This window comes from Mycobacterium sp. TY814 (assembly GCF_030755175.1).
Taxonomy (GTDB): domain Bacteria; phylum Actinomycetota; class Actinomycetes; order Mycobacteriales; family Mycobacteriaceae; genus Mycobacterium.
Genome location: NZ_JAUFRY010000001.1, coordinates 3033689 through 3091359 on the forward strand (window position 1 = coordinate 3033689; position 57671 = coordinate 3091359).

At 67.0% G+C, this 57671-nt stretch carries 49 protein-coding genes, 1 pseudogene and 1 riboswitch (2 of these 51 running past the window's edge); of the genes and pseudogenes, 26 read left to right on the plus strand and 24 right to left on the minus strand.

From position 1 onward, the window contains the following. Positions 1 to 329, minus strand: the 5' portion of a protein-coding gene (gene sigC, locus QXH22_RS13525) for an RNA polymerase sigma factor SigC (protein ID WP_306243497.1). The gene continues 226 nt to the left of window position 1, outside the view; only the first 329 of its 555 coding nucleotides appear in the window; the start codon lies at positions 327 to 329; the stop codon falls past the left edge of the window. Positions 330 to 494: 165 nt separating this feature from the next. Here sigC and QXH22_RS13530 point away from each other — a divergent pair. Next, positions 495 to 2721, plus strand: a pseudogene (locus QXH22_RS13530) (heavy metal translocating P-type ATPase); the annotation flags it as partial. On the opposite strand, the gene QXH22_RS13535 reads toward QXH22_RS13530, so the two are convergent. Both QXH22_RS13535 and QXH22_RS13540 read right to left on the minus strand, forming a co-directional pair. Then, complete coding sequence (locus tag QXH22_RS13535; RefSeq protein ID WP_306275879.1) at positions 2671 to 3363, minus strand: zf-HC2 domain-containing protein; 693 nt, start codon at positions 3361 to 3363, stop codon at positions 2671 to 2673. The pseudogene QXH22_RS13530 and the gene QXH22_RS13535 overlap by 51 nt on opposite strands. A 57-nt stretch (positions 3364 to 3420) precedes the next feature. Continuing rightward, positions 3421 to 4230: a class I SAM-dependent methyltransferase gene (locus QXH22_RS13540; RefSeq protein ID WP_306275881.1), complete on the minus strand. Its 810-nt coding sequence runs from the start codon at positions 4228 to 4230 to the stop codon at positions 3421 to 3423. 164 nt (positions 4231 to 4394) lie between these two features. Here QXH22_RS13540 and QXH22_RS13545 point away from each other — a divergent pair, with 164 nt between their 5' ends. From QXH22_RS13545 to QXH22_RS13570, 6 genes are all read left to right on the plus strand, one after another. Next, positions 4395 to 5810, plus strand: coding sequence for a PPE family protein (locus tag QXH22_RS13545; protein ID WP_306276038.1), 1416 nt, complete (start codon positions 4395 to 4397; stop codon positions 5808 to 5810). A gap of 190 nt (positions 5811 to 6000) precedes the next feature. Next, positions 6001 to 6870 (plus strand): TauD/TfdA family dioxygenase, encoded by an 870-nt coding sequence (locus QXH22_RS13550; protein WP_306275882.1) that lies wholly within the window; start codon positions 6001 to 6003, stop codon positions 6868 to 6870. Beyond that, entirely contained in the window at positions 6867 to 7430 is a 564-nt protein-coding gene (locus QXH22_RS13555) for an FcoT family thioesterase (protein WP_306243488.1), read from the plus strand. Before QXH22_RS13550 ends, QXH22_RS13555 begins: the two co-directional genes overlap by 4 nt. Before the next feature lie 28 nt (positions 7431 to 7458). Continuing rightward, positions 7459 to 9030 carry a fatty acid--CoA ligase FadD10 gene (fadD10, locus tag QXH22_RS13560; protein ID WP_306275884.1) on the plus strand — a complete coding sequence of 524 codons (1572 nt, stop codon included), beginning with the start codon at positions 7459 to 7461 and terminating at the stop codon, positions 9028 to 9030. A 4-nt stretch (positions 9031 to 9034) separates the two neighbouring features. Beyond that, positions 9035 to 9268, plus strand: a complete 234-nt coding sequence (locus QXH22_RS13565) for an acyl carrier protein (RefSeq protein WP_306244514.1) — start codon at positions 9035 to 9037, stop codon at positions 9266 to 9268. Next, positions 9255 to 13406 carry an AMP-binding protein gene (locus QXH22_RS13570; protein WP_306275885.1) on the plus strand — a complete coding sequence of 1384 codons (4152 nt, stop codon included), beginning with the start codon at positions 9255 to 9257 and terminating at the stop codon, positions 13404 to 13406. Before QXH22_RS13565 ends, QXH22_RS13570 begins: the two co-directional genes overlap by 14 nt. 3 nt (positions 13407 to 13409) lie before the next feature. On the opposite strand, the gene QXH22_RS13575 is transcribed toward QXH22_RS13570, so the two are convergent. Further along, the gene (locus QXH22_RS13575) at positions 13410 to 14006 is read right to left on the minus strand and encodes a DUF5134 domain-containing protein (RefSeq protein ID WP_306275887.1); all 597 of its coding nucleotides are present in this window, start codon (positions 14004 to 14006) and stop codon (positions 13410 to 13412) included. Between the two features lie 170 nt (positions 14007 to 14176). On the opposite strand from QXH22_RS13575, the gene QXH22_RS13580 reads away from it, so the two are divergent. Further along, entirely contained in the window at positions 14177 to 16069 is a 1893-nt protein-coding gene (locus QXH22_RS13580) for a cytochrome c oxidase assembly protein (protein WP_306276040.1), read from the plus strand. Here QXH22_RS13580 and QXH22_RS13585 read toward each other — a convergent pair. From QXH22_RS13585 to QXH22_RS13600, 4 genes are all read right to left on the minus strand, one after another. Beyond that, positions 16066 to 16284, minus strand: a complete 219-nt coding sequence (locus QXH22_RS13585) for a heavy-metal-associated domain-containing protein (RefSeq protein WP_065048427.1) — start codon at positions 16282 to 16284, stop codon at positions 16066 to 16068. The genes QXH22_RS13580 and QXH22_RS13585 overlap by 4 nt on opposite strands. 54 nt (positions 16285 to 16338) lie before the next feature. Continuing rightward, a complete protein-coding gene (locus QXH22_RS13590; protein ID WP_306275889.1) occupies positions 16339 to 18615 on the minus strand; it encodes a cation-translocating P-type ATPase in 2277 nt (758 codons plus the stop codon). Between the two features lie 45 nt (positions 18616 to 18660). Next, the gene (locus QXH22_RS13595; protein WP_306243475.1) at positions 18661 to 20028 is read right to left on the minus strand and encodes an adenylate/guanylate cyclase domain-containing protein; all 1368 of its coding nucleotides are present in this window, start codon (positions 20026 to 20028) and stop codon (positions 18661 to 18663) included. A 61-nt stretch (positions 20029 to 20089) separates the two neighbouring features. After that, entirely contained in the window at positions 20090 to 20674 is a 585-nt protein-coding gene (locus tag QXH22_RS13600; protein ID WP_306275892.1) for a TetR/AcrR family transcriptional regulator, read from the minus strand. 125 nt (positions 20675 to 20799) lie between these two features. Between QXH22_RS13600 and QXH22_RS13605 the strand changes: the two genes are divergently transcribed. Continuing rightward, positions 20800 to 21708, plus strand: a complete 909-nt coding sequence (locus QXH22_RS13605; protein WP_306275893.1) for an oxygenase MpaB family protein — start codon at positions 20800 to 20802, stop codon at positions 21706 to 21708. On the opposite strand, the gene QXH22_RS13610 is transcribed toward QXH22_RS13605, so the two are convergent. The 5 genes from QXH22_RS13610 to rpmB are packed head-to-tail and all read right to left on the minus strand — an operon-like array spanning position 21705 to position 23764. Then, positions 21705 to 22766: an IS630 family transposase gene (locus QXH22_RS13610; RefSeq protein WP_306275894.1), complete on the minus strand. Its 1062-nt coding sequence runs from the start codon at positions 22764 to 22766 to the stop codon at positions 21705 to 21707. The two genes, QXH22_RS13605 and QXH22_RS13610, sit on opposite strands and share 4 nt — an antisense overlap. 43 nt (positions 22767 to 22809) lie before the next feature. Continuing rightward, the gene (rpsR, locus tag QXH22_RS13615; RefSeq protein WP_306243470.1) at positions 22810 to 23058 is read right to left on the minus strand and encodes a 30S ribosomal protein S18; all 249 of its coding nucleotides are present in this window, start codon (positions 23056 to 23058) and stop codon (positions 22810 to 22812) included. Beyond that, a complete protein-coding gene (gene rpsN / locus QXH22_RS13620; RefSeq protein ID WP_306275895.1) occupies positions 23058 to 23363 on the minus strand; it encodes a 30S ribosomal protein S14 in 306 nt (101 codons plus the stop codon). The genes rpsR and rpsN overlap by 1 nt, the downstream gene beginning before the upstream one ends. Beyond that, a complete protein-coding gene (rpmG, locus tag QXH22_RS13625; protein ID WP_306243467.1) occupies positions 23364 to 23528 on the minus strand; it encodes a 50S ribosomal protein L33 in 165 nt (54 codons plus the stop codon). Further along, positions 23528 to 23764: a 50S ribosomal protein L28 gene (gene rpmB, locus QXH22_RS13630; protein WP_306243465.1), complete on the minus strand. Its 237-nt coding sequence runs from the start codon at positions 23762 to 23764 to the stop codon at positions 23528 to 23530. The genes rpmG and rpmB overlap by 1 nt, the downstream gene beginning before the upstream one ends. Positions 23765 to 23843: 79 nt before the next feature. Between rpmB and mrf the strand changes: the two genes are divergently transcribed. The 4 genes from mrf to QXH22_RS13650 all read left to right on the plus strand — a co-directional run bounded on the left by mrf (position 23844) and on the right by QXH22_RS13650 (position 27845). After that, positions 23844 to 25040, plus strand: coding sequence for a ribosome hibernation factor-recruiting GTPase MRF (mrf, locus tag QXH22_RS13635; RefSeq protein ID WP_306275896.1), 1197 nt, complete (start codon positions 23844 to 23846; stop codon positions 25038 to 25040). Then, entirely contained in the window at positions 25037 to 25297 is a 261-nt protein-coding gene (locus tag QXH22_RS13640; protein ID WP_306275897.1) for a type B 50S ribosomal protein L31, read from the plus strand. Before mrf ends, QXH22_RS13640 begins: the two co-directional genes overlap by 4 nt. Positions 25298 to 25398: 101 nt before the next feature. Continuing rightward, the gene (locus QXH22_RS13645) at positions 25399 to 26286 is read left to right on the plus strand and encodes an SDR family NAD(P)-dependent oxidoreductase (RefSeq protein ID WP_306275899.1); all 888 of its coding nucleotides are present in this window, start codon (positions 25399 to 25401) and stop codon (positions 26284 to 26286) included. Beyond that, positions 26283 to 27845, plus strand: coding sequence for an AMP-binding protein (locus tag QXH22_RS13650; protein WP_306243457.1), 1563 nt, complete (start codon positions 26283 to 26285; stop codon positions 27843 to 27845). The genes QXH22_RS13645 and QXH22_RS13650 overlap by 4 nt, the downstream gene beginning before the upstream one ends. 10 nt (positions 27846 to 27855) lie before the next feature. On the opposite strand, the gene QXH22_RS13655 is transcribed toward QXH22_RS13650, so the two are convergent. The 6 genes from QXH22_RS13655 to QXH22_RS13680 all read right to left on the minus strand — a co-directional run bounded on the left by QXH22_RS13655 (position 27856) and on the right by QXH22_RS13680 (position 37301). Continuing rightward, positions 27856 to 29223 (minus strand): HNH endonuclease signature motif containing protein, encoded by a 1368-nt coding sequence (locus QXH22_RS13655; RefSeq protein ID WP_306275900.1) that lies wholly within the window; start codon positions 29221 to 29223, stop codon positions 27856 to 27858. A gap of 44 nt (positions 29224 to 29267) precedes the next feature. After that, complete coding sequence (locus tag QXH22_RS13660; protein WP_306275901.1) at positions 29268 to 34091, minus strand: cation-translocating P-type ATPase; 4824 nt, start codon at positions 34089 to 34091, stop codon at positions 29268 to 29270. 85 nt (positions 34092 to 34176) lie between these two features. Further along, on the minus strand, positions 34177 to 34551 hold the full coding sequence (locus tag QXH22_RS13665; protein ID WP_306243451.1) for a hypothetical protein: 375 nt from the start codon (positions 34549 to 34551) through the stop codon (positions 34177 to 34179). An 85-nt stretch (positions 34552 to 34636) separates the two neighbouring features. Then, positions 34637 to 34861, minus strand: a complete 225-nt coding sequence (locus tag QXH22_RS13670; RefSeq protein WP_055576021.1) for a hypothetical protein — start codon at positions 34859 to 34861, stop codon at positions 34637 to 34639. A gap of 41 nt (positions 34862 to 34902) precedes the next feature. After that, positions 34903 to 35613, minus strand: coding sequence for a hypothetical protein (locus tag QXH22_RS13675; protein WP_306243449.1), 711 nt, complete (start codon positions 35611 to 35613; stop codon positions 34903 to 34905). A 2-nt stretch (positions 35614 to 35615) separates the two neighbouring features. After that, complete coding sequence (locus QXH22_RS13680; RefSeq protein WP_306243448.1) at positions 35616 to 37301, minus strand: multicopper oxidase family protein; 1686 nt, start codon at positions 37299 to 37301, stop codon at positions 35616 to 35618. Positions 37302 to 37533: 232 nt separating this feature from the next. Here QXH22_RS13680 and QXH22_RS13685 point away from each other — a divergent pair, with 232 nt between their 5' ends. The 3 genes from QXH22_RS13685 to QXH22_RS13695 all read left to right on the plus strand — a co-directional run bounded on the left by QXH22_RS13685 (position 37534) and on the right by QXH22_RS13695 (position 39539). After that, complete coding sequence (locus tag QXH22_RS13685) at positions 37534 to 38100, plus strand: hypothetical protein (protein WP_306243446.1); 567 nt, start codon at positions 37534 to 37536, stop codon at positions 38098 to 38100. A gap of 103 nt (positions 38101 to 38203) precedes the next feature. Continuing rightward, entirely contained in the window at positions 38204 to 39064 is an 861-nt protein-coding gene (locus tag QXH22_RS13690) for a rhomboid family intramembrane serine protease (protein WP_306243444.1), read from the plus strand. Between the two features lie 13 nt (positions 39065 to 39077). After that, a complete protein-coding gene (locus QXH22_RS13695) occupies positions 39078 to 39539 on the plus strand; it encodes an SRPBCC family protein (RefSeq protein ID WP_306275903.1) in 462 nt (153 codons plus the stop codon). Positions 39540 to 39545: 6 nt separating this feature from the next. On the opposite strand, the gene QXH22_RS13700 is transcribed toward QXH22_RS13695, so the two are convergent. From QXH22_RS13700 to QXH22_RS13715, 4 genes are read right to left on the minus strand one after another with little or no spacing between them, the layout of a single operon-like run. Then, positions 39546 to 40316 (minus strand): SDR family NAD(P)-dependent oxidoreductase, encoded by a 771-nt coding sequence (locus QXH22_RS13700; protein WP_306275904.1) that lies wholly within the window; start codon positions 40314 to 40316, stop codon positions 39546 to 39548. Position 40317: 1 nt separating this feature from the next. Continuing rightward, complete coding sequence (locus QXH22_RS13705) at positions 40318 to 41901, minus strand: AMP-binding protein (RefSeq protein ID WP_306275905.1); 1584 nt, start codon at positions 41899 to 41901, stop codon at positions 40318 to 40320. Further along, positions 41894 to 42628 (minus strand): GntR family transcriptional regulator, encoded by a 735-nt coding sequence (locus QXH22_RS13710; protein WP_306243436.1) that lies wholly within the window; start codon positions 42626 to 42628, stop codon positions 41894 to 41896. Before QXH22_RS13710 ends, QXH22_RS13705 begins: the two co-directional genes overlap by 8 nt. Positions 42629 to 42637: 9 nt before the next feature. After that, positions 42638 to 44245 carry an SMP-30/gluconolactonase/LRE family protein gene (locus QXH22_RS13715; protein WP_306275907.1) on the minus strand — a complete coding sequence of 536 codons (1608 nt, stop codon included), beginning with the start codon at positions 44243 to 44245 and terminating at the stop codon, positions 42638 to 42640. Positions 44246 to 44361: 116 nt separating this feature from the next. Here QXH22_RS13715 and QXH22_RS13720 point away from each other — a divergent pair, with 116 nt between their 5' ends. The 8 genes from QXH22_RS13720 to QXH22_RS13755 all read left to right on the plus strand — a co-directional run bounded on the left by QXH22_RS13720 (position 44362) and on the right by QXH22_RS13755 (position 54863). Continuing rightward, the gene (locus tag QXH22_RS13720; RefSeq protein ID WP_306243431.1) at positions 44362 to 45225 is read left to right on the plus strand and encodes an SDR family NAD(P)-dependent oxidoreductase; all 864 of its coding nucleotides are present in this window, start codon (positions 44362 to 44364) and stop codon (positions 45223 to 45225) included. 11 nt (positions 45226 to 45236) lie between these two features. Beyond that, entirely contained in the window at positions 45237 to 46598 is a 1362-nt protein-coding gene (locus QXH22_RS13725; protein ID WP_306275908.1) for an aromatic ring-hydroxylating dioxygenase subunit alpha, read from the plus strand. Further along, a complete protein-coding gene (locus QXH22_RS13730) occupies positions 46595 to 47773 on the plus strand; it encodes an LLM class flavin-dependent oxidoreductase (RefSeq protein WP_306275909.1) in 1179 nt (392 codons plus the stop codon). The genes QXH22_RS13725 and QXH22_RS13730 overlap by 4 nt, the downstream gene beginning before the upstream one ends. Continuing rightward, positions 47770 to 49608 (plus strand): NAD(P)/FAD-dependent oxidoreductase, encoded by a 1839-nt coding sequence (locus tag QXH22_RS13735; protein ID WP_306275910.1) that lies wholly within the window; start codon positions 47770 to 47772, stop codon positions 49606 to 49608. The genes QXH22_RS13730 and QXH22_RS13735 overlap by 4 nt, the downstream gene beginning before the upstream one ends. Then, the gene (locus tag QXH22_RS13740; RefSeq protein WP_306275911.1) at positions 49605 to 50540 is read left to right on the plus strand and encodes an SDR family NAD(P)-dependent oxidoreductase; all 936 of its coding nucleotides are present in this window, start codon (positions 49605 to 49607) and stop codon (positions 50538 to 50540) included. Before QXH22_RS13735 ends, QXH22_RS13740 begins: the two co-directional genes overlap by 4 nt. Then, positions 50533 to 51732: a CaiB/BaiF CoA-transferase family protein gene (locus QXH22_RS13745; RefSeq protein ID WP_306275912.1), complete on the plus strand. Its 1200-nt coding sequence runs from the start codon at positions 50533 to 50535 to the stop codon at positions 51730 to 51732. The genes QXH22_RS13740 and QXH22_RS13745 overlap by 8 nt, the downstream gene beginning before the upstream one ends. Before the next feature lie 93 nt (positions 51733 to 51825). Continuing rightward, positions 51826 to 52632, plus strand: coding sequence for an enoyl-CoA hydratase-related protein (locus tag QXH22_RS13750; protein WP_306275913.1), 807 nt, complete (start codon positions 51826 to 51828; stop codon positions 52630 to 52632). A gap of 233 nt (positions 52633 to 52865) precedes the next feature. Continuing rightward, complete coding sequence (locus QXH22_RS13755) at positions 52866 to 54863, plus strand: acyltransferase family protein (protein WP_306275914.1); 1998 nt, start codon at positions 52866 to 52868, stop codon at positions 54861 to 54863. Here the strand turns inward: QXH22_RS13755 and QXH22_RS13760 are convergent. Next, the gene (locus QXH22_RS13760; RefSeq protein WP_306275915.1) at positions 54860 to 55516 is read right to left on the minus strand and encodes an O-methyltransferase; all 657 of its coding nucleotides are present in this window, start codon (positions 55514 to 55516) and stop codon (positions 54860 to 54862) included. The genes QXH22_RS13755 and QXH22_RS13760 overlap by 4 nt on opposite strands. Positions 55517 to 55589: 73 nt before the next feature. Then, a riboswitch (M-box (ykoK) riboswitch) is annotated at positions 55590 to 55763 on the plus strand. A 210-nt stretch (positions 55764 to 55973) separates the two neighbouring features. Between QXH22_RS13760 and QXH22_RS13765 the strand changes: the two genes are divergently transcribed. Continuing rightward, a complete protein-coding gene (locus QXH22_RS13765; protein ID WP_306243414.1) occupies positions 55974 to 56099 on the plus strand; it encodes a hypothetical protein in 126 nt (41 codons plus the stop codon). Between the two features lie 3 nt (positions 56100 to 56102). Continuing rightward, positions 56103 to 57671, plus strand: the 5' portion of a protein-coding gene (locus QXH22_RS13770) for an NRAMP family divalent metal transporter (RefSeq protein ID WP_306275916.1). Its footprint extends 72 nt past the window's final position; only the first 1569 of its 1641 coding nucleotides appear in the window; it begins with the start codon at positions 56103 to 56105; the stop codon falls past the right edge of the window.

Sequence of the window (57671 nt, forward strand, 5' to 3'; positions counted from 1 at the left end):
TGCCCGAGGGCCTCGTCCAGGTCGGCCACCTGTGCGGTACGCGGCCTGCGCATTTTAGACCGGAAGTGATCGGCGACGACGCGGCGCGCAATCGACAACAGCCAGGTCCGGGCGGTGGAACGCCCGGTGAATCCGGGCAGCGAACCGATGGCCCGCAGGAAGGTCTCCTGCGTCAGGTCGTCCGCGCTGCCGGGATCGGCGAGATAGGCGACCATTCGCCACACGTCGCGCTGGGTGCACCGGACGAATTCGGCCAACGCGGCCCGGTCGCCCCGGCCCGCGGATCGGGCGAGATCGGTAATTTGGTCGTCGTCACTGCCCGGGGCCACGGGTTTCGAGCCTAAGCCATGCCGACCTGAACAACGCAGGGAACTCTTGAACCGGTCGTGACGACTTGTCTAGGGACGAGTTCGCAGGAGGCGAGAATTCACGTGACAGCGGCAACGACGGACGCACCCGCAGAGGTGCAGCGGGTTCAACTCGACATCACCGGGATGTCCTGCATGGCCTGCGCCCTCAAGGTGAAATCGACCCTGAACAAGCTGCCTGGGGTGCGGGCGTCGGTCAACTTCTCCACCCGGGTGGCGACGCTGGAGCTCAGCCGGGACATCGACCCGGAGGACCTGTGCGCGGCGGTGGAGCGGGCCGGCTACCAGGCCGAGCCGCGTACCGCCGGCAGTGGCAGTGCCGGAGACCCGGACGCCGATCACGCCCGTTACCTGCTGGTCCGGCTGGCGGTGGCCGCCGTGTTCTTCGTGCCACTGGCGCACCTGTCGGTGATGTTCGCGGTGGTGCCCAGCTCCCGATTCACCGGCTGGGGATGGGTGCTGACCCTGCTGGCGCTGCCGGTCGTCGTGTGGGCCGCGTGGCCGTTCCACAAGGTTGCGCTGCGCAACGCGATGCACGGGACCGCGTCGATGGAGACGCTGATTTCGGTCGGAATCACCGCCGCCACGGTGTGGTCGCTGCACACCGCCTTCGGCACGCATCAGTCCGTCGAGCGCAAGGGCGTGTGGCAGGCGCTGCTCGGCAGCGACGCCATCTACTTCGAGGTCGCGGCCGGGGTCACGGTCTTCGTACTTGCCGGCCGGTATTTCGAGGCACGGGCCAAATCTCGGGCCGGCGGGGCGCTGCGGGCGCTGGCGGCGCTGAGCGCGAAAGACGTCGCGGTGCTGCAAGCCGACGGGTCGGAGCTGGTGATTCCAGCGGACCAGCTCAAAGAACAGCAGCGCTTCGTGGTGCGCCCCGGGCAGACGATCGCCGCCGACGGCCTGGTAGTCGAGGGCTGCGCAGCGGTCGATGTCAGTGCGATGACCGGTGAGGCCAAGCCGGTGAAGGTCCACCCGGGCGCCCAGGTGATCGGCGGCACCGTCGTGCTGGACAGCAGACTGGTGGTCGAGGCAGCCGCCGTCGGCGCCGACACCCAGTTCGCCGGGATGGTCCGCCTCGTCGAGGAAGCCCAGGTGCAGAAGGCCGACGCGCAGCGCCTGGCCGACCGCATCGCATCGGTGTTCGTTCCGTGCGTCTTCGCCATCGCGGGACTGACCGCGGCCGGCTGGCTGCTCGCCGGCGCGGGACCCGAGCGGGCGTTCTCGGCCGCGCTCGCGGTGCTCGTCATCGCCTGCCCGTGTGCCCTCGGGTTGGCGACGCCCACCGCGATGCTGGTGGCGTGCGGTCGCGGCGCCCAGCTCGGCATCTTCCTCAAGGGCCATCAATCCCTGGAAGCCACTCGCGCCGTGGACACCGTGGTCTTCGACAAGACCGGCACGCTCACCACGGGCAAGCTCGCGGTCAGCGCGGTGACGGCCGCCCCAGGCTGGGACGCCGACGAAGTTCTGGAGTTGGCGGCGACCGTGGAAGCGGCCTCCGAGCACGCGATCGGGTTGACCATCGCAGCGGCCGCAACGCAGCGGGGGTCGGTCGCCGATTTCCGCGCGGTGCCCGGCCGGGGCGTCAGCGGCACGGTGCGCGGGCGCACTGTCCGGATCGGCAAGCCCTCGTGGATCGCCGGGCCCGGCGGCTCGCCGGCGCTGAACACCGCCCGCCGCGATGCCGAATCACGGGGTGAGACAGCGGTATTCGTCGAGGTTGACGGATCGGCCTGCGCAGTCATCGCGGTCGCCGACGCGGTGAAGGATTCGGCGGTCCCCGCCGTGGCGGCGCTGCACGGGCGCAGACTGCGAACGGTGTTGTTGACCGGTGACAACCCCGCGTCGGCGGCGGCGGTGGCGGCCCGCGTCGGTATCGACGAGGTGATCGCCGACGTGTTGCCCGAAGGCAAGGTCGACGTCATCGAGCAGCTGCGCGACCGCGGGCATGTGGTCGCGATGGTCGGAGACGGCATCAACGACGGCCCGGCCCTGGCACGCGCCGATCTGGGGATGGCCATCGGGCGCGGCACTGACGTCGCGATCGGTGCCGCCGACGTCATCCTCGTCCGGGACGACCTGGAAGTCGTGCCTCTGGCACTGGGCCTGGCCGCGGCGACCATGCGCACCATCAAGGTCAACATGGTCTGGGCCTTCGGCTACAACATCGCCGCGATCCCGATCGCCGCCGCGGGGCTGCTCAACCCACTGGTGGCCGGTGCGGCGATGGCATTCTCGTCGTTCTTCGTCGTGTCGAACAGCCTGCGCCTGCGTAACTTCGGGGCCGACCGCTAACCGCCGGTCAGGCCGCCGAGCCGTCGGTGGGCCACAGATGGCCCCGCCGACGCCCACGGGTTGCGTTCTGCGGCAACATGATATCCGGTTCGGCTGCCTGCGGCGCAGGCCCGGGCGCCGGCGTGCTGCGCCACCCGATGGTCGCCAGGACCGCGCCGAGTACCACCGGCAGGTGAGTGAGCATCCGCCCGAGGCTGACGGCACCCGAGGCCGCATCCACGGCGACGTACACCGCCAGCACCGCGACGTACACCGTCAGCACGCCGGCAAGCCCGGCGGCCGCGGCGGGCCACAGCGCGGCGACCACCATGATCACACCGAGTGCGACGCACCACGACGTGGATTCGTTGAGCAGGTGGCTCCCGTTGTTCATCCCATGATGCAGGCCCACGTCGAGGCCCACGCCCTGCGCGACCGCCAGTGCCAGCTGTGCCAGACCCACGCCGAGCAGCGCCCAGCGATGCCAACTCAGGGCGAAGCGCCGCGGGGTCTGCTGCGTTCCGATCGGCCCGACCGGGACGATCACCGGGCGAGACTCGACCAGGCGGCGCAGTTCACGGGCCTGGCGACCCACGTGGTCGAACCATTCGCGACAAGCACCGCACTCGTCCAGGTGTTGATCGACCCGCGCCGACGGCACGGGCTCGCGCTCACCGTCGAGCCGGGCCGACAGCGCTTCGCGCGCCACCTCGCAATCCATGTCTTAATAGTCGCGCATGAGCCGCGATTTGTTCCCGGTCCGTTATCGGCTTCCCACTTATCCGAACTCCACGAGCGTGGTGGGGGCCCGTAGCCGGTCGAAGACCGAGAATCGGTAGGTCATCGCGACTACCTTCGGCAGAAATCTGCCCCGGGCCGCCGGCGCCGGCAATTCGCGAACCGCGCGGACGCCCGGGATGGCGCACAGTTCGGCGTACTGGTTGGCGGTGAACCAGAACGGCATCGGCGGGGCTGTGTAGAACTCGCTGAGTTTGAAGCCGCGCCGCCGCGAATACACGCTCAGCAACCACGGGATGCTGTCGAAGACCAGGCGGCCACCGGGAAATCGGCCGGCGCATGCCTCGATCAGCGCGAATACCGTTGGCCGCTCGAAGTATTGGAACAAGCCCTCGGCGGTGATCAACACGCCGTTGCCGGCATCGACTTGATCCATCCAGGAGTAATCGAGGGCGGACTGGGCGCAGTACCGCAACCGGTCGGATGCCGGCAGCAGCTGTTGACGGATGTGCACGATCGGCTCCAGATCAACCGAGAGCCAGTTCAGTTCGCCGTTGTCGAGGCGCCAGAAGCTGGTCTGCAGCCCTTCGGCCAGTGCGACGACGGTCGCCCGCGGATGGCCGCCGAGGAATTCACGGGCCGCGTTGTCGAAGGCCAGTGCCCGCAGGGCGGTGGCTTGATGGGTCCGGCCGAAGTGGTGGTAGTCGTAGTCGATCCGGTCGCGCAGGGCGATGGCCATCGGGTCGTCGATGATGCCGTCCGGCCGGGAGGCCTCGGTCGCTCGCTGATGAAGCGTCAGCAGTGCGGTCTCGGATACGCCGCCGAGGTGACGGGCGTCGAACACGGGCATGGCTCAGACAGTACTGATGACGCGGCTGTGCCGAGATGGGCTTGCGGTGTCCGCGGGAACTTTCGGCCACCCGGGTGCGACTAACACACGACGGGGCAATCCGCCTCGCGCAATCGATCGTGCAAGCGTGCAAGGAGGTGAAAGGCCTGACCGGCCCGATATGGATGGCCTTGCCTCCGGAGGAGCATTCGGCTCTGTTGAACGCCGGGCTGGGGCCGGGATCATTGCTGCTTGCTGCGCAACAGTGGCAAGCCCTCAGCGTCGATTACAGCGCTGCGGCCGTCGAGTTGAGCCAGGTCCTCGCCGACGTGCAGGCGGGTAGCTGGCAGGGCACCAGCGCCGCGGAGTATGTTGCCGCCCACGGGCCCTACCTGGCATGGCTCGAACAGGCCGCGACCGACAGCGCGAGCACTGCCGCACAGCACGAAACGGCTGCCGCCGCCTACAGCGCCGCCCTCGCCGCCATGCCCACCCTCGCGGAACTGGCCGCCAACCACGCGGTACACGGAGTGCTGGTCGCCACCAACTTCTTCGGTCTGAACACGATTCCCATCGCGCTCAACGAGGCCGATTACGTCCGCATGTGGATCCAGGCCGCGGAGACGATGACGGCCTACCAGGCCGTCGCCACGGGCGCACTGGCAGCGACACCCGAGACCCGACCAGCACCCCCCATCCTGACGAACACTGCCGAAGCGCAGGGTGATGCGGCGCCCGCCGCCGCCTCGGACACGATTGCGCAACTCATCGCGGATCTGCAGAATCTGATCGCCAACCCCTACCAGTATTTCCTGGACTTCTTCCAGCAACTCGGGCTCAGTCCCGCCTCCGCTGTGGTGCTTGCGGTGATCGCCCTGTTCCTGTACGACCTGCTCTGGTACCCGTACTACGCCTCGTATTCCCTTCTGCTGCTGCCGTTCTTCACACCTGCCCTCAGCGCGCTGAGTGCGCTGCGGCTGTTGATTCCGTTTCTGATCGGCGATCTACCGGACGGACTGCTGCCGGTGACCGCCGAACCCGGCATCGTTGCCCGCGCCGACCCGATCCCGAATATCGTTGTCACGCCGGGTGTGTCGGCCGCACCGGGTGTCAGCGCGCCGGCAAGCAACCCCGCGCCCGGTGTCGCCGCGCCGGCCCCGGCAGGCAGCGCTGCGCCGGCGTCCGTCATCAGCTACGCCATTCCCGGCCTGGCGCCACCCGGGGTCGGCTCCGGCCCCAGGGTAGGACAGAAGGCGCCGGACAGCGTGGCGGATACCGTCGACGCCGCGGCACCGGCCCAGGTGGCAGCCGCGAGAGCGCAGAGCCGGCGCCGGCGACGAGTCGCCGTCGGAGTACGTGGGCACCGGGACGAATTCCTCGATGCCACAGCGGAACTGGACGACGCACCCGCGGCGGGCGCCGACGTGGAGGCCCCCATCGCGAGCACCCGGGGAGCGGATGGCCTCGGCTTCGCCGGCACCGCCCGCGCCCGGGCCGAAGCGCCCGCCGGTATCGCCCGCCTGACGGACGACGGGTCGGACGCGACGCTGCCGTTGCTGCCCGCCACGTGGCCGACCGACGCAACACCGGGGCGGCGATGATGCCGACACTCGTTGAGACTCCGTCAAGGATTACGCAAGAAACCGCCAAGCGGTTGCTGACACTCTCGGTTCATCTCAAGCCGCGCCGCGAGGCGATATGGCGAAATCATCCGGAAAACAAGGGGGTCGCACCATCACGGCTGATCATGCCCGCAGGAACCCATCCATCAATTGACCAGAAAGGCAGTCGATGACACTTAACGTAAAAGGTGAAGGGCTCGGTGCTCAGGTTACCGGGCTCGACCCCGCAAATTTGGACAATCTGTCCACTGAAGAGATCCGCGAGATTGTATACACCCACAAACTCGTCGTTCTCAAAGATGTCCACCCGACTCCGGAGCAATTCATCCAGCTCGGCCGGATAGTCGGACAAATCGTTCCTTATTACGAGCCCCTCTACCATCACCAGGAGCACCCGGAAATTTTCGTGTCCTCCACCGAGGAAGGGCAGGGCGTTCCGAAAACCGGCGCCTTCTGGCACATCGACTACATGTTCATGCCAGAGCCGTTCGCGTTTTCCATGGTGCTGCCGCTGACCGTGCCGGGACCGGATCGCGGAACCTATTTCATCGATCTCACCCGGGTTTGGGAATCGCTGCCGGCCGCGAAGCGGGACCCGGTTCGCGGCACCTTCAGCACTCATGATCCGCGGCGCCACATCAAGATTCGCCCGCGTGACGTCTACCGGCCGATCGGCGAGGTCTGGGACGAGATCAACCGAACCACCCCTCCGATCAAGTGGCCGACGGTGATCCGGCACCCGCACACCGGGCAGGAGATCCTCTACATCTGCGCGACGGGCACCACCAAGATCGAAGACAAAGACGGTAATGTGCTCGACCCGGCCATTCTCCAGGAACTGATGGAGGCGACGGGTCAGCTCGACACCGAGTACAAGTCGCCATTCATCCACACCCAGCACTATGAGGTCGGCGACATCATTCTGTGGGACAACCGCACCCTTATGCACCGGGCAAAGCACGGCACCGCCGCCGGCCATTTAACCACCCACCGCCTGACGATGTTGGACGGCTTGAAAACACCAGGATATCCAGTATGAGTACCATCACGTTGTCTCCGTTCGCGCCGACGCGGGCAGAATTCACCGACATCAGCGAGACCGTCCCGATCGAGGAACACCTGCTGGTCAAGGTTCTTGAGCCCTACGCGTACAAAGACTGCCGTTATCTCATCGACGCAAGCTACAAGGCCACCGCTGATTCGGTGCTCGCGTACGGAAACTTCACGATCAGTGAACCCGCCTATATTCGCAGCACGGGACATTTCAACGCGGCGGAGCTGATTCTGTGCTTCAACCAGCTTGCGTACAGCGCATTCGCGCCGGCGATCCTCAACGAGGAGATCCCGGTGTTGCGGGGCTGGTCGATTTCGGACTACTTCGACCACCAGCTGCCCAGCATGTTGATCAAGAACACCGCTTCCCGGTTCAAGCAGATGATCCACGCCCAGAAGTTCTCCGCGCGTCTGCTGTGCCGGGACTTCGTGGTGGTCGACCGGAGACTGCGCTACCTCTCGATCCAGTGCGCCATGGAGTTCTGGGACGAGTACGGTGGCGCCGCCTCCGGCGAGGTCGAACTCGCGGCCCTCAACATCCCGTAAACGCATCACGGAAAGCACCCGAAAGTTCATGTCTGACTTACCTTTGACCGTTTTGCAGCGAGTCTTCGAGCAGGCCCGGCAGCGGCCGCAGGCGATCGCCCTGCGCCGCTGCGACGGCACGAGCGCCGTGCGGTACTCCGAATTGGTGGCCGCGGTCAACGCGGTGGCCGAGGCCCTCCGGGGCCAGTCCGCCGGCCCGGGATCCCGGATACTCGTCCTCTCGGACAACGGACCCGAGACATATCTGGCGGTGCTGGCCTGCGCGAAGCTCGGTGCGATCGCGGTGTTGGCCGACGGTAACCTTCCGCCGGCCACCATCGGCCGATTCGGCGAAATCACCGCTCCGGTCGCGATTCTCGTCGCGCCCGGAAGCAGGATCGACCTCTGCGCCCTCCCGCCGAACCTGCGCTCGATACCGGCGATGACGGTCGACGTGGGCGCCCGCGCCGACGCGGAAACCGGCGACCCCTACAGTTGCCCGCGAGGCGGCGCGGACGACCCGCTGGCCATGATCTTCACCAGCGGAACCACCGGCGAGCCGAAGGCGGTGCTGCTGGCCAACCGCACCTTCTACGCCGTCCCGGACATTCTGCGGGAGACGGGCCTGAACTGGGTGAGCTGGGTGGAGGGCGAAACCACCTACTCGCCCCTTCCGGCGACGCACATCGGCGGATTGTGGTGGATACTCACGTGTTTGATGCGCGGGGTGGTGTGCGTCACCGGCGGTGAGAACACCACATCACTGCGGGAGATTCTCGGCAGGAACGAGATCGCAACGACGTGCGTGGTGCCGACGTTGCTCTCCAAACTGGTCGCCGAGTTGAAGGCCACCGACGAGAAGGTGCCGTCCCTGCGACTGGTCGGCTACGGCGGATCGCGGGCGATCGCGTCCGATGTCCGGTTCATCGAAGCGCTGGGCGTGCGCACCGCACAGGTCTACGGGTTGAGTGAAACAGGTTGTACTGCTTTGTGTTTACCGACTGACGACGACTCGATCAGCAAGATCGAGGCGGGCGCGGTGGGGCGGCCCTATCCGGGAGTCGAGGTGTACCTGTCAGATGCCGGCGGCCCCGGCCCCGCGACCCCGGATGCTCCGCCCTCGGCATCCTTCGGCACGCTTTGGATCAAGTCTCCGGCAAACATGTTGGGGTACTGGAACAATGCCGAACGGACCCGAGAGGTTCTGGTCGACGGGTGGGTCAACACCGGGGATCTGCTGGAGCGTCACGACGACGGTTTCTTCTATATCAAGGGCAGATCGTCGGAGATGTTCATCTCCGGCGGGGTGAACATCGCGCCCGACGAGGTCGACCGGATCGCCGAAGGCGCTGACGGTGTCCGGGAAGCCGCGTGCTACGAGATTCCGGACCCCGAGTTCGGGGCGCTGGTGGGATTGGCTGTGGTCCCTGCCGCGGAATTGGACGAGTCGGCAGCCCGCAAGCTCAAGCAGACGATCGCGGCGCGGTTCCGGCAACAGTCGGAATCGATGGCGCGGCCCTCGACGATCGCCATCGTCCCTGAGATCCCACGGACCCAGTCCGGCAAGGTCATGCGGGCCTCGTTGGCCGCGTCGGTGGGCGAAGTCAATAGTCATGGCTGAGACGATCAGGGACAGGGTGCTCGCTGCGGTGTGCGATGTGTTGTACATCGATGACGAGGACCTGCACGACGGGGATGCCACCGATCTTCGCGACCTCGGCCTGGATTCGGTCCGCTTCGTTCTTCTGATGAAGAAGCTGGACGTGGACCGGGAATCGGACGTGCCGTCGCGTCTCGCGGACGACCTGTCGATCGCGGGATGGGTCCGTGAGCTGGAGAATCTCTGTGAGCGCGCCTGACATGCAGCGCATCCCGCTGAGTCGGTCACAGCAGAACCTCTACAACGGGGTGCTGCAGGATGGCGACTCGTCGCTGTACCTGATCGGCAAGCAGTATCGCTTCCTGCCGATACCACTGCCGCGTTTCCTGGCCGCCCTGGAGGCGATGGTCTGCGAGAACCCGGTACAGCTCTGCGTTCTGGAGACGCCGGCGACGGAGACCGATCATCCCTGTCTGGTACCCCGGCTGCGGTTCGGCGACATCGTGCGGGTGCGCTCAAGCGAACGGCATTGCGAGAATGGCGATTTCGCACTCGAGCACACCTGGTCCACCGGCATCCTCGATACGGCCCTGGTGCGGTACACCGTCTACACGGACCAGAACGGTGACGTGACCGGCCTCGACGTACACGCACACCACATCGTGGTCGACGGCGGCGCCACCGCGCTCATCGAAGCCGGCCTGGCGCACCACCTCTCGGGTGCCGAAACCAGCGAATCGCCATCCCTGGCCGAGGGTCTGGCCAAATTGGCGGCGGCCCACCTCCGGGAACAGGACAAGGTCGACCAAGCGGCGCAGCGTCTCGGTTCGGCCGTGCAGCGGGAACTCGCCGAGGATGCCCGCCTCGGTGGCGGCAGTGCAGCCTCCCGCGGTGCGGGTGCCGCCGCCAAAGGCGTGCTGCGCGAATCCGTGACGATCTCGGGAGTCGCCTTCGACGCGATCCTGCGGCTCTCGGACGCCGAGCAGGTTCCGCTCAACGTTCTGGTGGCCGCCGCGGCACTGGCGGTGGACGCCGGCATGCGGCACTGCACCGACGGACTTCTGGTGCATGCGGTGGACAACAGGTTCGCCGATCCGGAACTCAATGTCGCTACCTGCCTTGTCAATTCGGTGGCGCACCCGGTCAGATTCGCCCCGTTTGCGTCGGTGCGGGAGGTGGTCCGGGGGGTCGATCGCGCGTACGTCAAGGCCGTCCGGCGCCGGTGGTTACGTGAAGAGCATTACCGCCGAATGTATCTCGCGATCAACCGGACCACCCATGTCGATGCGCTGACACTGAACTTCATCCGTGAGACATGCGCGCCCAGCCTGCGCCCGTTCCTGGCCGAAGCGCCGGTCGCGACGGACATCGGCCCGGTTGAGGCCAGGACGGTCGCCAGTGTGCTGGACGAAGGCGAGCGCACCCTGCACGTGGCCGTCTGGGACCGGGCGGACCAGAAGCAGTCCGAGACCGGGGTCGCGGACCGGATCGCCCAGGCGCTGCAATCGATGGTGAGCCTCTGGGATCAGCCGATCGCCAAGGCCGTCGGCGAGTGGTTTGAGGTGGGCCCGGACGGTTCCGTCGAAGCAGACGTCACAAACTTCAGAACAACGCCGCCGCAACGTGCTTGGTTTGTGGATGCATCCGAGGGGGTCCGCACGACTCGTGCCCTCGATCGTTGGATTGCCTGGCTGGTGCGCAACGGCGTGGCGTCCGGCGACGTCGTCGTGCTCACCGACGACGGCAGCCGCGACACCATTGACTGCCTGATCGGGTGCCACCTTGCCGGCTGTGGATACAGCGTGTGCGATACCGCCGAGCAACTGTCGTTGCGCGCGAGAACCGTCGCCGAGCATCTGGAGGGTGCGACGGCGCATGTGCTCGACCTGGGCGACGTCGGACCGGAGGTCGATGACGAGGCACGGATGCTCGCCGGGGAGCGTATTCGGCAAGTGGCACAGGATATCTCGCTCGGCGCCAAAACGGCGTACGTCATGCCTACCTCGGGTTCCACCGGACAGCCCAAGTTGGTTCGGGTCACCCACGAATCGCTGGCACTGTTCTGTGCCGCGGCAGTCGGCGCCTACGGTTGGGGACCGCGCGACACCATCCTGCAATGCGCGCCGCTGACCTCGGACATCAGCGTCGAGGAGATCTTCGGTGCCGTCTTCAGCGGGGCGCAGCTGGTGCGAAGCTCGGCCATGAGATCCGGTGACCTCGATCGGCTCGCCGTCGAACTGGAAGCAACAGGCGCGACGGTCGTCGATCTGCCGACCGCCGTCTGGCATCTGTTGTGCGACGACGGCGACGCGCTCGAGACGCTCCGGCGTTCGGATCTGCGGCAGATCGTCATCGGCGGTGAGGCCGTTCGATCTGCCGCCGTGCAGAGGTGGGTGAATTCCGCTGCCGCACAATGCGTCGCGCTGGTGTCGAGCTACGGACCGACCGAGACCACCGTCGTGGCAAGCTATCTGCCGATCGCTTCCGAAGGCACACCGATCGCCGCCGAAGCCCGGTCACGGTTGGGCCGGCCGATGGTGCCCGGCACGGTGTTCGTCGCGTTCGGTGAGGTGGTGATCGTCGGGGACCTCGTCTCCACCGGCTACCTCGGGACGGACGACCGCAGCTTCGGTGACGTCACGACCGGCGACGGATCACGGCGTCGCGCCTTCGCCACCGCCGATCGGGTAATCGTGGATGCCCAGGGCTTCCCGGTCTTCGCCGGCCGCAAAGATGACGTGGTCAAGGTCTCGGGCAAGCGCATCGATCTCGCGGAGATAACCCGGCACATAGCCTCCGACGCTGCGATCACCGATGTCGCCGTCGAGTTGCACGACGGCCGTCTCGGGGTGTGGTTCCAGGCCGGCCGGACCCACGACACGTCCGGGGATCCGGCCGCACGCATCCGAAACCTGCTGGTGAGTAACGGAGTTTCGTCGTTCTTCGTCGTGCAGGCACCGAGTATCCCGAGGAAGCCGAACGGCAAAGTCGACAGTGAGAACCTCCGGGCCATGCCGCAGTTCATGGATGCCGTGCGCGACGACGACGCAGCGGACGCGAAGGCCGCCGGTCTGGCCCGGATGTGGAGCGGGCATCTCGGGACTGCCATCCAGCCCAACTCCTCGTTGCTCGCCGCGGGCATCGGTTCGCTGGACCTCATCAGGATCCTCCCTGACACACGCAGGTTCCTCGGCCGGCAGGTCTCGATCCTGGATCTCATCAGCGCCGACACCGCCGCCAACCTCGTCAGCGACTTGGCCTGTGCCGCAACGATCACCGATGCGTGGATGGATCGAGGCACGGCCGCCGAGATACAACGCGACCTCGACCAGCTACCGACGCCAGCCACACGGCCCCGAGCCCGCGCCACGCACAGCGCGGGCGGCACGATCATCGTGCTCGGCGCGTCCGGCATTCTGGGCACCGGTTTCGCCGGGGCGATTCTGGATCTCAGACGCTCCGGAGCCCGTTGCCCCGACGTGGTCCTGGCTACCAGATCGCAACCGGAGCACGGCCCATGGCCGGATCTTCGCCACGTCGAAGGTGTTCGGATACAACAGCTTGCGGCCGATTTCGGCGCAGTGGAGCTGGACGATCTGATCCGGGAGACCGGCGCCGCAGCCGTCATCAACTGCATCGGGAACACCAACGTGCTGGTGCCCTACCGCGAACTCCGCAGGGCGAACGTGGATCTGGTCTCCGAGATCGTTGGCGTGTGCGCGAACCGCGGCGTCCGGCTGGTGCACCTGTCGACGTTCGTCGTCAATGCGGACGTCACCGACGCTCAGGTCACCGATCCACGCGGCGCGCCCTATCCGTACGCGGCGTCCAAGGCGATCGCGGAACTGGTCGTGGCCGGTGCGCCGGACGGACTGGACTTCACCATCGTGCGGTTGCCCCGGGTGCTCGGCGAGGAATGCCAATTGCAGGACTCGGCCGACATCCTGGTCTCGGTGGTGGATGCCTGCGCCGCGTTGCGGGCCCACCCCGCCCTGAATCTGATCGAGGAAGTCACCACCGGACGTGCCGCCGCGACCGCGATCCTGCGTCTGCTGCCGGAGGTCGGAGGTACCGATGCGCTCGGGCGGGGACTCAGTGTGGTGCGCGGTGAGGCCGTGGACTACGCGAAACTGCTGGGCGGCTTCGCGCCCGACCAGCTCGGGGTGGCGCAGTGGAAGCAGCGGCTCGACGACAGCGAATGGGCGAGGGCGAACCCGCGCCGGTGGTCGGTGGTGGACGGCTGGGTGGACCTCGGCGTCAGACTCGGTGCGCGCAGCTACGGCGAGTACCTGGCTGATTCCCCGACTCTCGGGCTCGCGGTCGAATCCGTCGCCGAGATCGCCGCACCGGCAGAGCCGGTGCGCAGCCTGCTGGCGCGGCTGTTCGCGCCGGTGTGAAGGTCAGGCCTGAAACACCAGGACCGCGAACATGATCGCCATACCCGCGGCCGTCATTGCCTGAACGGCGGAGCCGACTCTCGAACGCCACACCCCCCGCCGGCGCAGGGTCAGGAAGAGGTAGCCCCACACGAACGTGGCGAGCACGAACACGCCGGCCCAGATCCAGTTCACCGTGGTGATCCAGCCGTGCGAGGAGTTGCTGGGCATCGCCTCCATCTCCGGCATGTCCATGGCGCTCATGGTCGGCAGGTGTTCGGGCGCCAGATGGCCACCCATCGCGGCGTACATCCACGCCATCGCCGCCATCTTCAGTGCGTGGTAACCACGCGCCAGGCGTGTGCCGATCATGCGGGCGGCGAAGACGGCGGCGACAAGGAACCACAACGCCGCTGCCAGAAAGAACGCCTCGGCCGGTGTCGGGGGCAATCCGAGCCCCTCCGGCCAGGCCATCGCCGCCATGGCGAGGGCCATCGTCACGTGCAGTCCGTGGCTGACCACGGAGGTCCAGGACCTCCGGTCGGTGACGAGAACGAAGCCCGCCGCACTGATCAGGAACAAGCCGGTGACCATCCACCGCAGCGGCAGATCCTCGATCATGCCCGCGCGTCCTTGCCCACAGCCCCCACAGTCATCGAAGAATAGGCGCCGCGGGCGCCAAGAGCTACGACAAGCGGTCGTAAGCTGCAAGGGTGGAAAGTGACGCGCCGAGTGCGGACACCGACGCGCGTGCGCACGCGGCCCGTACGCCCTCCCCGAGGACGGCGGTACTGGCCGCCGGGTTCCTGGCGGTCGTGGCCGCGCTGGCCGGCTACGGCCTGAGCTCCGGGCCACGCCGCTATGCCGAAGCCGGCAACCCGTTTCCCGGCGCCTTCGTCAGCGCCGCCGAACCGGTCGGATATTTCGTCGCGTCGTTGCTGGGCGCGCTGTGTCTGGGTGCGCTGCTGCTGGTCGTGGTGACGGCGCGGCCGGAGCCGGACGGGCTGATCGATGCCCCGGCATTCAGGATCCACCTGCTGGCCGAGCGTGTTTCGCTCGCGTGGGTATTGGCGGCCGCAGCGATGGTGGTGATCCAGGCGTCCCACGACACCGGTGTGCGGCCGGCCGCGCTGCTGCGCAGTGGGGCCGTCTTCGATGCCATCGGCGTCTCCGAGGTCGCCCGGGCCTGGATCGTGGTGGCCGTCTTCGCGCTTCCGGTCGCGGTGACGCTGCGCCTGAACACCCGCTGGGTCGGCCATGCGGTACTGCTCATCCCGACGGTGATCGGCGTCGTGGCCACCGCCGTCACCGGTAACGCTGGACAGGGTCCCGACCACGATTACGCAACCAGCGCCGCGATCGTCTTCGCGGTTGCGATGGCGGGGCTGACCGGGCTCAAGGCGGTCGGCGCGATGACCCGAACCAGCCCCAACCGCGCTGTGCAGGTGCTGCAGGTGTGCTTCGGCGCACTGGTCGTGGGCTACGGCGCGATGCTGCTGTACCTGCTGGTGCCGGACTGGACGTTCGGTTCGGACTTTGCCCGCCTGGGATTGCTCGCGGGCGTCCTGGTGCTCATCGTCTGGCTGGCCGACTGCTGGGCGCTGCGCGGCGCACCGCCCCGACCCGCCGGCGCCGCCGCAGCCCTGGCCATGGTGGCCGCCCTGGCGGCGGTCGCAGCGACGGCCTGTCAGATCGCACCCCGATTTCTCGCGCACCGGTTCACCGGCTGGGACGTGTTTCTTGGTTACGAACTGCCGCGGCCACCGACCGTCGCGACGGTGCTGACGCTATGGCGTTTCGACAGCCTGGTGGGAATGGCCGGGGTGGTGCTGGCGGCCGGGTACGTGGCGGGCTACGTGCGGTTGCGCCGCAGCGGGAACGCGTGGCCGGTCGGCCGGCTCGTGGCGTGGCTGACCGGGTGTGTCTCGCTGGTGTTCACCAGTAGCTCCGGTGTGCGCGCCTACGGCTCAGCGGTGTTCAGCATCCATATGGCCGAACACATGATCCTCAACATGTTCATCCCGGTGCTGCTGGTGATGGGTGGCCCGGTGACCCTGGCATTGCGGGTATTGCCGGCCGCCGGTAAGGGACAGCCGCCGGGGCCGCGTGAATGGCTGACCTGGCTGCTGCACTCCCGGGTCACGGCGTTCTTCTCGAACCCGATCATCGCCTTCGTGCTGTTCGTCGGCTCGCCGTACGTCGTCTACTTCACGCCGCTGTTCAACACGCTGGTCCGCTACCACTGGGGCCACGAGTTCATGGCCGTCCACTTCCTGCTCGTCGGGTACCTGTTCTATTGGGCGATCATCGGAATCGACCCCGGCCCACGCCGGCTGCCCTACCCCGGCCGCATCGGCCTGCTGTTCGCGGTCATGCCGTTCCACGCCTTCTTCGGCATCGCGCTCATGACGACGGCCGAACCGGTCGGCGAGACGTTCTACCGTTCGGTCAACCTGCCGTGGCTGGCCAGCATCATCTCCGACCAGCATTTGGGCGGCGGAATTGCATGGAGCCTCACCGAAGTCCCGGTCATCATCGTGATCGTGGCGTTGGTCACCCAGTGGGCGCGCCAGGATCGCAAGGACGCGTCGCGCGGTGATCGGCACGCCGACAGCGACTACGCCGACGACGATCTGGAGGCGTACAACGCGATGCTGCGCGAGTTGTCGCGGATGCGGCGCTAGCCGACGACCGTGAAGTTTCCCTCGCCTTTCAGGGCGGCCTGAACCTGCTCCCGCGTCAGCTCGACATTCGTCGAAACATGTACGGCGGATTCACCTTCGGTGTTCAGGTCGATGCTGACCGCGGTCACCGGCTTCAGTTCGGTCAACGCGGTGGTGATGGTCGCCACACAGCCCCCGCAGTGCAACCCGGTCACGGAAAAGGTCTGTTCGGCCATGGGATTCAGTCTACCCGGGACCCCGCATGCCCCCCACTGTGAAATACGCGACGCTCAATCAGCGTGTTGCGTCGGCAAATTCACAGTCGGCGCAGTGGGGCGGGTGCCAAAGTTGCGCAGCCGCAAGCTGTTTGACACCACGAAGAACGACGAGAAGGCCATCGCGGCCCCGGCGATCAGCGGATTGAGCAGGCCGGCGGCGGCCACCGGGATTGCCGCCACGTTGTAGCCGAACGCCCACACCATGTTCATCCGGATGGTGCGCATGGTCGCGCGCGCCAGGTCCAGGGACTGCGGCACGATGTCCAGATCGTCGCGCACCAGGATGATGTCCGCGGCGCCGATCGCGACGTCGGTGCCCCGCCCTATCGCCAAACCCAAATCGGCACAGGCCAGTGCGGGCCCGTCGTTGATACCGTCGCCGACCATCGCCACGGTCCGGCCTTCGGCGCGCAACTGTTCGATCGCCTCGACCTTGCCCTGCGGCAACACTTCGGCGATCACCGTTTCGATGCCGACCCGGGCGGCGACGGCCTGCGCGGCAGCCCTGTTGTCGCCGGTGAGCAGGACCGTCCGCATGCCGCGCCGGTGCAGCGCGGCCACTGCATCCGGTGCCGATTCCTTCACGGTGTCCGAGATCGCGACGGCTGCTCGTGCCGCACCGTCGACCGAGATGAAAACCACGGTCTCGCCGCGGGATTCGCCGTCCCGCCGGGCTGCCTCGAGCACGTCGTCGCCCGGGGCGTCGCGGGTGACCCAGGACGGCTTGCCCACTTCGACCCGCCGGCCGTCGACGACTCCGGCCACGCCGCAGCCGGCCACCGCGACAAAATCCTTGACGTCCAACGGATCCGGCGACGCGGCCACAATCGCCGTCGCCACCGCGTGCTCGGAGGCGGCTTCCACCGCCGAGGCGAGGCGCAACAGCTCGTCACCGTCACTGGCGGCCACGGTCGTCACCGCGCTCACGCTGAGTTGGCCGACGGTCAACGTGCCCGTCTTGTCGAACACCACAGTGTCGACGCCGTGCACCGTCTCCAGCGCCCGGTAGCCCTTGATGAAGATCCCCAGCTGGGCGCCCCGGCCCGAGGCGACCATCATGGCGGTCGGCGTCGCCAGTCCCAGCGCGCATGGGCAGGCGATCACCAGCACGCCGAGCGTGACGGAGAAGGCGTGCTCCGCCCCGGCACCGCTGATCAGCCATGCCGTGCCGGCCAGCAACGCGATCGCGAACACCGCGGGGACGAACACCGCCGAGATGCGGTCGGCGAGGCGCTGAGCGCGGGCTTTCTGGGCTTGGGCCTCTTCGACCAGGCGGACCATCGCGGCAAACTGGCTATCGGCGCCGACGGCGGTGGCTTCGATGATCAGCCTGCCGTCGAGTACGACGGTGCCACCTACGACGGCGCTGTCCGGATTGACGCGCACCGGTTTGGCTTCGCCGGTCATGGCGCTGGTGTCGATCGCCGCGGAGCCCTCCACGACCATGCCGTCGGCGGCGATCGTTTCACCAGGCCGCGTCACGAAGCGCTGGCGCTTCTTGAGCTCACCGGCCGGAATGACCAGCTCGGAACCGTCGTCGAGAAGCACCGCCACATTTCTGGCGCCGAGCGCGGCCAGGGCGCGCAGCGCGCCGCCGGCCTTCGACTTGGCCCGCGCCTCGAAGTAGCGGCCCGCAAGCACGAAGACCGTGACGCCGGCCGCCACCTCGAGGTAGATCGCGTCGCTGTGCAGGATCGCCTGCCACACCCCCTGCGTCTGACGAGGCGGTTTCGGGATGAAAACGGTCGCCAGCGACCAGACGGTGGCGGACACGATGCCCACCGAGATCAGCGTCTCCATCGACGCCGTCCGGTGCCGGGCATTACGCAACGCGACGGAATGGAAGGGCCATGCCGCCCACGTGACGATCGGGGCGGCCAGCGCGGCCAGCACGTAGCCCCACCCGGGGAACCGGGCGCTCGGCACGATGGCCATCATGCTGGACAGGTCGGCCAGCGGCACGAACAACACCGCGGCGATCAGCAGCCGGCGCAGCAGGCTGCGGGCGTGCCGGGCGTCGGGGTCCTGCCCGGGGGCTGCCGCCGCCGCGGCCTCGTTGTGCGGGACAGCCTGGTAACCAGCCTGCGCAACCACGTCGCAGAGCTCGTCGACGGGCACGTCGACGGTGTCGATCGTCGCCACCCGGGTGGCGAAGTTCACCGACGCGCGCACGCCGGGCACCTTGTTCAGCTTGGTCTCGACGCGGCTCGCGCACGCCGCGCACGACATCCCGGAAACATCGAGACGGACACGCTGCCGCTCGGAGTTCTCCACCAGCGGCGTTGCCACGGTCCTCCTCGGTTCACACAGGTAAACCCCAGCGTACAAGGGGTTTCAGGAGCCGACCCGCGCGCGTTCCCGGACCAGCGCGCACACGCTCCACTGTCCCGGCACGCCTTTGAGTTCACGCTCGCCGCGGCTGGTGAACCGGTGCCGGGAACCGGTCACGATGTCGCGCACGGTCGAGGAGACCAGCACCTCGCTGGGCCCGGCCAGCGAGCCCACGCGTGCGGCGATGTGCACGGCCATCCCCGCCACGTCAGCGCCGCGCACCTCGACCTCACCGGCGTGGATGCCCACCCGGATCTCGATGCCGAGCACGCGCACCGCCTCGATCACGGCGTCGCCGCAGGCCAGGGCGGCGCTGGGGCTGGTGAACGTCGCAACGAAACCGTCGCCGGCGGTGTTGACCTCCCGACCGCCGAACCGCTGGATTTCGTGGCGCACGATGGTGTCGTGGTTGTCGAGCAGGTCGCGCCACCGGTAGTCACCGAGCGCGGCGGCCCGCTGCGTCGAGCCGACGATGTCGGTGAACACGATCGTGGTCAGCACCCGTTCGGCATCGCCGCCGCCCCGCACTCCGGTGACGAACTCCTCGATCTCGTCGAGCATGGCGGCGGCATCGCCCACCCAGTACAGCGTGTCCTCGCCCGGAAGCTCGATCATGCGTGCTCCGGCGATCTGGTCGGCGAGGTAGCGGCCGTGTTCGATCGGGCTGAAGCCCCGGTTGTCCCGATGCAGCACCAGGGTCGGCGCGGTGATGCGCGGCAGGGTGTCGCGCACGTCGGAATGCCGGACCGCGTTGATGATCGTCCGGGCCATGCTCGGCGACGCGGCCCGGTTGCCGGCCATGTCCCACCACGCCCGGAACGCGTTGTCGTCGGCGACCGACGGCGCGATGATGCTGAGGATGTCGAAGCCCTGCTCCACTGCGTCGGGTTCGATGCCGATGGTGGTGAACGGGTCCGAGTCGACGAGTTCGCTGCCGATCGGGTAATCGGGCGCGCGCAGCGTCCGGGCCGCGCCGTTGATGCACACCAGACTGCTCACCCGTTCGGGATAATCGGCCGCGAGCACCAATCCGGTCATCGAGGTGAAGCCGGGGGCCAGGATCGTCGCCCGCTCACACCCGACGGCGTTCATCACCGCGATCGCGTCCTGGGCCCAGTGCTTGGGTCCGATCATGTCCGGCGACGAGACCCGCGACGACAAACCAATGCCTCGCTGGTCATAGCGGATCACCCGGGCGAACGACGCCAGCCGGCGGTGGAAGCGGTACATCGACGGCTCGGCATCGACGGTGTCGATCGGGATCGAGGGACCGGGCAATACCAGCAGGTCCAGGGGGCCGTCACCGAACACCTGGTAGGCGATGTCCACCTCGCCGCAGGTGGCATAGCGGGTCCGCGGAGCCTGCGCCACACATACAGGTTAGTGACCCCGGACCGACAGTTTCACTTGCGGTAGTGGGTGGCGCCCGGATCTACGCGCTGATGATCGGAACCAGGTAGCGCGCGGCATACGCGCGGACCGCCACCTGATCCGAGGTGTCGAGATGGTCGGTCGGAAAAACGATGATGCCCACGGCGACCCGCAGCAGGATGTCGGCGATGTTGGCCAGATCGGCGTCAGGGATGTCGGTGCCGCAGCGCCGCAGGGTGTGAGCGATGCCGTCGGCGAACCTGCCGATCGGAAACACGTCGGAACGCGAAAACATCCCGAACAGCTGGGGCTCGCTCTCGGCGATGCGCGAATACAGCGGCGAGTCCCCGATCAGGCGTACCCCCAACGTGAACGCCTCGACAACCGCTTCCTGCGGGCTGCAACCGGTAGTGGCCTGGTCCAGCGTGGTAAAGAACAATTCAGCCTCACGCCGCACCACGGCCTCGAACAACTCGTCTTTGGTAGGGAAGCGCCGGTAGATGGTGCTGCGGCTGACCCCGGCCCGGGCGGCGACATCCTCGATGTTGGCGCGGCGCACCCCGTAGGTCTCGAAGACCACGCGCGCGGTGTCCAGGATGGTGTCCTCGATGGACGCGGTACTGGTGCCCGGACCCCTCGTAACCATGCTCCACTTCTTCCCACCCGGCGGTGATGCCGAGGCATCTACCGACTCGAATGGTATCGTTGACACAAAAGTACGTTTTTGTGTCTCTGCTTCAATGGCATCGGGGGGTGCCGGAGGGGGTTGTGATGACTGCGGGTTTTGACACCGGCGTTCGGGAGGCGACGCCTATCGTCATCGACGACATTGCTGAAACGGCCCCGGTGCTTGGCCCGGATTCACTGATCTGGAAGTTTTACGGCGATTACCGGACCCAGCTGTTCGGATTCCAGCGCGTCGCCGGCACCGAGAACTGCATCGAACAGCTGGGTCAGGGAGTGCTCGATCATTCGGTGGTGTTCAGTGACACGCTCGGCCGGGCGAAGCGGACCGCGCCGCCGCTGATGAAAACGGTCTATTCAGAGGATCCGCACACCTGGGGCCGCACCGTGCGGGACTTCCACAAGCCCATCAAAGGCACCGTCAGCGACGGCTCCCGCTACCACGCCCTGAACCCGGAATTGTTCTACTGGGCGCACGCAACGTTCGTCGACCAGGTTTTGTACAACGCCGACACCTTCATCCGGCGGTTGTCGCACGCGGAGAAAGAACAGATTTTCGCCGAAAGCAAAGTCTGGTACCAGCTTTACGGCGTCAGCGACCGCGGACAGCCCCAGACCTACGACGAGTTCGTCGCATACTGGGACGGCATGCTCGAGCGGTTCGTGCCGCACAAAACCGTGCTGTACGGGACCGGCTACATCCGCAAAGGTCTGCCGGGTCCACGCAGGATTCCTCGTCCGATTTGGCGGATACTGTCAGCGCCGCTGAACGCTTACGCCCGGCTGGTCATCGTGGGGACCTGTCCGCCGCAGATGCGCGAGGTCTGCGATCTGAAGTGGGATGACAAGAAGGAGAGGCGCTTTCAGCGGTTCGCCGCCGCGATGCGGGCGCTGAATCCGCTCATCAACCGGTTGCCGTTGCGGTTCGTCTACGCATCCTGGGCGGCCGACGCGTGGGAGCGCACGGGCGTCGACCCGCGCAAGATCCACAACTAGTGTCCCGCGTCTGAAGTTTGTTTACGGGCGTGGGGCAGGATTTCGTCGGCGGTCTTGGTCCACGTGAACGGGTGGCAGCGTTGGTTCCAGCCGTCGATGAATGCGCTGATGGCCGTCATGAGTTCTTTGACGCTGTTGAAGGAACCGCGCCGGATCGCCTGGCGGGTGATGATCGAGAAGAACACCTCGACCAGGTTCAGCCAGGAACCCGAGGTCGGGGTGAAATGCAGTGTCACGCGGGGATTCTTGACCAGCCACGTGTTGATGTCGTCGTGTTTGTGGGTGTGGTAGTTGTCGCAGACCACATGCAGTTGCCGGCGGGGGTAGGCCCGCGCGACGGTCTTGAGGAAGGCGAGGAACTCGGCCTTGCCGTGGCGCTCATAGCAGCGGTCGGTGATTTTTCCGGTCGCGATCTCAAGGGCGGCGAACAACGTCGCGGTGCCGTTGCGCTGGTAGTCATGTGTCGCCTTCTCCGGCAGCCCGGGACGCAGCGGCAGAATCGGCTGGGTCCGGTTGAGTGCCTGAATCTGGGACTTTTCGTCCACACACAACACGATCGCCTTGGCCGGCGGATTCAGATACAGCCCGATGATGTCGCGCACCTTGGCTTCCAACTCGGGGTCGGTGGAGAACTTGAACGTCTCACGGCGCCACGGCTTGACCCCGTAGCGCCGCCACGCCCTGGCTACCGTGGCATCCCCGATGTTGAGGTGGCGACCCAGCAGTCGACTCGACCAGTGTGTGACCGCCAACGACTCCGGTGGCGGGTCCAAGGTGGCGGCGATGATCGCGGCGTCATCGACGGTCTTGGGTCGCCCACTGCGCTCCTCATCATCGAGGCCACTGATCCCGTTGGTGGCGAACCGATCCCGCCACTTGATCACCGTTGGACGTGACACCCCAATCAGGCGAGCCGCCGCGGAGGTCCCCGCACCATCGGCGACCGCCAGCACGATACGGGCCCGCTCAACATGTCCAGCAGGGGCAGTCGAGGACCGCGTCCACGACTCCAACGTCGCACGATCTTCAGAACTGATCACCAGCGCAGATGACGGCATACCCCATCATCCCACACTGTAAACTAATTAATGACGCACGACACTAGCGCCCTGAGGTGTAGGGCAGCAGTGCCATCTCGCGGGCATTCTTGATCGCAGTGGCGACCTGGCGTTGTTGTTGCATTGTCAGGCCGGTGACACGCCGGGACCGGATCTTGCCGCGCTCGGAGAGGAAGAGTCGCAAGGTAGTCGTGTCCTTGTAGTCCACCCTGTCCAGTCCGACGCTGTGCAACAGGTTCTTCTTCGCCATCGGCAGCTGGGGGCGTGGTTGTCGCTGTGGTCGCCGCGCCATCACCAGCTCGCTTTGCGCACGCCGGGGAGCTGGCCCTGATGGGCGAGTTCCCGCACCCTGACCCGGGACAACCCGAACTTGCGCAGGTGTCCGCGAGGGCGCCCGTCGATCGAATCCCGGTTACGCACCCGGACCGCGCTGGCGTCGCGCGGCTGGCGGCCAAGTTCCCGCTGAGCCTCGAGTCGCTGTTCGAGCGTGCTGCGTGGAGACCGGATGATCTCTTTGAGCTCCGCGCGCCGTTCGGCGTAGCGTGCCACCACCGCACGGCGCTGTTCGTTCTTGACGATCTTGGATTTCTTGGCCATTCAGCGCTCCTCGCGGAACTCGACGTGGCGCCGAATCACCGGGTCGTACTTGCGCAGGACGATGCGGTCCGGGTCGTTGCGGCGGTTCTTGCGCGTGACGTAGGTGTAGCCGGTGCCGGCTGTGGAGCGCAGCTTGACGATCGGCCGAATTTCGTTGCGTGCCATCAGAATTTCTCACCCGCCCGGCGCAGACGGGCCACCACAGCTTCGATGCCGTCACGGTCGATGACCTTGATGCCCTTGGCGCTGACTCGCAGGGTGATGCGCCGTCCCTCTGAGGGAAGGTAGTAGGTCTTGCTCTGCAGGTTCGGCGACCACCGGCGCCGGGTGCGGCGGTGGGAATGGGACACCGCATTGCCGAAACTCACTGTGCGGCCGGTGACTTGGCACCGCGATGACATGACGGTCCCCTTTCGTTTTGGACAAGCGACGCGTCGGACTGTAACCTTAATGAAAATGATTTTCAATAAGGAGCGGGAGATGCGAACTCCAGTGCTGTTGGTGGCCGGCCAGGGCGACACCGACGAGGTGACCGGGACGCTGTTGCGCCAGCCGGGAACTGCCGTCGTCGAGCACCGATTCGACGGGCAGGTGGTCCGCCGCACCGTCATCACTCTGGATGGCGGCGAGTTGCGCACCACCGAGGAAGCGCTGGAATTGGCGCACGGCTGCCTGTCCTGCACCATCCGAAACGACCTGCTGGTGTTGCTGCGAAGGCTGCACCGACGCTCCAACGTCGTCCGGGTCGTCGTGCACCTGGCGTCGTGGCTGGAACCCGAGCCGGTCTGCTGGGCGATCAACCACGTCCGAGTTCGGGTCGGCCCCGGCTACGCGGACGGCCCCGCAGGTATGGACGTGCGGATCGCCGGGGTGGTGACGTGTGTGGATTCGGCCAACTGGCTGAGTCAGGCGCTCGGCGAGGACCTGCTGCCCGACGGGCGCACGGTGGCGCAGGCGGCCGTCGGACAAGCGGAGTTCGCCGATCTGCTCGTGCTCACCCATCCGGAGCCGGCCACGCTGGCGGTCCTGCGCCGGCTCGCGCCGCGCGCGCGAATCACGGTCGGCAGCGATCGCGTCGAACTGGCCCTGGCCAACCTGGATGAGCAATCGCGTCGCGGCCGCAGCGAGCACCCGCACGCCCCGCTGCTGGCCGGATTGCCCCCGCTGGCCGCCGAAGGCGCGGTCGTCCTGGTCGAATTCAACGCTCGCCGCCCCTTCCACCCCGAACGCCTGCATGATGCTGTCGATCTGCTTCTCGACGGAGTGGTGCGCACCCGAGGTCGGTTATGGCTGGCCAACCGGCCCGACCAGGTGATGTGGCTGGAATCGGCCGGCGGCGGTCTGCGGGTTGCCTCGGCCGGTAAGTGGCTGGCGGCCATGGCGCCCTCTGAGGTCGCCTACGTCGACCCGGAGCGCCGGTTGTTCGCCGAATTGATGTGGGAATACCGCCACGGCGACCGTCACACGGCGATGACGGTGCTGGTCTGTGGCGCAGACCCGGTCGACATCACGCGTGCCCTTAACGCTGCGCTGCTCACCGACGAGGAGATGGCCGATCCGGAGTCCTGGACTTGCTACCGGGACCCGTTCGGCGACTGGCATCAGGACCCCTGCCACGAGATGCCGGATGCGCAGGGCCAGTTCTCGGCGCACCGCAACGATGGACAGCGCGGATGAAGCCCGGTATCCACCCCGTGTACCAACCGGTGGTGTTCCAGGACGCCAACACCGGCGCGCTTTTCCTCACGCGGTCGACAATGCAAAGTTCCCGCACCATCGAGTGGGATACCCCCGCCGGGCGGCGTACATATCCGCTGGTGGTCGTCGAGGTGTCGGCGGATTCCCACCCGTTCTGGACCGGCACGCAGCGCACCCTCGACGCGGCGGGACGAGTGGACCGCTTCTACCGGAGGTACGGAACCCGAACCCGGTAGCGATCAAACCCTCGCCATCTTCGGGTGCCACGGTGACCGTGGGTCATAACTATGTTTCGATGGTTCCCGATGGGTCGAAAGTTACCGAGGGATTGCAGCCGATGAATCTTGTCTTGCAGGCGATTGATTCGGCTGCCAGCAGGTTGGCGAACCCGGCGCGCGAATCTGACCCCGACAAGCTGCGCGACGCGGTTTCCGGCAGGACTGTGCTGGTCACCGGCGCGTCCTATGGCATCGGCGAGGCGACGGCACGCAAGCTGGCCGCCGCCGGCGCGACCGTCTTGATCGTTGCCCGTTCCGCCGAACGCCTCGAGGACGTCGCGGCGTCGATCAACACCGGCGGGGGACGGGCGGTTGTCTATCCGACCGATCTCAGCGACGAGGCCGCAGTCAGCGAGTTGACCAAGCAGATCAACGAGAACCACGGCCCGCTCGACATCATCGTGAGCAACGCCGGGAAGTCGCTGCGCCGCTCGCTGCACGAGCAGTACGACCGTCCGCACGACTTTCAGCGCACCATCGACATCAACTATCTGGGACCGATCTGGCTGCTGCTCGGGTTGCTGCCGACGATGCGCGAGAACGGCCGGGGGCACCTGGTCAACGTGTCGAGCGTCGGCGTGCGGGTGGTGCCGGGACCGCAGTGGGGTGCCTACCAGGCTTCCAAAGGGGCCTTCGACCGGTGGTTGCGCAGCGTGGCGCCGGAGTTGCATGCGGACGGCATCGACGTGTCGACGATCTACTTCGCGCTGGTCCGCACCCGGATGATCGAACCGACGCCGCTGCTCGGCCGGCTGCCGGGGCTCACGCCCGACGAGGCCGCCGACGCCGTCGCCAAAGTCATCATCGAGCGGCCCCGCACGAATGAACCGCCCTGGGTGTGGCCGGCCGAGATCGCCTCGGTCCTGTTGGCCGGGCCCGCCGAACATGCGGCCCGGCTGTGGTACAGCCGGTTCTTCGCCGACTCCGGCAAGGACGCTCGGTCGTGACGGAGAGCGTAGTCGCGACGACGGCGCGCGCGGCGCTCTCGTCGGGTCTGCTGGGCCCTCCGGGGCCCGCGGCGGCGCTGCGCTTGGCCCGCGAAATCTGCCGGGGCGGAACGAATCTCTTCACACTGTTGGCGGTGTCGGCGGCGCGCTGGCCGCAGCGCACCGCGATCATCGACGAGGACGGAGCGCTCAGCTACCAGCAGCTGCAGTCGATGACCGAGGCGATGGCGGTGGAGTTGCTCGACGCCGGCGTGCGGTCCGGCCAGCCGGTCGGGGTGATGTGCCGCAATGGGCGGAACTTTGTGACCGCGGTTTTCGCCACGGCGCTGATCGGTGCCGACGTGGTGTTGGTGAACACCGAGTTCCGCTCCGATGCGCTGGCGGGCGCCCTTGCGGCACACCAGATCCGAACGATGTTCTGCGACGACGAGTTCACCGCTCAGATTCAGGAGACCAACGAGACCATCCGGATCATCGACCCTGCCGCCGTCGAACCGCGACTGGAAGTGCCGCGGCCCCGGGTGGCTCCGTCGGGCCGGATGGTGTTGCTGACCTCGGGGACCACCGGGATCCCCAAGGGAGTGCCGCGTACGCCTCATCTGAGTTCGGGGGTCGGCGTCAGCATGACCATCCTGGCCCGCACCGGCCTGCGGGTCGGATCGCGAATCTCCTTGGCAGCACCGATGTTTCACGGTCTGGGATTCGGCATCCTGATGATGGCGATCGCGTTGGGCGGCACCGTGCTGACCCGCCGCCGTTTCGATGCCGAGGCTACGCTGGCCCAGGCATCGTTGCACCGCGCCGAGGCGATGAGCGCGGTGCCGATCATGTTGGCGCGCATGCTGGATCTGCCGCAGCAGGTACGGGCACGAAACCCGTTGTCCTCCTTACGTGTTGTCATCTCCAGCGGTGACCGGCTGGACCCCGGCCTGGCGCGCCGGTTTATGGACGCTTACGGTGATGTGCTCTACAACCTGTACGGTTCCACCGAGGTCGGCATCGGATCGCTGGCGACACCCCGGGAGTTGCGCCGTTTTCCGGAGACGGTGGGCAGGCCCGTCGCGGGATGCCCGGTGCGCATTTACAACCGCAATGGCCGCCCCGTCGGGCCGCGGGTTACCGGCCGGATCTTCGTCGGTGGGGGGCTGGCGTCGGACGGCTATACCGGTGGTGGCGCGAAGGCCGTCATCGACGGGATGAGCAGTACCGGGGACATGGGTTACCTCGACGAGGCCGGCCGCCTGTACATCGTGGGCCGCGAAGACGACATGATCGTCTCCGGCGGAGAGAACGTCTATCCGCGCGCGCTCGAGAATGCCCTGTCCGGGCATCCCGACGTGGCCGAGAATGCGGTCGTCGGTGTCGACGATGAGCAGTTCGGCAAGCGCTTGGTCGCGTTCGTCGTGTTGCGGGAGGACAGTGCAGCCAACGAGCCGGTTCTTCGGGAATACCTGAGGGGCAAGGTTTCCCGCTTCGAGCAGCCCAGGGACATCAACATCGTCGAGAGCATCCCGCGTAACCCGGCGGGCAAGGTGGTGCGCCGGGAGCTGTCCGGCTAGCTGATCCGTCTCATCCGGGTTCGCCGCCGTCACCATCGGATTCCGGAGGTATCCGGTGCATGCAGTTTGTTCGGGGACGCCCGAAGTCTAGGTGTTTCGGGGGGATCCATTCGGCGATGCCGTGGATGTTGCGGCGGGTGGTGTATTTGTGGAGTTCGACGAGGCGGTTGTCTGGTGGGCAGGCGAGTGCTAGTTCGTCGATGTGGGTGCGGCGGGTGTTGATCCAGCCTTCGAGGTGGTGGACCTGGGTCCAGTAGCCGGGCACGGTGCAGCCGGGGCGGGTGCAGCCGCGGTCTCTGGCCAGCAGGGTCAGGCGTTGTTCGGGGGAGGCCAGGCGTTTGCCGTGGTAGAGGGCCAGGGTCTTGTCTTTGTCGAAGATGGCCAAGTAGTGGTGTGCTGGCGAGGCCAGGCGCAGGACGTCGGACATGGGTAGCAGGGTGCCTCCGGCGGTCAGGGCTCGTCCGGCGCCGGCTTCGAGTTCAGCCAGGGTGGTGGTGACGACGATGGTGGTGGGTAGCCCGTGGTGTCGGCCCAAGGTTTTGCTTTCCAGCAGCGTGCGCAGTCCGGTGTGCAGGGCGTCGTGGGTGCGTTGGGCGTGGGTGCGGGTGTCGCGGTCGACCGCGTCGGCGGGCGCTTTGCCGTCGGTGACGGGGTGTTCGTCGTCGGGGTTGCACATGCCGGGGGCGCCGAGTTTGGCGACGACGGGTTCCAGGGTGGCGCGCAGTTCGGGGGTGATCAGCCCGCGGATCTGCGACATGCCGTCGGGTTGTTGGGCACCGAGGGTGATGCCGCGTGATCGGGCGCGTTGCTCGTCGGCGAAGTCACCGTCGGGCACCAGGTAGTTGTGCAGAAGCTTGGCGTAGTCGGCTAATTCGTCGGGCCGGTATCCGGCGGCGGCTTTGCCGGCGAGGTCGGCTTCGGCCTGGTCCCGGTCAGCGGCATCGACAGTGTTCGGCAATTTCTTGAAGAACGTGCGGATCTGCTTGACATGCCCGGCCCCGACGAGGCCGCGGCGTTGGGCGGCGGCGGTGGCCGGCAGCAGCGGCGGTAAGGGTTCGCCGGTCAGGGCGCGGCGTGGGCCGAGTTCGGCGGCATCGGCGATGCGCCGGTCGGCGTCGTTTTTGACGATCCGCAGTCGATCGGCCAGCGCCTGGCCCAGCGTGCCGCCCAACTCGGCCGCAGTGGCTTGTGCGGCAAGCTGATTGATCAGCACGTTGCTGGCCACCGGGATGCGTCGGCACTGCACTTCCAGCTCGCCCAACGTCGTGATCAGCTCGGGGCTGGTCAACCCATCCGCGGTGAGGTCCAGCAGCCGCGACACCGACTCGCCAAGCGCGCCCAGCGCCTCGGCCCAGTCGTCCCGCGTGCCGCAACCCATACCCCAATTCTATTGGGGGACACCGACAAGTTGGACTTCGCGGGCTACTCCGAGTCCTCGGATTCCGGCGCCGGTTGCACCGCGCCGACCGCCTTGTTCAGCCAATGCGGCGCCAGCACCGAGATCGCTGTCGTTCCCGCCGTGGCGCCGATGACGCCCGACCAGGCCACCGGTCCCAGTGGTGTGCAACCGAAGAACTGACTCAGCACCGGCGTCTGGATGATGCCGACCAGCACGCCGGCGCTGCCCAGCGCCGTCGCCACCACCAGCGGGCTGTGGCTTCGGGTCATCAGGGTCTGCGTCAGCTGCGAGGTCACCAGTGCGGTCAAACCCATTGTCGCGGTTCGCCTCTCGCTGCCCGGCGTCCAGCGACCGATGGCCCAGGCGGTTGTCGCGCCGGCAGCGGTAATGACCCCGCGGTTGACGATCTGGCGCATCAGCGGCTCGTCGAGGGACGGGGCCGGCTGGGTCAGCAGTTGGCGCTGCAGCGCCCAGCGGGCCTCCTCGATCTGCTCCGCGGTGAGTTCCTCGTCGTCTTCGGGGTCGTCGTACTGGGACGTGACGGCGACAGCCAGGGCGGGGAACATGTCGGTGAGCAGGTTCACCAGCAACAGCTGCCGGGTCCCCACCGGTGCCCGGCCCTGCCCGAACGCGGTCCCCAGGATGGTGAACAACACCTCGCCGACGTTGCCGCCAACCAGAATGGTGACCGCATCGCGAACGCCGGCCCACATGTTGCGGCCCTCCACGAGCGCGTCGATCAGCACGCCCAGGTCGTCGTCGGTGAGCACGATGTCGGCCGCTCCCCGGGCGGCCGAGGAACCGCGACCGCTGACCCCGATCCCGACGTCGGCCATCCGGATGGCGGCGGCGTCGTTGGCGCCGTCGCCGACCATGGCGGTCACCCGGCCGGCGCGTTGCAGCGCCGCGACGATCTGCACCTTCTGCTCGGGGCTGACCCGCGCGAACACCTGGACGTCGGACGCCAGTTTGGTGTGCCCCTCGGCGTCGATGCTGGCGAACTCGGCGCCGGTCACCACCCGAACGTCCTCGGGCAGGCCCAGCTGACGGGCGATCGCACGTGCGGTGATGGGGTGGTCACCGGTGATCAGCACCACGTTGCGCTCGGCTTCCACCAGCGCCTCGATCAGCGGGCGGGCCGACGGTCGGGCGGTGTCGGCCAGTCCGACGTAACCGATCAGCTCCAGGTCGTGCGCGGCGGCGTCGACGGCGTCGGAATCGGTGTCGCCGTCGGTGGTGGGGAGTTCCCAGGGGCGCCGCGCGACCGCGAGCACCCGCAAACCCTGGGCGGCGAGGCTGTCCACCAGCGCCTCGGACTCGGGGGCGACGGATCGGCAGCGCGGCAGGATGGTCTCCGGCGCGCCCTTGAGCATCAGCACGGGCGCCGCGTCGTCGGGCTCCGAACCGATGGAGGCGGCGTAGCCGCGGCTGGATTCGAAGGGCACCTCCGCGAGGATGGTCCACGGCGAATCACCCTCGCCATCAAGGGAACTCGCGGCCGTGATGATCGCCTCGTCGGTGGCGTGCGCGTGTCCCTCGCCGTCGTGCGGCTGCGTCGAGGCACGCGCGGCGGCACGCAGCACCGCGACGGCCTGCGGGTCGTCAGCCTCCGGGAACGGCCCGTCGGGGCCGATGCCCGTCGGTACCGAACGCACCACGCGCAGCCGGTTCTCGGTGAGGGTGCCGGTCTTGTCGAAACAGACGGTGTCCACCCGGCCCAGAGCCTCGATGGCGCGAGGAGACCGCACCAGGACGCCGCGTGTCGTCAGGCGCTGAGCGGCGGCGAGCTGCGACAGGGTCGCCACCAGCGGCAGACCTTCCGGGACCGCGGCGACCGCGATGGCGACGCCGTCGGCTACCGCCTGCCGCAACGATGTGCGGCGCAACAACGACAATCCGGTCACCGTCGCGCCGCCGGCCAGGGTAAGCGGCAGCACCTTACTGGTCAGCTCCCGCAGCCGGGCCTGCACGCCGGCCGAGGTCTCGATGTCGGCCACCGCCGAGATCGCGCGTTGCGCCGCGGTGCCGACGCCGGTTGCGACGACGATCGCCCGCGCGCGTCCCGCGACGATCGTGCTGCCCTCGAACAGCATGCTCGCTCGTTCGGGGTCGTTGACGGCGACCGGATCCACCTGCTTGTCGACGGGCAGCGACTCCCCGGTGAGGAAGGACTCGTCGACTTCCAGGTCGTCGGCAACGAGAATCCTGGCGTCGGCCGGTACCACCTCGGGGGCGGCCAGGTCGATGACGTCTCCGGGCCGAAGCTTCTTGGCGGACACGGTTGCGGTGCGGGTGGCGTGCTGGGCGGCCTCCAGCCGACGCCGGGTGGTCGCCACCGCGGGCACCACGACGCGGCGCACCAGCTGATCCTGCTCGGCGAAGAGTTCCGCGGCCGCCGCCTCGGCCCGAAGCCGTTGCACGCCGCCGGTTATCGCGTTGACCGCCATGACTCCCGCGACCAGCAGCGCATCGACATTGCTGCCTACGATGGCCGATGCCGCCGCACCCACCGCCAGGATCGGAGTCAGCGGATCGCGCAACTCCACACGGGTGGCGGCCGCCAGCCTTCCCAGGGTCTGAGCCGGGCCGCGCAACGGAGCCACCACCGGTTCGTAGGACAAGTCGTCGAGCCGCCGGCGCCAGGTCGGGGTGTCGGACTCGATCGCCAGCGGACGCGACCCGCCGGCGAGGCGCGAGTAGACGATTTCGGGGTCCAGCGCGTGCCAGGCCGTCAACGGCTGCGGCGTGGGGTCGGGCAGCCGCAATACCCGCGCGGCCGACAGCACCCCGCCCAGCAGTGCCGTGGCCGCCGCGGCATTGACCGGATTGAGCCAGCGCCGGAAGGACGCCGGATTGCTGGTTCTGCCGTCCTCACCGGTGACCAGCAACAGCCCCGCCAGCGTGGTGCCGCCCTGGGCCAGGTGCACGGCGGATTCACTGGCGGCACGGGCCACCGGCAGTGCGGACAGGATCCGTACCGCGGCGGCCAGGTCGGTTCCGGTGATGATGTCGGCGGTCCACGGCGTGGCCGCGCGCGGGTCGTCCAGGGCGACTCCGACGTCGGCGATGGCCAGTGCGGCCAGCGTGTCGGTGGAAGCGAAATCGCGGTGCAGCGCGGTGATCAGCAGTACCGGTCCACGGTCGGCCCGCAACTCGCGGACCAGCTTGAGCAGCGGCGTGCCGGGGGGATGGGTGGAGCCGACACTGGCGGAAAGGTCTTCGGTGCCGGCCACGTGGCGCAGCACCACCCGGGCGCCGGTGCGGTGGGCGGTCTGCATCAGCGGTATTGCGAAGGGGTCGACTTCCCACCCCACGTCCACGCTGCCCACCCGGTCGCCGTCGTTGATCAGTTCCGCGTGCTCGAGCCCCTGCGCAGGCGTGGCCGACGGTCCTTGCGACCGAATCCATTTCAGCCGCGCACCGATGGCGGGCAGTTCGTCGGGGTCGGGTTCGGGTGCCTCCTCGCCGTGCAGCAACGCGTCGGCGACCTCGTAGACGCGGTCGTCGTCCCAGCCCGGCTCGTCGCCCTGGGCGCGCAGAACCGCGCGGTGGTCGCCGCGCAGCGCGGCGCCGTCGATGACCACCACTTGCACCCGGTCCAGGCGGCGTAGCGCACCCGGATCGAGCAGCAGCAGCCCGGCGTTGGCCAGGCCGCGGCCCAGGGTGGTCGCGAACGCCTCGCGACCGACGTGCGCGGCCTTGGGCACTCCGGCCAGGATTGCCTCGGCCGCCTCGGCGGCGCCGCCGCCGGCGAACAGTGCGCCCGCCGCGGCGATCACCGAGCCGCTCGCGGCCTGGTCTACGTAGTTCTCGATCGGGCCTTTCATGGAGCCCTTGCCGGTGTCGATCGCGGCGTCGATGGCACCGTCCACCACGACGTGCGAGGCTTCACCCGCGGCGGCGGCGGCCCAGTTGTGCCGGGGGGTGTGCTCGTCCGCGGCTGACGAGAGGATGGGAACCACCGGCGCCTGCGGCCGGGCGGGCGAGGCGAGTTCGGGTTCCCGTTCCCGCCAACGCTGCCGGTGCGCCGCGGCTTCGGACAACTGCAGCCCGCGTTGCGTGAGATTCAGCAGCGGGGTACCGACCGACTGGCTCAGTCCGTACGCAAGCGCCGTCGAACCGCTGAGGGCGATGTCGGTTCCGACGCGGCCCAGCCGGGACTCCAGCACGGCCACCACTCGCGGCTGATAGTTCATCAGCGCGGCAGCGGCCCGCGCGCTGCGCGGTGCCACGGGCAACCGGGTGAACCAGCCGGTGACGGCGGCGCCGACCGCGACGGCATCCATCGCCGCGGCCGTCAGTGGCACCAGAATCGCCAGCGGATTGCCCGGGTCCGCGAACGGTGCGGAATGTGGTGTGGGGCCGGCTTCGGCGGCGGTGAGGTCGGCGGCCACCGCCGCCGCCGTCTCGCGCACCTCGTCAAGGACGTCGTCGGCGTCGGCGTCCGGGGCGATTTCGATGACCAACCGGCCCAGGGCGCCTTCGACGTGGGCCTTGTCCACCCCGGCGATCCGGCGGACCGGCTCCTCGATCACCGGAGCGTATTCGTGCCAGCGGGGGAAAGGCAGCAGCGGATCGAGGTCCAGATGGACCCGTCTGCCGCTGTGCCAGCGCACCGGAGGCGTGACGGGTTCCGGGGCTCCGTTGACCGCGCTCCCGAGGCCGATCGCGCGGCCGGTGTTGCTGGCAACCGCCTGCACCACCGGCCCCACCAGGTCTGTTACCGGGCTCGTCAGATTCTGGACCGCTTCAACTGCACCCGCCGCCCCGTTGACCCCTGCCTGTAGCGCCTGAACTGCTCCACCGGTGAGAGTGCCGACAAGGTCGGCCACACCCGGTATCTTCATCCGTCACCCTTCGATCACGCCTATCGCGCCAATCCTCCCGGCGCCTCGAGGACCTGTCCACACGGCCCGGCGCAAAGCCGCTGGTTTACCGGGTGAGCGGCAAGCCAAACGCGGCGAACAGCGTCGGATCGAGGAAGACGGTCATCGCTGCGATCCCGGGTGTCCCAGCCCGGGAATCGCAGGTGAGGACCTGGATGGAATGGGCTGCCATGATGTTATCGGCGTTACGCCGGTATTCGGCGACCGCGGGCTGTGCGTTGGCGTGCGTCGGCATCATCACCAGATCGCCCGGAGCCCCCAAGGCACGGCGGGCCAGGAAGGCCACCACGTCATCGCGGCCGGTAAACCACTCCGGCATCGGCGGCATCTCGAGCCGGATGTCGTCGTGCAGCACCGAGGTCAGGGCGGCGATGTCGGCGTGCCGACGCCCGATCCGATAATCCCAACGATCAACGGCCACCGCGGAGTTGAATTGTGCAATAAGGAAATTGCGCGGTGGCCCCGGAGTGGCCACGCGTAGAAACAGGGGACTCGGGAAATCCGCCCTACAAATATCGGTGATTAGCCCGGCCGACGTGGTACCCGGCCGGGAACGACTTCTCGATGACCTGGAGATGGTGGTCCACCCTGGACTCCAGCTCAAGGACTACGCAGCCGTCGCCGACCGCCTTGGATTCGAGAACGATGTACCGCTGGCCGCCGTCGGTGATCGGGTCACCTGAATGCAAATTCTCGACGGGCACCAATTCGGGGGTTCCGTGTGACTCCACATTTGTCACAGTAGGTCAACTAGGCAGGCGAGGAAATAGCATCAAGAGCCGGGCGGACCGTCCGGTTCGAGGTGCACTTCCGGCGGCAGCGGCAGCGGGGTGGGGGGCAATCCGCCCCCGAAAGATGCCTGGCGCACGCCGACGACAAGCGTCAATACGTACGTAGGCGGGGTGTCAGGCGGAAAGCCCAGCACCCTCACGTCCTGGGGAATCGGGTCGGGCCGCAGGCAGATGGTCGCCAGCCCTCTGCCCGCCCAGTAATCGTCCTCGGGTCCCGGCAGCAGCCGGTAGTCGAAAATGGTGATGGTCGAACTGCCGATCACCCGCTTCTCGAACGGGATGTAGACACCCGGCAACTCGTAGGGATTTGCTGATTCCCGATAGCGGTTCTGGTTGGGGACGGTCCGCTGACCCTCCAGCTGGACGGCCACCCGTTGATGTCTGGGCGGACCGTCCGGGTACCAGGAACCGCTGATCTCGGCCCAGTCCCAGCCTGGACTGGGCTGACAATCGGGCTCGCCATAAGGAATCCAGTGGATGGGATCGCTGGGCAGCTGCACTTCCAGCAGGGCGCCCTTGGGGATGAGCTGGGGAACCCAGGTGCGGTTCCACCAACTCAGATTGTCCCGATGCTGTTGGTTGAAGCTGTACCGCCCTTGGTTCTCCATGGGTTGCTGAGACGGCTCAGCGGTGGCAACGCCGATAGCCGACAACGCCGCCAGGGTGAGCACGACAAACAGTGGACGGCGCATCGTCACTCCATGTCGTGGTGTTCGTGGTGTTCGTGCTGTCCAGGCGGGTCGATCTTCAGCAGGCCCATCATTCCTCGGTCCTCGTGCGGCAGGATGTGACAGTGGTAGACGGTCGTGCCCGTCACGTCCGGGCGGAAGTACATCCGCAGCGTGTAGCGGCCGAACGGCGGTAGGCGGAAGGTGTCCCACCACACGTCCGGCTCGGTCTGCCAACTCGTGTCGCCGTCCGGGATCCCGTGGATGTCGACGACCTGAAACGGGTTGACATGAATATGAATTGGGTGCTGGAAGACGTCTTCATTGATGAGCGTCCACTCTTCGATCGTGCCGGCCTCCACCTCGGCGTCGACCCGGTGGTGATCGAACTCCTGGCCGTCGATGAGGAATTGCACTCCCATTCCGGTCCGGCCGGTGATGTCCCCGGAGAAGACCATGGTGCGGCGCCGGGTCACCGGGAGGTTCGGCATCCGCGGCGGTTCGACCAGAGTCGTGGGCATGCGGCTGGTGGTCGAGGCGCCGCGTACCACCAGCGTGCCCAACGGCATTGACGGGCGGGGGCCGCCGGGGTGGCCCTGGTCGTAGGCCGCGGCGTAGACCCGGTAGCGGCCGGGCTCGCCGCCTTTGACGATAAACTCGGCCCGGTTGCCCGCGGCCAGCATGATGTTCTGTCGAGTTCTGGGCGCGGGATAAGGCGTTCCGTCCGTGCCGATCTGGTGCAGGGCGTGGCCTTCCACGTGCAACCAGATCGACCGGTGCGGGCACGCATTGAGCACTCGCCAGCGCTGCGCCTCGCCCGGTTTGATGCTGATATCCGGCAGAATCTGGCCGTTGAGCGGAAAGTACATCGACGACGGCACCGCGGGGATCGATTCGAACGGTGCGTGACCCGCCATCGGAACCACCACGGCAAAAGGCACCTCGGCGCTGTCGTCGGCGATCCACATCTCGTTGATGACGATGGTGCGCTCCCGCATCTCGGCGATCTCCGGTATCGCGTCGATGTCGCCTTCGACGATGATCGGGCCGCACAGCCCGTTCCACAGCTGGTGCGCTGTCGCCGTGTGGAAGTGGGGGTGATACCAGTGCAGACCTGTCGGCTGGTTCGCCGGGATGTTGTAGCTGTACTGGTGGTCTTGCAGCGGGCCCAGTTGCAGGCCGACGTTGTCACCCGGATCTTCCGGAGACACCTGCAAACCGTGGGTGTGCAGGTTGGTGTCAATCAGCTCCTGGACGATCGTTTGTCTTCTCTCCCAACGATTCCAGAAATCGTGCATGCAGGCACGCCGGGTGTCGTACCGCGGATCGTTGGACTTCGACGCGCAATAGGGCACCATGAACGCGTTGTTGGTCGGAATGCCCACCGGGACGATGCGGTTCTTCAGCAGAATCCGGAGGTTGTCGCCTTGGCGTATACGCAAGATCGGTCCGGGGAATTGCCCGTTGTACGTCTCCAGCGTCACCTGACGGCCACCCAGCTCGACGGGATTGGTCACCACCTCCAGCGTGTAGTCCAGCACGCCGTTTTCGCTGCGAACAGCATCCAGATCGCGAAGTTCTTCAGCCCCGGCCCGTGCCGGAGCGGCACTTCGCATCAGGCCCGCGCCGGCGGTCGCCGCCGCCAGCGCCAGGAATGTTCTGCGGTCCACCGTGCTTTCGCGCAACCGGCGCCGGATCAGAGCAGAATCCATTATGAATCCTTGGTTCACTGAGGACGTCGCGCAGAGCGTAACCTACGGTGCCGGTGCAAAGAACCCTGAAATATTTTTCCGTGTTATCGGCTCGGTGAGGCGGGCCATCGCCGACCATTCTTTTGAAATATCGTTCGCGTCAATATGCAGCCTGGTGTAGGCGGTTGAGAAACCTCGAAGTGTGCCGAGAAGGCCTAGTCCACAACGCAGGTGGGGCGTAGAGTCTCCCGTCATGATCGGGCGCCGCGAATGGATCGCGATCGTTTGCGTGGTTTGCGCCGCGTTCAACTCACCACTGTTCCTCGCGGTGGCATCGGCCGACCCGCATAATCCGCACACCGTGACATATACCGTCAAGGTCGACGCGCCCATTTCCGGTGCGCGGGTAATTTACATGGTCAACGACACCTATACGGCGACCGCTCCGCTGAGCGCTACCGGTCGCGAATTCACCACCAACACGATGCTCGCCGATTCGGCCAAAGCGGGCATGCAGGTGAGCATTCCGCCACCGTTTTCCGGAAATGTGCACTGCGAGATCAACGTAGACGGTCAGACCGCAACATTGGTCGATCAATTCGTGGCATCTTCGGTGGGTAATGGCGACGGGGATCCGAATTCCTATGGCGTTTTGGGCTGCGGCGCCTCCCCGCTTCCGGTGCCGCTCTGGTGGGCAAAGCTGTGCGACGCTTGGTGGTGTACCGACACTTCCTATCCGTCCGACGCTCGTGACCGGGCTCGCGTCGATGCGACCCGGGACTCCGACCCTGACCGCAGTCCCAGCTACCCGCGCCGCTAGACCGATTCAACGCTGAGCCCGTCTTCTCTGTAATCCGTTGCGGTACAACGGCAATACCTACCCCGCCGATTTCTCGGCGGGCAGTGGCTAAGGTGGGTAGGCGATGGAAACACACGAGACGCGGTCGCCGGCCGAAGCGCCGACCTGCTACCGGCACCCCGGCCGCCAGACGTATGTCCACTGCACCCGGTGCGAGCGGCCGATCTGTGGTGACTGCATGCGCAGCGCCGCCGTCGGCCATCAGTGTGTGGAGTGCGTGCAGGCCGGCGCCCGGACCATCAGGCCGGAGCGGACACGCTTCGGCGGTCGGGAACGCTCCGGTATGCCGGTCATCACCATCGCGCTGATCGCCGTCAACGTGCTGGCGTTCGTCGCCGAGATGGCGATCCCGGACGTGCAACGGCAATTCGCGCTGTGGCCGCCCGCGGTCGCCGACGGCCAGTACTACCGCCTGGTGACGTCGGCGTTCCTGCACTACGGACCCACCCATCTGCTGCTGAACATGTGGGCGCTGTACGTCGTGGGGCCGCCACTGGAAATGTGGCTGGGCAGACTGCGATTCGGCGGACTGTATGCGTTGAGCGGCCTCGGCGGTTCGGTGCTGGTCTATCTGTTGTCCCCGCTCAATACGGCGACGGCGGGCGCGTCGGGGGCGGTGTTCGGCCTGTTCGCCGCGACATTCGTGGTGGCCAAGCGGCTCACCCTCGACGTCCGCTGGGTGGTCGCGGTGATCGTGTTCAACCTCGTCTTCACGTTCGTGGTGCCCCTGGTGAGCTCGCAGCAGATCAGCTGGCAGGGACACGTGGGCGGATTGGTCGCGGGTGCGGTGGTTTCGGCGGCATACGTCTATGCGCCCCGGCAGCGACGGGATCTCATCCAGGCGGCGGCGACGGTCGCGATGGTGGTTCTCTTCGGGGTGTTGGTGTGGTGGCGCACGGCGTCGCTCCTTGCCCAGTTCACCTGACGGGGGAGTCGGCATGACCTGGTGGATCGCTCGCGCGGAACGAACATTGACCGAACAGGTGCCCGCACCGCCTGATCAGGTTCGCGACTACTACGTCGACCTGGACAACATCAGGCTGGTGCACCCGCTGATCGTGTCGGTCGAGCTGTTGTCCCGTACCGAGACGCCGGACGGCTACCGGGTGAGCTATGAAGTGGTGGACCGGATTCCGCTGGGGCCGGTCGCGATGAAGGTGACCTACCGGGCCCGGCTCTACGTCCCGGTCAGCGGCGACGTACAGACCGAAGCCGACCAGTCGCCCGGCGTGCGGCTGCGCGCGACGGTGGGTTTCGAGCCGATCGACGGCGGCACCAGGGTCACCGAACGGATCCGGTTCGCCGCGCCCCGGCCGCTGGCCGCGTTCACCGTCCGCGAGGCCGTCAAGGCACACGCCAAGATGCTCTACGGCATCCGGCATCACTTCGAAATGCGTTGATGCCGTTCAGGTTTTCCACTCGGAGTTCAACGCCCGCTCGGAAAGGTACCTGGTGGCGCTCCACCCGCCGTCGACGACGATGGTCTGGCCGTTGATGAAGGCACCACCGGGCGAGCAGAGGAACGCCACCGTGCCGGCGACGTCGTCGACGGTGCCCAGCCGCTGGTGCGGTGTCATCTCGACGTTGATCCGCCGGAACCGCTCGTCAGCCAGCCGGTGTTCGGTCATGGCCGTCTGAATGACGCCGGGAGCCACTGCGTTGCAGCGTATTCCCTGCGCCCCGTACTGGCAGGCGATGTGCGTGGTCATCGCGGTGAGCCCGCCCTTGGCCGCCGAGTAGGCCCCGCCGCGCATGCCGCCCACCACCGCGAACGTCGACGTGATGTTGACGATCCCCGAGCCGGGCCGCAGCTGCGGCAGCACCTCACGCACCAACCGGAACGGCGCGCGCAGCATCAAAGCCAGGAAATGGTCCAGGGATTCGTCATCGGTCTCGTGCAGAGGCTGGGGGCTGCCGATCCCGGCGGCGTTGACCAGGAAATCGACGCGGCCCCACTGGGAGATGGCGGCATCGACGATCCGGCGAGGTGCGTCGTCGTCGACGAGGTCGACCGCCACGGTAGCCACCCGTTCGGGGTCGCCGATCGCCGCTGCCAATTGGGCCAGTTTCGCCTCGTCCCGTCCCGTCCCCAACACGGCCATTCCCGACTCGGCAAGCTTTGCCGCGCAACCGAATCCGATGCCTCCGGTGGCGCCCGTCACGATCGCTACCTGCATGTCAGTGCTCCGCCTCCGTCAGCGCCGCCTTGATCTGATGCTTGAGCACCTTCCCCGCGTCGTTCTTCGGCAAGTCGTCCCAGATGACCACTTGCTCGGGAGCTTTGAAGCGCGCGACGCCGGACGCCCCCAGAAAATCCGACAGGCTCGCCACATCCGGTCCCGGCGCAGCCCGCGGAACGACGACGGCGCACGCGCGCTCGCCGGTGCGTTCGTCGGGTAGCCCGACGATGGCGACCTCGGCGATGCCGGGATGGCCGGCCAGGACGTCCTCGACTTCCTTCGGCGAAATATTCTCGCCGTTTCGGATGATGATGTCCTTCGCGCGGCCGGTGACCACGAGGTATTCGTCGTCCACCCAGTGCGCCAGATCACCGGTGCGAAAGTAGCCGTCGGCGTCGAAGGATTCGTCTTCGTCCTCCGGATGCAGGTAGCCCACCAGCATCTGCGGCCCCCGCACGCGGATCTCCCCGTCCACCAATATCACGTCGGCAATGCCGGGCCGCCCGTCGGTGCCGGCCGCGTGGTCGCGATTGCCCGGCGAACCGACCGTGGTCACCGGAACCTCCGTCGACCCGTACACCCGGGTGACGACGGCAGAGTCGAAATATGCTGCGGCCTTGCTGATCAAGGTCGGCGACACGGACGCCCCACCGCAGATGAAGACCTTGAGGTCGGGCAACCGGGTAGGCACCTTTTCGGCCGCCGAGAGCAGTTGATCGAGGAATGGTGTCGCGCCGGCCATATGGGTGCAACGTTCCGCGACCATGAGCCGCACCGCCTCGTCGGCGTCCCAGCGTTCGATCAGCACAGCGGTGACACCCAGCAGCAGCGGGGCCTCGAAGGCGTAGATCGAGCCGCCGATATGCGCGATCGGTGAGGCCACCAGGAACACGTCCCCCGGCTCCACCAGCCAGTGCCCGCCGATCTGGCGGAGCAGCGCATGGATCGAATTATGGCTGTGCAGAACCCCTTTCGGTCGACCGGTGGTTCCCGAGGTGTACAGGATCATGCGTACGGCGTCGGGATCGGGCGCGGGCAGCGGCATGGGGGGCGAAACCAGTGAGTCGAACGGGATCTGACCCGCTTCGCAATCTCCACGCACCACAACGACATCCGGCGGTGACGTCAGCTCCGCTGTCACCCTGTGCAGCATCGCCGCGAAGTCATGGCGCCCGAATGCCGACGGAATGAACACCATCCGGCTGCCCGCGTCTTCGAGGATGAAGCGGAGTTCACGGTCCCGCAAAGACGGCAGGATCGGGTTGGCCACCATGCCCGCGAGCGTGCTGGCCAGGTAGATCACCGCGGCCTCATGCCAGTTGGGCAGCATGAACGACACCACGCTGCCCGGCGGAACCCGCGACCGCAGGACGTGTGCGAGCGCCGTGGCCCGCCGGTGGAGGTCCGCACACGTCAGACGGTGCTCGCCGTCGACCAGTGCTACCCGCTCGGGTGTGCGCGCGGCGGCCTCCCGCAGGGCGTCCGCCACTGTGCCGTCGATCCAGAGTCCCTGCGCGTACGCCGCCGCGGCCCGCTCATCGTCCCAACGGAGCCACCGCCCGTCGATCAGTTTCCTAACCACGGACACGCCGCATTGTCATCGAATGACGGAATCGCGACGCCGGGTGCGTGTTGATGGTCACCTGGGCCACCCGATCATCCGAAGCGCGGTAGGTGCGCTGAACCTGTAACGCGGGAGTGCCCGGCTCGGCGTCCAGGTCGGTCGCGAGGTCGGCGGACAGCAGCACTGCGCTGATCTCCTGGTGCACCTCAACGATGCTGAGCCCGAACAGGTCCTCGATCAAGGGAAAGATCGGCCCTTCGTGGCGCTGCAGCAGGCGGCCGACCGCCGCGAACTCCCGGTTGATGTAGTACTCCGTGCGACACAGCGTCGACTCGACGGCCTGGCGCGCCCCGCGAACCGACAGCCATTGCTCGCCGACGGCCAGGCCGGTGCGCGCGGCCAGGTCGTCATCGATGCTGACCATCGCGACGGACTCGATGGCGAACCGGGTACCGGACGCGAAATCGAGCAGGTCGTTGATCGACATGACATGCTGCACGTAGGAATCCGCGGATGGCCGTGGCACGACGAGCGTTCCGGTACGCGGCCGGGATGACACCAGGTTGTCGTCACGCAGCCTGCGCAGCGCCTCCCTGACCGTGTAGCGACTGACCGCGAACCGCTCGCACAGTTCGTGCTCGGTCGGGAGTTGGGAGCCGACGGGATAAACCCCGTCCACGATCTCCTTGCGCAACGTGCGTGCCACCTGGAGGTAGCGATGGTCGGCCAGCTTCGCGTCAGACATTGTGGCCCTTCATCTTTCCCGGCGCAGCGCCAGCACGCTGCCCTCGGCGTCAGCGGAAACGTACAGCGTGCCGTCAGGTCCGGCGGCGATGCCGGCGAACGGTCCCTGCGGTCCGGAGAATGGTGGCATCCCGCGCAGCGGCTTGGGCACGACACCCGGAGGCGCGCCGACCGGCAGGTCCGCCGCGACGGTGACCCGGGTCCCGTCGTCCAGGTCGACGGCGACGAGTTCCTTTGCCGCGGCGTCGACCACGAATACCTGCCGATCGAGAACGACCAGCCCCTGTGGCCGTTGCAGTCCCTCGATCACCGGCCGGGTGTCACCGAGCCTGACTACTCGCCCCGCCCCGGCCTCGGACACCAGGCAGGACCCCTCGGGAGTGACGGCCACGCCGACGGGTTCGTGCAGACCCGCGGCCAGCACCTCCACCTCACCCGAGCGGATCCCCACCACCCGGCCCGCGCCGAGCTCGGCCGCCACGATCCCGCCGTCGGCGGTGACGTCGACACCATAAAGCTGGTCGAAACCCTGTGCCAGCACTTGGCTTTCGCTGCCCGTCGGCCGGTAGCGGGCGATCTCTCCGTTCGAGGTGGTGACGATGAACTCGCCGCATCCGGCGGCCGCCAGTCCGCGCAGAAATCCGGGGTAGCCCGGACTGAAGAGCATTCCGGCGGTGCGCAGCGTGCCGTCTGCGAGCAGCGTGTAGCAGTATGTCCCGTCGGCGATGTAGAGGTTGCCGTCGGCACCGAACGCCAGGTCCAATGGCCAGTTGAGCCCGCCGTCCAGCACCGTCCGGGTCTGGCCGTCCCGGAAAATCTCGGTGATCTCCCCGGTGAAATTCGAGACGAACAACCGGTCGTCGGCGAAGGTCAGGTTGTCCAGTCCTGGAGTGAGCTGCGCCAACATCTGCTGCCGCCCGGTGCGCGGGTCGATGCGCAGCACCTGGCCGCTGTGGACCTGCGTCGACACGAGGAAGCCCTCGGAGTCGAACTTGACCGCGTCGGGCACGCCGAGATCACCCGCCACCCGTTGTGGCTCAGCACCATCGGGGTCGATACGCCAGATCTCATTGGCTCCCATCACCGGGAAGTACAAGTACCCGTCCGGGCCCACCTCCATGGCGTTCGGTGACGGCACGTTCTCCAGTAGCACCGTGGGGGCGCCGCCGCTCCGGTCGAGTTCCACCAGGCGACCCCCCGCGCGGCATTCGCCGATGAACACCCGGCCGTGGTGGACGGTGATGCCGTTGGCAGACGGCAGATCGTCGCGCAGCACCCGGGTGCGGCCCGCGGTGTCGCGGACGCTCACCCGTCCGTCCATCACCTCGGTCGCATAGAGGTTGCCGTCAGGGTCGAACGCCACGTCATCGGGGGCGATGATGTCGCCACCCTTGGCGCTCACGGTGTCGAGGTGACCGGTGCGCAGGTCGAGCGCGCTGATCTGGCTGCCGGTGACCTGCGCGATGTAGATCCGGCCATCGGGTCCGGTGCGCAAACCGTTCGCCCCGAACAGCCGGCTGGGCTCGGTGAGCCGCGTCAGGGTCCAGCCTGCGGCGAGAGTCGCAGGCCGTGCGGCGCTGTAACGAGCAGCGTTCACCGGTCGGACGATAGCAATCATTGCCTGGTCCAGACAATAGCGACCAGCGTGAACACGACCGGCCTTGACGGGCGGGCTGCTACGAGAGAATCATGCTCTCTAATGGATGCACGTCATTATCATGTCCGGACAATTGAATGAGCTCGGCGCTGCTGGGCCTTGCCGGGCGGGTCATCGTGGTGGCCGGAGCCGCGGGCGGCGGTATCGGCACCACGGTGACGCGCATGGTCGCGGAAGCCGGCGCGACCGTGGTCGCGGTCAGTCGTGGTCGCGACAATCTCGATCGACACATCACGCCGCTGGTGGACGAAGGATTGGCGGTGGTTCCGGTTGCCGCCGACGTGTCCACCGATGCCGGGGTGGCTGCGGTCATGGAGGCCGCCACCCGTGCCGACGGACAGCTCTATGGTCTGGTCAACGTCGCCGGTGGCGCGGATCCCTCGACGTGGATGCCGTCCACCCGGGTGACGCGCAGCGACTGGCGCGAGTTGTTCACACAGAACCTGGAGACGATGTTCTTCACGAGTCAGGCCGTGGCCGCAGAACTCAAGCGCCGCAGGCTCCCCGGCTCCATCGTGTCGATTTCCTCGATCAGCGGGATGAACACCGCGCCCTTCCACATCGCCTACGGCACCGCCAAGGCCGCGATAGTCGCCGCGACCCGGACCATGGCCGCCGAGTTGGCGTATGACGATGGCGGACAGGCCATCCGGGTCAACGCCGTCGCGCCCGGCGTCACTGCGACGCCGGCATCGCAGACCTACACCGACGACGATCCGCACCGGGACCGCCGTGCCATCGCCATGGGTCGGCGTGGCCGCCCCGGCGAGGTGGCCGGTGCCGTCCTGTTCCTGCTGTCGGATCTGTCCACCTATGTCACCGGGCAGACGCTGCTGGTCGACGGCGGCCTGAACCTCAAATGGGGACATCTGGGAGCGGACAACACCTCGCTGTTCCTCAAGGACGACTCCTTCCGTGACGCGATCAAGCGGTGGGACTAGCAGGAGGTGAGATGGACGACGAATTGACGGCCCCGGTCACGATCGGCGTCGAGGCCTACCTTTCCGAGGACTATGCGCGCGCGGAACGGGACAGGTTGTGGCGCAGGGTATGGCAGCAGGTGGGCAGGGTGGAGGATCTGCCCAAGGTGGGCAGCTACCTGACCTACGACATCCTTGACGACTCGATCCTGGTGGTGCGGACCGGTCCTGACACTTTCAAGGCGCACCACAATGTGTGCGTACACCGCGGCCGCCGCCTGGTGGACACCCCCGCCGGCGCCAAAAATGCGTGCGGGCAGAAGAAATCATTCGTCTGCGGCTTCCACGGCTGGACCTACGGCCAGGACGGCAGCTGCATCCACATCCCCGAACGGGCCGACTGGCAGGGCGCGCTGACCCCGGAGAACACCCACCTGGGCATGGTCCACGTGGACACCTGGGGCGGCTGGATCTGGATCAACATGGACCCCGCAGCCGAGCCGTTGCGCGACTACCTCGAGCCGGCCGCGACCATGCTGGATCCGTTCAATCTGCAGGACATGCGCTGCAAGTGGCGAAAGTGGCTGCATTTCCAGTGCAATTGGAAGGTCGCGATGGAGGCCTTCAACGAGACCTACCACGTCGCGACCACACATCCCCAGTTCAACAAGTTCGGCAACTTCCGCGGCTGGGCGGCCGCGCACGGCAGGCACAGCAACATCGGTTACGACGCACCGAAGGATCTGGCCGAGACCAAATCCAAGATCCGGCTCGGCACCGGGGCGGACCCCCGCGTGTCCACCGCCGAAATGCAGCTCTACACGCTCGAGGAGACCAATGCGACCACCACCAGGACCTTGGTGGACGCGGCACTGCGACTCGTCGACGAGTTGCCGCAGGACGCGCCGGCCGACCGGGTGCTCGATCATTGGCTCACCTCGGCCCGCAACGACGACGCTGCGCGCGGCGTGATCTGGCCGGCCATCGATCCCGAGCACCTGGCCAGCAGCGGCACAGCCTGGCAGATCTTCCCGAATTTTCAGATCGGCCAGGGCCTGACCACCGCGTTGTGCTACAGCGCGCGGCCGCACGGCTACGACCCCGACCAGTGCATCTTCGAAGCCTCCTGCTACGAGCTGTACCCCGAAGGCGAAGAGCCGCAGACCGAATGGGTGTACGCACCGCCGGATGACCCGAACTGGCGCAGTGTGCTGCCGCAGGACTTCTCCAACATGGCCGCGGTGCAGCAAGGGATGAAGTCGCTCGGTTTCCGCGGGCCGAAGCCCAACCCCTACATGGAACGCAGCACCGCAAACCTGCACCGCAACCTCGCGCAGTACATGGGGGCCGGCGCCCCGCAACCATTGGCAACAGAGACGGAGATACAACGATGAAGGTCAATCTCGGCTTCGGAGCGCACAACTCGCAGGACTGGGAGCGCGTGCTCGCCGAAGACTTCAGCCGGCCACCGGCCACCCCGGATTGGGAGTGCGTGCAGAGCACCCTGGCCATCGCCGATCTGGCCGAACCGCTCGGATTCGACGGCATCTGGATGCCGGAACACTGCGGGACGCCGTATGGCATGACGCCCAACCCCATTCAGGCGTTGAGCTACTTCGCCGGCCGTACCGAGCAGATCAGCCTGGGCACCTTCGTCGTGGTGGCGCCGTGGTGGCATCCGGTCCGCCTGGCGCATCAGATCGCCTATCTCGACCTCATCTCCAACGGCCGCTACGACACCATCGGGATCGGGCGTGGAGTGTCCAAGGGCGAGTTCGACGCCGTCGGCGTGCCGCGGGAGGAGAGCCGTCAGCGGTTCAACGAGACGTTGGACATCCTGCAACTGGCGCTCTCCGGTGAGCGGTTCTCCTATGAGGGAGAGATCTTCCGGGTACCGGAGATGTCGCTTCGGCCCGAGCCGCGCAGCACCGACCTGTTCTCCCGCATCTATAGCTCGTCCTCGACCGCGGAGTCACTGGAAATCCTGTCCCGGCGCGGCATGGTGCCGTTGTTCGTGGGAAACAAGCCCATCGAGGACGCCGGCCGGGAAGTGCAGCAGGTGAACATCTTCCGCAAGGAGGAGGGGCTGCCGCCGTGCCAGCCCAAGAACGTCATGTTCATGTACTGCGTCTCGGACGCCCGGAACGCCGCGAAATCGGAGGAATGGATCTGGACGGCCAACCGGGACGTGACGGTCCATTACGGCTTCGCCGACGCGTCGAACTTCAAGGGTGTCAAGGGATACGAGGCCTATGCGGCGCGGGAAGCCACCGCCACCGCGGTGCTGGCATCCTCGGTCACCACGGACGCCAAAGGTGCGCCGAAGACGCCGGGCTATCACGCCTCCAATCTGCTGATCGGCACGCCGGACGAGATCTATCACCGGATCGTCGCTGCCCAGGAGGCATGCTCGTTCGCCGAGCTGACCATCGTCCCGCAATTCGGCACCATGCCCTATGACGAGGCGATGGACAGCACTCGCTTGTTTGCCGAAGAGGTGCTGTCGGCCGTGCACGACATGGCGGCGCCACTGCATGCCGCGGCATTGCCGGAGAATGCGTTGGCATGACCGGCATTTCCGACTGCCCGCCGACCGCGACACCTGACGACATCGACCTGCCTGCGCTGCGTGAGAAGTACCGGCGGGAGCGCGAAAAACGGCTGCGCCCAGAAGGTTCCCGGCAGTACATCGAACTGGTGGACGACTTCGCCGGCTTCTACGAGATCGACCCGTACTCGCCCGATCTGGTCCGTGATCCGATCTCCGCCGACATCGACGTGGCGGTGCTCGGCGGGGGTTTCGGCGGCCTGCTGTGCGCCGCTCACCTGAAGAAGGCCGGTGTCGACGACGTCCGAATCATCGAACTGGGCGGCGACTTCGGTGGTGTGTGGTATTGGAACCGTTACCCCGGCCTGCAATGTGACAACGAATCGTATTGCTACGTACCGCTTCTGGAAGAGCTGAACTTCATACCGAGCAAGAAGTTCGCTGACGGCACCGAGATCTACGAGCATTGCCGGCGCATCGGGAAGCATTACGGGCTTTACGATTCCGCGCTGTTCTCCACTCAGGTGCGGACACTGCACTGGGATGACGACATTCAGCGCTGGCGGGTCGGCACCAATCGTGACGACGATATCCGGGCACGGTTCGTGGTGGTCGCCTCGGGGCCGTTTCACCGACCGAAACTGCCGGGTATCCCGGGGATCAAGGACTTTCGGGGACACAGTTTCCACTCGTCGCGCTGGGACTACGGCTATACCGGCGGGGATGCCACCGGCGGGCTGACCGGTCTGAGCGACAAGCGGGTCGCCGTCGTGGGCACCGGGGCCACCGCCGTGCAGATCGTGCCGTTCCTGGGCCGATACGCCCAGCATCTCTACGTGTTTCAGCGCACCCCCTCCTCGGTTGGGGTGCGCAACAATACGCCGACCGATCCGGAATGGGCGAGGTCGCTGCGGCCGGGCTGGCAGAAGGAACGTCAGCGCAACTTCCATGCCTGGACGTTCGAGGGAATGGCGCTGGGGCAGCCTGACCTCGTCTGCGACTTCTGGACCGAGCTCGGCCGCAACACGGCCGCCCGGGTGCTCGCCCTGCCGGATCCGGCGGCCATGACCCCCGAGCAGTTCATGGGCATCCGCGAGGAGGAAGACTACAAGCTGATGGAGCGGCTGCGCCGCCGGATCGAGGATATCGTCGACGACCCGGAGACCGCCGAGGCGCTCAAACCCTACTACCGCTTCCTGTGCAAACGGCCGTGCACCAACGACGACTATCTGCCTACCTTCAACCGTCCGAATGTCACCCTGGTCGATGTCTCCGGCACCAAGGGCGTCGAGCGGGCGACGCCAAACGGGTTGGTGGCAAACGGGATCGAATACGAGGTCGACTGCATCATCTATGCGAGTGGATTCGAGATCACCACCGAACTTCGGCGCCGCTACTCGATGGAGACGATCGAAGGCCGAAACGGGCTGTCGCTGTTCGACCACTGGCGGGATGGTTACCGGACGTTGCACGGCATGACCAGCCGCGGGTTTCCGAACCAGTTCTTCACCGGCTTCACCCAGGTCGGCATCTCGGCGAACATCGCCGCCAACTACGAACTGCAGGGCGAGCACATCGCCTACGTCATTGCGGAAGCCCTGGCGCGCGGCGCGACGACGGTGGAACCCAGTCAGCAGGCGCAGGACGCGTGGTGCCGAACCATCCGGGAGACCGCAATCGACAACAGCCAATTCGATTCGGAATGCACGCCCGGTTATTACAACAACGAAGGTGGCGGCACCGAGGGAATCCGCTCACACCTCGGAGAGCCGTACGGACCCGGCTTCTACGCCTTCGGCGACCTGCTCGCGCAGTGGCGCGCCGCGGGCGACCTGGACGGTCTCGAACTGCGATGACCGAACTGAGATTCGACGGCCGGGTCGCCGTGATCACCGGTGCTGGCAGAGGCCTCGGACGTGAATACGCCCTGATGCTGGCCGCCCGCGGCGCGAAGATCGTGGTGAACGACACCGGCGGCACGCTGACCGGTGACGGCACGAATGCCATACCGGCGCAGGAGGTTACGGCAGAGATCAGCGCGGCCGGCGGTACAGCGGTCAGCTGTGCCGAGTCGGTGACCACCCCGGCGGGCGGGCAGGCGATCATCCAAACGGCGCTCGATCACTTCGGGCGCGTCGACATCCTGATCCACAACGCAGGCAACGTCCGGCGCGGCTCGCTGAAGGAGCTGAGCTACGAGGACTTCGACGCCGTGCTCGACGTCCATCTGCGCGGCGCGTTTCATGTGGTGCGTCCCGCTTTCCCGCTGATGTGTGAAGCCGGCTATGGCCGTATCGTGCTGACCTCCTCGATCGGTGGTATGTACGGAAACCACGGCGTCGCCAATTACGCCGCCGCCAAAGCCGGCCTCATCGGTCTGTCCAATGTCGTGGCGCTCGAAGGCGCGGCGGAGGGCGTGCTGTGCAACGTCATCGTGCCGTCCGCGGTGACGAGAATGGCCGAAGGACTCGATATTTCGGCCTATCCGCCGATGGGGGCCGAGTTGGTGGCGCCCGTGGTGGGATTTCTCGCGCACGAGTCCTGCCCAATCAACGGTGAAGTGCTGATCGCCATCGCCGGCCGGGTGGCCCGCGCGGTGGCCGCCGAGACTCCGGGTGTGCAACGGTTGGCCTGGACCATCGAGGATGTCGCCGAACAGCTCTATGCCGTGCGGGATCTCAGCGCGCCGCTGGTCTTCTCGGTGGTTCCGAACGGTCACGCCGACCACATCCGGTACAGCTTCGAGTCAGCGGCGTGGGCGATCAAGGAGAATGCTCACCATGTCTGACTCCAAGTCGCCGAAGTCCGGGCCGCTGGCGGGCGTGCGCGTCGTCGACCTCACCGCGATGGTGATGGGCCCCTACTGCACCCAGATCATGGCCGACATGGGTGCCGACGTCATCAAGATCGAACCCCCGCAGGGTGATGACACCCGCTACGTCTCGGTAGGGCCGGCACCCGGGATGAGCGGCGTCTTCGTCAATGTCAATCGCGGCAAACGCGCCATCACCCTGGATCTGAAGTCCGACGCCGGCCGGACCGCCCTGCATGCGCTGATCGAACGCGCCGACGTGTTCATCCACTCGATGCGGGCCGCGGCGATCGGGCGGCTCGGACTGAGCTACGCCGAGGTCGCCGCCCTCAACAGCGCGATCGTCTACACCAACTGCTACGGCTACAGCCGGCGCGGGCCGAAACGGGACCTGCCGGCCTACGACGACACCATCCAGGCCGCCTGCGGGTTGCCGTCCGTGCAGCAGCAGCTGACCGGTGAAGCCAGTTATGTGGGGACGATCGTGGCCGACAAGGTCGCCGGCCTGACGGCGCTCTACGCGACGATGATGGCGCTCTTCCATCGGGAACGCACCGGTGAGGGTCAGGAGGTGGAGATCGGCATGTTCGAGGCCATGGCCTCGTTCATGCTGGTCGAGCATGCCAACGGCGCCATGTTTGATCCGCCACTGGGTCCCGCCGTCTACCCCCGCACGGTGGCGCCCAACCGCCGGCCGTACCGCACCAGTGACGGCTACCTGTCGGCCCTGATCTACAACGACAAGCACTGGGCCGCGTTCACCGATGCCGTGCAGCCCGCCTGGGTCAGCGAGGATTACGCCACGCTGGAGGGCCGCGCCGGCCGGATCGACGCGATCTACGCGTTGCTCGCCGAGACGTTCGCCCAGCGCACCACCGCGGAATGGCTGGACCTGCTCCGCGAGCTGGAGATACCGGCGTCAGCGCTGTCGTCTCCGGCCGAACTGTTCGATGACCCGCAGCTCGATGCGGTCGGGTTCTTCGAGACGGTGGACAGCCCACACGGCCCGGTACGGTTCCCGGGCGTGCCGACCTGGTTCTCCCGCACACCCGGCGGCGTCTCGGGTCCCGCGCCGGGTTTGGGGGCACACACCTCCGAGGTGCTCGGAGAACTGGGCCTGAACTGCATCGATGCCGGTGTCGACAGCGGAGCCGCCGGATCGGCATAGGACCGTGACATCGGCTACATTGATGGATCGTATGCACTGATGTATCTTTCGCTTAGCGGCCTTTTGGCTGGGCCAGACGAAAGGAAGACGGGCATGCGCAACTACGAAGCGGAACTGGCGACCACGCTGCAAGGGCTATCGGTCAGTCGGGTCGACGGAGTGCTCTCGGTGACGTTCGACCGGCCGGAAAGTCTCAACGCGCTCACCGTGCCGGTGCTGTCGGGTCTCGCCGACCTGCTGGAGGCCACGGCGACCGATCCCGAAATCAAGGTCGTGCGACTGGGTGGTGCGGGCCGCGCCTTCAGCGCCGGAGCCAGCATGAACGTCGACGACTGGCACGGCGTCGGCTCGGCGATCAACTTCGGCGAAGAAGGGAATCGGGTGGTGCGCGCCATTACCGCGATGCCACAGCCCGTGGTCGCCGTCGTGCAAGGCCCGGCCGCTGGAAACGCCATCTCCCTGATCCTGGCGTGCGACCTGGTGCTGGCGGCCGAGACGGCCTATCTCACGCTGGGAGTCACCAGAATGGGACTGATGCCCGACGCCGGCGCTTCGGCCTCACTGGCGGCGACGATAGGCCGCGGCAGGGCGATGCGCATCGCGTTGCTCAACGAGCGACTGTCCGCGGCTGAGGCACTGACGTGGGGTCTGATCAGCGCCATTCATCCACCAGAGCGACTCGACTGGGAGGCGGCCAAGGTCATCCGGGCGCTGCTGACCGGTCCGTCGGCCGCGTTCGCGGCCACCAAGGCGGCGATCAACGCGGCCAGTCTGGACGGGATTGAGGTTGCGTTCGAACGCGAGCTGCAAGGGCAGGCGATCCTGGTGCAGTCCGACGACTTCATCGAAGGGGCCTCGGCGTTCCACCAGCGGCGGCCGGCCGCCTTCACTGGCAGCTAGCCCCGGCGCGGCAAATCCGTTGCGGTTCTTCGGCAATTCCGCGTGTCGTACCCCGATTCCGGCCGCGCCGCCCCTAAAATTTCTCGGATCAAGAGGAGGGGCAGCGACGTATCGGCATCACATTCGGCGCCGGACGAGGACGTGGTCAGGGCGCGCTGACAGCGAAAACCGAGCCGGGCGGAAAGAATCCCGCACCGGCACGTTCTGCACCCAGGTCTCGATGGGTTGCTCCCGTGCGGCGGGCCGGCCGACGGGCGGCGTGGGACCGGGGGGACCGGCCTAGCGGCATCCCCGCGTTGGACGGCCTGCGTGCCGTAGCCGTCGCCCTGGTGCTGATCGGGCACGGCGGTGTTCCCGGTGTCGGTGGCGGCTTCATCGGCGTGGACATCTTCTTCGTCCTCAGCGGATTCCTGATCACGTCGTTGTTGCTCGACGAATTGGGACGCTCCGGTCGTATCGACCTCACCGGCTTCTGGATACGGCGTGCGCGCCGCCTGCTGCCGGCCCTGGTGCTGATGGTGCTCACCGTGGGCGTCGCCCGCGAGTTTCTGCCCTACCAGTCGCTCGACGGTTTGCGCGGAGACGCGATCGCAGCCTTCGCGTGGGTGGCCAACTGGCGGTTCGTGGCCCAGAAGACCGACTATTTCACCCAGGGGGCGCCGTCTCCGCTGCAGCACACCTGGTCGCTGGGGGTGGAGGAGCAGTACTACATCGTCTGGCCGGTACTGCTGATCGGGATCACCTTGATCTTGGCCGCGCGGGCCCGGCGCTACTTCGCCAAGATCACCGTCGGTCATGTTCGGTTCGCCGCCTTTGTGATTGCCACGCTCGGTGCGACGGCCTCGGCCGCGGCCGCGATCGTCTTCACCTCCGACACCACCCGCGACCGGATCTATTTCGGCACCGACACCCGCGCCCAGGCGCTGCTGGTGGGTGCCGCGGCGTCAGCCCTACTGGTCAGAGACTGGTCGGCGCTCAACCGTGGGTGGTGCCTGATCCGGACCCGCTGGGCACGGCGGGTGGCACGGGCACTGCCGGTTGCCGGTCTGGCTGCGCTGGCGGCGCTGACGCACTACGCCTCGGGTAGCGCAAGCGAGTTCCGGCACGGGCTGCTGATCGTGGTGGCCATAGCCGCCGTCCTGGTGGTCGCCCCGGTGGCACTCGAGCAGCGGGGAATGGTGGCGCGGGTGCTGGCCTGGCGCCCGCTGGTGTGGCTGGGCGCGATCTCCTACGGCGTCTACCTGTGGCACTGGCCGATCTTCCTGGTGCTCAACGGTGAACGCACCGGATGGTCGGGACTCAACCTGTTCGGTGCCCGCTGTGTGCTCACGCTCGCGGTGGCCGGAATCTCGTATTGGGCGATCGAGCAACCGATCCGGCGCTGGCGGCCGCAACGGGTTCCGCTGTTGCCGTTGGCCGCGGCCACCGTGGCCAGCGCTGCCGCGGCGACGATCCTGGTGGTGCCGGTCGGCACGGGCCTGCACGAAGTCGGTCTGCCGCCCGGGGTTTCCGCGGTGGCGGCGGTGTCGCCCTCACCCCCCATCGACAACCGGCCGGCGCCAGGTCCGCGAGATCCCAATCAGCCGTTCACCGTTTCGGTGTTCGGTGATTCGATCGGCTGGACGATGATGCACTTCCTGCCGCCCACACCCGGGTTCCGGTTCATCGACCACACCGTCATCGGGTGCAGCCTGGTGCGCGGCACGCCGTACCGCTACATCGGTCAGACGCTGGAGCAGCGACCCGAATGCGACACCTGGCCGGGCCGCTGGGCAGCCCAGATCGCCCAGGACCGACCGGATGTCGCGCTCCTGGTCATCGGCCGTTGGGAGACTGTCGACCGGGTGAACGAGGGCAAGTGGACCCACATCGGCGACCCGGCGTTCGACGCGTACCTGAACTTCGAATTGAATCGGGCGCTCGACATCGTGGGCTCGACCGGGGTACGGGTGATGGTCGCCACGGTGCCCTACAGCCGCGGCGGTGAGAAACCGGACGGACGGCTGTACCCGGAGGACCAACCGGACCGGGTCAACCAGTGGAACACCATGTTGCGCAACGCAATTGGGCAGCGTCCGAAGGTCGGTATCGTCGACCTCAACAAAAAGCTCTGCCCGGACGGCGTTTACACCGCCAAGGTCGACGGCATCAAGGTCCGCAGCGACGGTGTGCACCTCACCCCGGAAGGGGTCAAGTGGATGTTGCCCTGGCTGGAAGAGTCGGTCCGCTAACCGGTCCAGCAGCTCAATTCCATGCTGTCAGTGGCCCGCACCGGGAAGTTGAAGCTCACGTAACCGTTGCCCGGATCGCGCATGTAATCCAGATACGGCCTGAGGTCGGCCGACTCGGTGTTGTCGGCGACCACCAGTGCACCCGGGGACAGCGACGGCTGCAGCAGTTTGATCACCGGCAGGTACAGGTCCTTCCACCCGTCCAGCAGCACGAAGTCGACCGGACCGTGCAGGTCGGCCAGGGTGGACAGGGCGTCGCCCTCCAGGATGGAGATCACCCCGTCCAGCCCCGTCTCGGCGAATGTCTGCTTGGCTGCGGCAATCTTGCTGTCGCTGAGCTCGGTGGTGATGACGGTGCCACTGCCGTTGTCCCGGACGGCCGCGGCCAGATGGATCGCGGAGATGCCGAAGGACATCCCGAATTCGACGACCGTCACCGGACGGCTACCCCGCACCAGCGCGTAGAGCAGCTGACCGGCTTCCGGTGTCACCGGGATGTAGAACTCGCTCATCGCCTCGGTACGCTCGGCCGCCGTCATCGGGCGGTCGAAATCGCCGCTCCTCGCCTGCAATTGCGCCATCTGGTCCTGCGCGGCGCTGTACATCCGCTCGAGCGTCGAAGCCACCGCGGGATCCTGCAACGTGTTTGCCATACCGCCGAGGGTAGGCGCTTGCCGTGACTACCGCGTTTGACGTGCTGGGATCGCAGTGCCACCATGGGACCTGCAAGCACCTCGGTAGGTGAGGCGTCTGCATGGATACAGGCCACTGACCCCGAACGTCGAAAGACGCCCCGGGTCAGGACAGCTCTTCCCGGCTTAAGGGTTGAGCCCAAGTGGCTTCCGGTCTTCGGCCCGGATACGCCGTGCAGTGCCAAAGCTCCGACGAGAGGGGTGCGCTCGACGTTCTGTCGGGCGTTCGCGCCTTTCTGTGGTGAATAGGGTGACACCCGCGTGTGTCCTGGCCGTGAGGGGGTGAGGGCGAGATGAGTCCCGGCGATAGTCCGTATCTGAAATCCATCCTGTCCCGATCCGGCTCCGGCATATCCGCCGGCTGAGATACTGCCGCGCCAGACGCGAGCCGGTCGGGCTTTCCGTCAGGAGTAGTCCAATGACCAACGTGACTTTCGCCATTCGCCGCTGGGCCGGCGCATTGAAGGCTTCGCTGCACATGACCGCCCAAGAGCGGGCCGACGCCTACGTAGCGCGGAGCCCCCTTGCGGTGCTGGCGGTCTAGGGCATGACGTCGCTCTCAAGCCCTCGTCCAGTGCTGCCCGCGGTGGCCGAACCTCCGGTGCTGGATCGCGCGCACACCGGCGACATCGTCGGCGCCTTCGGCCGTATCGGCCGCGACGGCCACGTCAACGGACGCTGGCGTCGGCTGCGGACTCTGCTGGTCATCAGCGGTCCCGGCCTGATCGCGATGGTCGGGGACAACGACGCCGGTGGCGTCGCGACCTACGCGCAGGCCGGCCAGAACTACGGGATGGCCCTGTTGTGGACGCTGGCGCTGCTGGTTCCGGTGCTGTACGTCAACCAGGAGATGGCGCTGCGGCTGGGCGTGGTCACCCGAGTTGGGCACGCACGCTTGATCTTTCAGCGGTTCGGAAAGTTCTGGGGCGCATTCAGCGTCGGTGATCTGTTGCTGCTCAACGCACTGACGATCGTCACCGAGTTCATCGGTGTGTCGCTGGCGCTCGGGTTCCTGGGTTGCCCGAAGAGCGTCGCGATCCCCGCCGCCGCCGTGTTGCTGTTCGCGGTGGTGGCCGGGGGATCGTTCCGCCGCTGGGAAGCGTTGATGTTCCTGCTGATTGCGGTGAACGTGGTGATCATCCCGATGACGCTGCTCGTGCGTCCGACCTGGACCGCCACAATCGGCGGGCTGACGCCGCAGTTCCCGGGTGGGCTCAACTCGACGGTGCTGCTGTTGGTCGTCGCGATCGTGGGCACGACGGTGGCGCCCTGGCAGTTGTACTTCCAGCAGTCAAACGTGGTGGACAAGCGCATCACCACGCGCTGGATCCCTTACGCGCGTGCCGATCTCGCGCTGGGCATCGTCGTGGTGGTGGTCGGGGCGACGGCTCTGATGGCGGTGACCGCCTTCGGATTGGCGGGAACTCCCGATGCCGGCAACTTCACCGACGCAGGTGCGGTGGCCGCGGGTCTGGCTCAGCACTGCAGCAGGACCGTCGGCGTGTTGTTCGCGGTCATCCTGCTCGACGCATCACTGATCGGCGCCAACGCGATCGGGCTGGCCACCACGTACGCCGTCGGCGACGCACTCGGCAAGCGGCATTCGTTGCACTGGAAGATCACCGAGGCGCCATGGTTTTACGGCGGCTACGCGCTGCTGCTCGCCGTGTCGGCGGCCGTCGCGTTCAGCCCGGACCATGTGCTGGGCCTGATCACGCAGGGCGTGCAGGCTCTGGCGGGTGTGGTGCTGCCGTCGGCCACCGTGTTCCTGGTGTTGCTCTGCAACGACCGCACGTTGCTGGGGCCGTGGTCAAACAGCCTGCGGCAGAACATCGTTGCCTGGACCATCGTGTGGAGTCTGGTACTGCTGTCGCTGGCGTTGACGGCCGCGACCCTGTTTCCGCGGCTGTCGACGTCGACCATCGGGATCGGGATGGGTGCCGGTGTGTTGGTTGGCATTCTCGGGGGTGTCGTCACGGTCCTCTCGAATCGTCGGGACCCGACGCCGCGGCTGACCCGCGCGGAGCGCGCGCAGGACCTCAACTATTGGCAGACACCGGATCTCGCGACACTCGAGCGCCCGGTGATGTCACCCACGCGGCGCGCGGGCCTGTTC

Excerpts from the sequence above, each read along its gene's own strand:
- QXH22_RS13720 (WP_306243431.1), top strand. The coding sequence starts at position 44,362 with ATGAGCTCGGCGCTGCTGGGCCTTGCCGGGCGGGTCATCGTGGTGGCC.
- QXH22_RS13740 (WP_306275911.1), top strand. The coding sequence starts at position 49,605 with ATGACCGAACTGAGATTCGACGGCCGGGTCGCCGTGATCACCGGTGCT.
- QXH22_RS13725 (WP_306275908.1), top strand. The coding sequence starts at position 45,237 with ATGGACGACGAATTGACGGCCCCGGTCACGATCGGCGTCGAGGCCTAC.
- QXH22_RS13690 (WP_306243444.1), top strand. The coding sequence starts at position 38,204 with ATGGAAACACACGAGACGCGGTCGCCGGCCGAAGCGCCGACCTGCTAC.
- QXH22_RS13600 (WP_306275892.1), bottom strand. The coding sequence starts at position 20,674 with ATGGTTACGAGGGGTCCGGGCACCAGTACCGCGTCCATCGAGGACACC.
- QXH22_RS13605 (WP_306275893.1), top strand. The coding sequence starts at position 20,800 with ATGACTGCGGGTTTTGACACCGGCGTTCGGGAGGCGACGCCTATCGTC.
- fadD10 (WP_306275884.1), top strand. The coding sequence starts at position 7,459 with ATGTCTGACTTACCTTTGACCGTTTTGCAGCGAGTCTTCGAGCAGGCC.
- rpsR (WP_306243470.1), bottom strand. The coding sequence starts at position 23,058 with ATGGCGCGGCGACCACAGCGACAACCACGCCCCCAGCTGCCGATGGCG.
- QXH22_RS13760 (WP_306275915.1), bottom strand. The coding sequence starts at position 55,516 with ATGGCAAACACGTTGCAGGATCCCGCGGTGGCTTCGACGCTCGAGCGG.
- QXH22_RS13750 (WP_306275913.1), top strand. The coding sequence starts at position 51,826 with ATGCGCAACTACGAAGCGGAACTGGCGACCACGCTGCAAGGGCTATCG.
- QXH22_RS13745 (WP_306275912.1), top strand. The coding sequence starts at position 50,533 with ATGTCTGACTCCAAGTCGCCGAAGTCCGGGCCGCTGGCGGGCGTGCGC.
- QXH22_RS13685 (WP_306243446.1), top strand. The coding sequence starts at position 37,534 with ATGATCGGGCGCCGCGAATGGATCGCGATCGTTTGCGTGGTTTGCGCC.
- QXH22_RS13555 (WP_306243488.1), top strand. The coding sequence starts at position 6,867 with ATGAGTACCATCACGTTGTCTCCGTTCGCGCCGACGCGGGCAGAATTC.
- QXH22_RS13550 (WP_306275882.1), top strand. The coding sequence starts at position 6,001 with ATGACACTTAACGTAAAAGGTGAAGGGCTCGGTGCTCAGGTTACCGGG.
- QXH22_RS13640 (WP_306275897.1), top strand. The coding sequence starts at position 25,037 with ATGAAGCCCGGTATCCACCCCGTGTACCAACCGGTGGTGTTCCAGGAC.
- mrf (WP_306275896.1), top strand. The coding sequence starts at position 23,844 with ATGCGAACTCCAGTGCTGTTGGTGGCCGGCCAGGGCGACACCGACGAG.
- QXH22_RS13735 (WP_306275910.1), top strand. The coding sequence starts at position 47,770 with ATGACCGGCATTTCCGACTGCCCGCCGACCGCGACACCTGACGACATC.
- QXH22_RS13540 (WP_306275881.1), bottom strand. The coding sequence starts at position 4,230 with ATGCCCGTGTTCGACGCCCGTCACCTCGGCGGCGTATCCGAGACCGCA.
- rpmG (WP_306243467.1), bottom strand. The coding sequence starts at position 23,528 with ATGGCACGCAACGAAATTCGGCCGATCGTCAAGCTGCGCTCCACAGCC.
- rpsN (WP_306275895.1), bottom strand. The coding sequence starts at position 23,363 with ATGGCCAAGAAATCCAAGATCGTCAAGAACGAACAGCGCCGTGCGGTG.
- QXH22_RS13655 (WP_306275900.1), bottom strand. The coding sequence starts at position 29,223 with ATGGGTTGCGGCACGCGGGACGACTGGGCCGAGGCGCTGGGCGCGCTT.
- QXH22_RS13730 (WP_306275909.1), top strand. The coding sequence starts at position 46,595 with ATGAAGGTCAATCTCGGCTTCGGAGCGCACAACTCGCAGGACTGGGAG.
- QXH22_RS13695 (WP_306275903.1), top strand. The coding sequence starts at position 39,078 with ATGACCTGGTGGATCGCTCGCGCGGAACGAACATTGACCGAACAGGTG.
- QXH22_RS13545 (WP_306276038.1), top strand. The coding sequence starts at position 4,395 with ATGGCCTTGCCTCCGGAGGAGCATTCGGCTCTGTTGAACGCCGGGCTG.
- QXH22_RS13645 (WP_306275899.1), top strand. The coding sequence starts at position 25,399 with ATGAATCTTGTCTTGCAGGCGATTGATTCGGCTGCCAGCAGGTTGGCG.
- QXH22_RS13535 (WP_306275879.1), bottom strand. The coding sequence starts at position 3,363 with ATGGATTGCGAGGTGGCGCGCGAAGCGCTGTCGGCCCGGCTCGACGGT.
- QXH22_RS13765 (WP_306243414.1), top strand. The coding sequence starts at position 55,974 with ATGACCAACGTGACTTTCGCCATTCGCCGCTGGGCCGGCGCATTGAAG.
- rpmB (WP_306243465.1), bottom strand. The coding sequence starts at position 23,764 with ATGTCATCGCGGTGCCAAGTCACCGGCCGCACAGTGAGTTTCGGCAAT.
- QXH22_RS13715 (WP_306275907.1), bottom strand. The coding sequence starts at position 44,245 with ATGATTGCTATCGTCCGACCGGTGAACGCTGCTCGTTACAGCGCCGCA.
- QXH22_RS13585 (WP_065048427.1), bottom strand. The coding sequence starts at position 16,284 with ATGGCCGAACAGACCTTTTCCGTGACCGGGTTGCACTGCGGGGGCTGT.
- QXH22_RS13675 (WP_306243449.1), bottom strand. The coding sequence starts at position 35,613 with ATGCGCCGTCCACTGTTTGTCGTGCTCACCCTGGCGGCGTTGTCGGCT.
- QXH22_RS13575 (WP_306275887.1), bottom strand. The coding sequence starts at position 14,006 with ATGATCGAGGATCTGCCGCTGCGGTGGATGGTCACCGGCTTGTTCCTG.
- QXH22_RS13710 (WP_306243436.1), bottom strand. The coding sequence starts at position 42,628 with ATGTCTGACGCGAAGCTGGCCGACCATCGCTACCTCCAGGTGGCACGC.
- QXH22_RS13610 (WP_306275894.1), bottom strand. The coding sequence starts at position 22,766 with ATGCCGTCATCTGCGCTGGTGATCAGTTCTGAAGATCGTGCGACGTTG.
- QXH22_RS13680 (WP_306243448.1), bottom strand. The coding sequence starts at position 37,301 with ATGGATTCTGCTCTGATCCGGCGCCGGTTGCGCGAAAGCACGGTGGAC.
- QXH22_RS13700 (WP_306275904.1), bottom strand. The coding sequence starts at position 40,316 with ATGCAGGTAGCGATCGTGACGGGCGCCACCGGAGGCATCGGATTCGGT.
- QXH22_RS13660 (WP_306275901.1), bottom strand. The coding sequence starts at position 34,091 with ATGAAGATACCGGGTGTGGCCGACCTTGTCGGCACTCTCACCGGTGGA.